Annotated in this window: 44 protein-coding genes and 1 CRISPR repeat array (2 of these 45 cut by a window edge); of the genes, 23 read left to right on the forward strand and 21 right to left on the reverse strand. The window is 66.9% G+C overall.

Going from position 1 to position 57671, the window contains the following annotated elements:
* Positions 1-463, reverse strand: partial view of a 3-hydroxybutyrate dehydrogenase gene (locus EV699_RS12480; RefSeq protein WP_132543189.1) — the 5' portion only. The gene continues 320 nt to the left of window position 1, outside the view; only the first 463 of its 783 coding nucleotides appear in the window; the start codon lies at positions 461-463; the stop codon falls past the left edge of the window.
* Positions 464-737: 274 nt separating this feature from the next.
* On the opposite strand from EV699_RS12480, the gene EV699_RS12485 reads away from it, so the two are divergent.
* From EV699_RS12485 to EV699_RS12495, 3 genes are read left to right on the forward strand one after another with little or no spacing between them, the layout of a single operon-like run.
* Positions 738-3521, forward strand: coding sequence for a response regulator (locus tag EV699_RS12485; protein ID WP_132543191.1), 2784 nt, complete (start codon positions 738-740; stop codon positions 3519-3521).
* A gap of 44 nt (positions 3522-3565) precedes the next feature.
* Positions 3566-3952 (forward strand): response regulator, encoded by a 387-nt coding sequence (locus EV699_RS12490; protein ID WP_132543193.1) that lies wholly within the window; start codon positions 3566-3568, stop codon positions 3950-3952.
* Positions 3949-5013, forward strand: coding sequence for a response regulator (locus EV699_RS12495; protein ID WP_132543195.1), 1065 nt, complete (start codon positions 3949-3951; stop codon positions 5011-5013). The genes EV699_RS12490 and EV699_RS12495 overlap by 4 nt, the downstream gene beginning before the upstream one ends.
* Before the next feature lie 13 nt (positions 5014-5026).
* Here the strand turns inward: EV699_RS12495 and EV699_RS12500 are convergent, their stop codons facing one another.
* From EV699_RS12500 to EV699_RS12530, 7 genes are all read right to left on the reverse strand, one after another.
* A complete protein-coding gene (locus tag EV699_RS12500) occupies positions 5027-5647 on the reverse strand; it encodes an HD domain-containing protein (protein ID WP_132543197.1) in 621 nt (206 codons plus the stop codon).
* Positions 5648-5658: 11 nt separating this feature from the next.
* Complete coding sequence (locus EV699_RS12505) at positions 5659-7020, reverse strand: adenylate/guanylate cyclase domain-containing protein (protein ID WP_132543199.1); 1362 nt, start codon at positions 7018-7020, stop codon at positions 5659-5661.
* Positions 7021-7131: 111 nt separating this feature from the next.
* Complete coding sequence (locus tag EV699_RS12510; RefSeq protein WP_243662655.1) at positions 7132-9060, reverse strand: sigma-54 interaction domain-containing protein; 1929 nt, start codon at positions 9058-9060, stop codon at positions 7132-7134.
* A gap of 50 nt (positions 9061-9110) precedes the next feature.
* Positions 9111-9596, reverse strand: coding sequence for a DoxX family protein (locus tag EV699_RS12515; protein WP_132543203.1), 486 nt, complete (start codon positions 9594-9596; stop codon positions 9111-9113).
* Positions 9597-9619: 23 nt separating this feature from the next.
* Positions 9620-10378 (reverse strand): HvfC/BufC N-terminal domain-containing protein, encoded by a 759-nt coding sequence (locus tag EV699_RS12520; RefSeq protein WP_132543205.1) that lies wholly within the window; start codon positions 10376-10378, stop codon positions 9620-9622.
* A complete protein-coding gene (gene bufB, locus EV699_RS12525) occupies positions 10368-11234 on the reverse strand; it encodes an MNIO family bufferin maturase (RefSeq protein WP_132543207.1) in 867 nt (288 codons plus the stop codon). The genes EV699_RS12520 and bufB overlap by 11 nt, the downstream gene beginning before the upstream one ends.
* An 88-nt stretch (positions 11235-11322) precedes the next feature.
* Positions 11323-11589 carry a BufA1 family periplasmic bufferin-type metallophore gene (locus tag EV699_RS12530; RefSeq protein ID WP_132543209.1) on the reverse strand — a complete coding sequence of 89 codons (267 nt, stop codon included), beginning with the start codon at positions 11587-11589 and terminating at the stop codon, positions 11323-11325.
* Between the two features lie 610 nt (positions 11590-12199).
* On the opposite strand from EV699_RS12530, the gene EV699_RS12535 reads away from it, so the two are divergent.
* The 3 genes from EV699_RS12535 to EV699_RS12545 all read left to right on the forward strand — a co-directional run bounded on the left by EV699_RS12535 (position 12200) and on the right by EV699_RS12545 (position 14682).
* On the forward strand, positions 12200-12472 hold the full coding sequence (locus tag EV699_RS12535; protein ID WP_132543211.1) for a hypothetical protein: 273 nt from the start codon (positions 12200-12202) through the stop codon (positions 12470-12472).
* 119 nt (positions 12473-12591) lie between these two features.
* The gene (locus EV699_RS12540; RefSeq protein ID WP_132543213.1) at positions 12592-13716 is read left to right on the forward strand and encodes an alpha/beta fold hydrolase; all 1125 of its coding nucleotides are present in this window, start codon (positions 12592-12594) and stop codon (positions 13714-13716) included.
* Positions 13717-13761: 45 nt separating this feature from the next.
* Positions 13762-14682 carry a cation diffusion facilitator family transporter gene (locus EV699_RS12545; protein WP_243662656.1) on the forward strand — a complete coding sequence of 307 codons (921 nt, stop codon included), beginning with the start codon at positions 13762-13764 and terminating at the stop codon, positions 14680-14682.
* Positions 14683-14694: 12 nt separating this feature from the next.
* On the opposite strand, the gene EV699_RS12550 is transcribed toward EV699_RS12545, so the two are convergent.
* The 4 genes from EV699_RS12550 to EV699_RS12565 form a co-directional block, all read right to left on the reverse strand.
* A complete protein-coding gene (locus tag EV699_RS12550; protein ID WP_165904123.1) occupies positions 14695-15699 on the reverse strand; it encodes a CorA family divalent cation transporter in 1005 nt (334 codons plus the stop codon).
* 96 nt (positions 15700-15795) lie between these two features.
* Positions 15796-16845 carry a 23S rRNA (cytidine(2498)-2'-O)-methyltransferase RlmM gene (gene rlmM, locus EV699_RS12555; protein ID WP_132543219.1) on the reverse strand — a complete coding sequence of 350 codons (1050 nt, stop codon included), beginning with the start codon at positions 16843-16845 and terminating at the stop codon, positions 15796-15798.
* Positions 16846-16849: 4 nt separating this feature from the next.
* On the reverse strand, positions 16850-17404 hold the full coding sequence (locus EV699_RS12560) for a hypothetical protein (RefSeq protein ID WP_132543221.1): 555 nt from the start codon (positions 17402-17404) through the stop codon (positions 16850-16852).
* A 7-nt stretch (positions 17405-17411) separates the two neighbouring features.
* On the reverse strand, positions 17412-18056 hold the full coding sequence (locus EV699_RS12565) for a DedA family protein (protein WP_132543223.1): 645 nt from the start codon (positions 18054-18056) through the stop codon (positions 17412-17414).
* A gap of 101 nt (positions 18057-18157) precedes the next feature.
* On the opposite strand from EV699_RS12565, the gene EV699_RS12570 reads away from it, so the two are divergent.
* The 5 genes from EV699_RS12570 (at position 18158) to EV699_RS12590 (ending at position 23571) form a co-directional block, all read left to right on the forward strand.
* Positions 18158-19084, forward strand: coding sequence for a helix-turn-helix domain-containing protein (locus EV699_RS12570; RefSeq protein ID WP_341540224.1), 927 nt, complete (start codon positions 18158-18160; stop codon positions 19082-19084).
* A gap of 194 nt (positions 19085-19278) precedes the next feature.
* On the forward strand, positions 19279-19794 hold the full coding sequence (locus EV699_RS12575; protein ID WP_132543225.1) for a rhodanese-like domain-containing protein: 516 nt from the start codon (positions 19279-19281) through the stop codon (positions 19792-19794).
* A gap of 4 nt (positions 19795-19798) precedes the next feature.
* Entirely contained in the window at positions 19799-20770 is a 972-nt protein-coding gene (gene epsC / locus EV699_RS12580) for a serine O-acetyltransferase EpsC (protein WP_132543227.1), read from the forward strand.
* A gap of 46 nt (positions 20771-20816) precedes the next feature.
* Positions 20817-21743 (forward strand): family 2A encapsulin nanocompartment shell protein, encoded by a 927-nt coding sequence (locus EV699_RS12585; protein WP_132543229.1) that lies wholly within the window; start codon positions 20817-20819, stop codon positions 21741-21743.
* A complete protein-coding gene (locus tag EV699_RS12590) occupies positions 21718-23571 on the forward strand; it encodes a family 2A encapsulin nanocompartment cargo protein cysteine desulfurase (RefSeq protein WP_207923012.1) in 1854 nt (617 codons plus the stop codon). Before EV699_RS12585 ends, EV699_RS12590 begins: the two co-directional genes overlap by 26 nt.
* Before the next feature lie 309 nt (positions 23572-23880).
* Here the strand turns inward: EV699_RS12590 and EV699_RS12595 are convergent, their stop codons facing one another.
* Positions 23881-24909 (reverse strand): sulfate ABC transporter substrate-binding protein, encoded by a 1029-nt coding sequence (locus EV699_RS12595; RefSeq protein WP_424450033.1) that lies wholly within the window; start codon positions 24907-24909, stop codon positions 23881-23883.
* Positions 24910-25148: 239 nt separating this feature from the next.
* On the opposite strand from EV699_RS12595, the gene EV699_RS12600 reads away from it, so the two are divergent.
* The 3 genes from EV699_RS12600 to eutC all read left to right on the forward strand — a co-directional run bounded on the left by EV699_RS12600 (position 25149) and on the right by eutC (position 28004).
* A complete protein-coding gene (locus EV699_RS12600; RefSeq protein WP_132543231.1) occupies positions 25149-25706 on the forward strand; it encodes an RBBP9/YdeN family alpha/beta hydrolase in 558 nt (185 codons plus the stop codon).
* A 115-nt stretch (positions 25707-25821) separates the two neighbouring features.
* Entirely contained in the window at positions 25822-27210 is a 1389-nt protein-coding gene (locus tag EV699_RS12605; protein ID WP_132543233.1) for an ethanolamine ammonia-lyase subunit EutB, read from the forward strand.
* The gene (eutC, locus tag EV699_RS12610; RefSeq protein ID WP_132543235.1) at positions 27210-28004 is read left to right on the forward strand and encodes an ethanolamine ammonia-lyase subunit EutC; all 795 of its coding nucleotides are present in this window, start codon (positions 27210-27212) and stop codon (positions 28002-28004) included. The genes EV699_RS12605 and eutC overlap by 1 nt, the downstream gene beginning before the upstream one ends.
* A 224-nt stretch (positions 28005-28228) precedes the next feature.
* Here the strand turns inward: eutC and EV699_RS12615 are convergent, their stop codons facing one another.
* The gene (locus EV699_RS12615; RefSeq protein WP_132543237.1) at positions 28229-29893 is read right to left on the reverse strand and encodes a SulP family inorganic anion transporter; all 1665 of its coding nucleotides are present in this window, start codon (positions 29891-29893) and stop codon (positions 28229-28231) included.
* A gap of 1 nt (position 29894) precedes the next feature.
* On the reverse strand, positions 29895-30569 hold the full coding sequence (locus EV699_RS12620) for a VIT1/CCC1 transporter family protein (protein ID WP_132543239.1): 675 nt from the start codon (positions 30567-30569) through the stop codon (positions 29895-29897).
* 369 nt (positions 30570-30938) lie between these two features.
* Between EV699_RS12620 and EV699_RS12625 the strand changes: the two genes are divergently transcribed.
* Entirely contained in the window at positions 30939-31373 is a 435-nt protein-coding gene (locus tag EV699_RS12625) for a helix-turn-helix domain-containing protein (protein WP_165904124.1), read from the forward strand.
* Positions 31374-31672: 299 nt separating this feature from the next.
* A complete protein-coding gene (locus EV699_RS12630; RefSeq protein ID WP_132543243.1) occupies positions 31673-32071 on the forward strand; it encodes a helix-turn-helix domain-containing protein in 399 nt (132 codons plus the stop codon).
* Positions 32072-32205: 134 nt separating this feature from the next.
* A CRISPR array of direct repeats spans positions 32206-46921; the repeat unit is 37 nt; unit sequence GTCTTAATCCCTTCTTCATCAGGGCAGTGTTTCAAAC.
* A 152-nt stretch (positions 46922-47073) separates the two neighbouring features.
* Here the strand turns inward: EV699_RS12630 and cas2 are convergent.
* From cas2 to EV699_RS12650, 4 genes are read right to left on the reverse strand one after another with little or no spacing between them, the layout of a single operon-like run.
* Positions 47074-47415: a CRISPR-associated endonuclease Cas2 gene (gene cas2, locus EV699_RS12635; protein WP_132543245.1), complete on the reverse strand. Its 342-nt coding sequence runs from the start codon at positions 47413-47415 to the stop codon at positions 47074-47076.
* Between the two features lie 9 nt (positions 47416-47424).
* On the reverse strand, positions 47425-48204 hold the full coding sequence (locus tag EV699_RS12640; RefSeq protein WP_165904125.1) for a CRISPR-associated endonuclease Cas1: 780 nt from the start codon (positions 48202-48204) through the stop codon (positions 47425-47427).
* Positions 48201-49169 carry a CRISPR-associated endonuclease Cas1 gene (gene cas1, locus EV699_RS12645; protein WP_132543385.1) on the reverse strand — a complete coding sequence of 323 codons (969 nt, stop codon included), beginning with the start codon at positions 49167-49169 and terminating at the stop codon, positions 48201-48203. The genes EV699_RS12640 and cas1 overlap by 4 nt, the downstream gene beginning before the upstream one ends.
* Before the next feature lie 16 nt (positions 49170-49185).
* Positions 49186-49470 carry a CRISPR-associated endonuclease Cas2 gene (locus tag EV699_RS12650; protein WP_132543249.1) on the reverse strand — a complete coding sequence of 95 codons (285 nt, stop codon included), beginning with the start codon at positions 49468-49470 and terminating at the stop codon, positions 49186-49188.
* 186 nt (positions 49471-49656) lie between these two features.
* Between EV699_RS12650 and EV699_RS12655 the strand changes: the two genes are divergently transcribed.
* From EV699_RS12655 to EV699_RS12670, 4 genes are all read left to right on the forward strand, one after another.
* On the forward strand, positions 49657-50016 hold the full coding sequence (locus EV699_RS12655) for a hypothetical protein (RefSeq protein WP_132543251.1): 360 nt from the start codon (positions 49657-49659) through the stop codon (positions 50014-50016).
* Positions 50017-50149: 133 nt separating this feature from the next.
* On the forward strand, positions 50150-50971 hold the full coding sequence (locus EV699_RS12660; protein ID WP_165904126.1) for a class I SAM-dependent methyltransferase: 822 nt from the start codon (positions 50150-50152) through the stop codon (positions 50969-50971).
* 113 nt (positions 50972-51084) lie between these two features.
* Positions 51085-51876 carry an alpha/beta fold hydrolase gene (locus tag EV699_RS12665; RefSeq protein WP_165904127.1) on the forward strand — a complete coding sequence of 264 codons (792 nt, stop codon included), beginning with the start codon at positions 51085-51087 and terminating at the stop codon, positions 51874-51876.
* A 25-nt stretch (positions 51877-51901) separates the two neighbouring features.
* On the forward strand, positions 51902-52360 hold the full coding sequence (locus EV699_RS12670; protein WP_132543257.1) for a protein tyrosine phosphatase family protein: 459 nt from the start codon (positions 51902-51904) through the stop codon (positions 52358-52360).
* 126 nt (positions 52361-52486) lie between these two features.
* Here the strand turns inward: EV699_RS12670 and aroE are convergent, their stop codons facing one another.
* Positions 52487-53356: a shikimate dehydrogenase gene (gene aroE, locus EV699_RS12675; protein ID WP_132543259.1), complete on the reverse strand. Its 870-nt coding sequence runs from the start codon at positions 53354-53356 to the stop codon at positions 52487-52489.
* A 181-nt stretch (positions 53357-53537) separates the two neighbouring features.
* On the opposite strand from aroE, the gene EV699_RS12680 reads away from it, so the two are divergent.
* Positions 53538-54494 (forward strand): LysR family transcriptional regulator, encoded by a 957-nt coding sequence (locus tag EV699_RS12680; protein WP_132543261.1) that lies wholly within the window; start codon positions 53538-53540, stop codon positions 54492-54494.
* A 6-nt stretch (positions 54495-54500) separates the two neighbouring features.
* Here the strand turns inward: EV699_RS12680 and EV699_RS12685 are convergent, their stop codons facing one another.
* A complete protein-coding gene (locus tag EV699_RS12685; protein ID WP_132543263.1) occupies positions 54501-55454 on the reverse strand; it encodes a sensor domain-containing diguanylate cyclase in 954 nt (317 codons plus the stop codon).
* Between the two features lie 163 nt (positions 55455-55617).
* On the opposite strand from EV699_RS12685, the gene EV699_RS12690 reads away from it, so the two are divergent.
* Entirely contained in the window at positions 55618-57210 is a 1593-nt protein-coding gene (locus tag EV699_RS12690; RefSeq protein ID WP_132543265.1) for an ABC-F family ATPase, read from the forward strand.
* Between the two features lie 352 nt (positions 57211-57562).
* Positions 57563-57671 carry the beginning of a phospholipase D-like domain-containing protein gene (locus EV699_RS12695; RefSeq protein WP_132543267.1) on the forward strand. The gene runs 1124 nt beyond the window's last position, so only the first 109 of its 1233 coding nucleotides appear in the window; it begins with the start codon at positions 57563-57565; its stop codon lies beyond the right edge, outside the window.

A 57671-nucleotide genomic window follows, 5' to 3' on the forward strand; every position in this document is an offset into this window, starting at 1 on the left:
AGGCGGCCTTGTGCACCGAGCCGACCAGGCCGTGCACCGAAGCGATGTTGACGATGCGCCCGTGGCCGCGTTCGAGCATGCCGGGCAGCGCGCGGCGGATGGCGTGGAAAGCCGCGCTGAGGTTGAGGGCGAGGATCGCGTCCCAGCGCTCGACCGGGAACTCGTGCACCGGCGCGGTGAACTGGATGCCGGCGTTGTTGACGAGCACGTCGATGCGCCCGAAGCGCGCCTGCGCGGTGTCGATCAGCCCGGCCACGCCGTCGGCGTGGCTCAGGTCGGCGCCGGAGTAGGCGGTCTCGATGCCGAACTCCTGCGCCAGCGCGGCGCACAGGGCGTCGGCTTCGAGCGGGGTGCTGAGGCCGTTCAGCACCAGGTGGTGACCGTGCGCGGCAAGGCTGCGGGCGATGCCGAGCCCGATGCCGCTGGTGGAGCCGGTGACGACGGCGACGGAATGCTGCTGCATGGATGGAAACCTCGGGTTGCGGGAAGGGTGAGCGCCGCACGACGCCCCGGGGTATTCCGTCAACAATCTCCGTGCCAAACCTTAAACCGCTGACGCGTCAATGGCTTGTAGCATCGGCGTAGGGGCGGCACGGCGGTGGCCCGCGAGATGCGGCAGCGCCGCCACGGCATGTCGTGGGCGCGACGCAGCCGTCGCGACTGCAGCCATCGCAAGGCATGATTGGGCTACACTCGCAGCGTGAAGCGAAAGCCAGGGCCTCGAAGGGAGGGGGCACATGGATTCAGTGTCGATCGAGACCAAGGTACTCACCGGCTTCGGTGCCGTCCTGCTGGTGCTGACGGCGATCGCCGCGCTGACCTACCAGTCGTTCCGCAGCTTCATCGACGCCTTCGGCGCGGTCGAGCACACGCTGCAGGTGCGCATGACGTTGCAGCAGGTGCAGGGGCGGCTGATCGATGCGCAGACCGGCACGCGCGGCTACCTGATCACCGGCGACGAGCGCTACCTCAGTCCCTACCAGAGCGCGCTCGCCACGCTCGACCAGGACGTGCAGCGCCTGAGCGCCCTGACCGCCACCAATCCCGATCAGCAGCGCCGTATCGGCGAGCTCCACGATCGCATCGCACCGCTGCTGGCCTCGCTCGATCGCCTGATCGCGCTGCGCCGCGAGCAGGGTTTCGAGGCCGCGCGCGCGCAACTGGTCAGCGACGCCGGCGGGCGGCGCATGGCGGCGATCCGCGAACTGATCGCGGCGATGGACGCCGAGGAAGCCCGGCTCCTGCAGCAGCGCACCGCCGCTTCGCAGGACAGCGCCAACGAGCTGACGCTGGCGCTGGAGCTGCTGATCGGCGTGAGCGTCCTGTTCTTCGCGCTGCTCCTGTGGCGGGTGCGGCGCGACCTCCTCTCGCGGCGCCGCGCCGAGGAGGACCTCGCCGAGGTGGCGCGCTACGACCGCGTGATCGGCGAGGCGCTGGCGCTGTTCAACGCGAGCCCGGAGCGTGGCCGCGTGCTCGACGGCGTGCTGTCGCTGCTCGCGGACACCTCGCTGTATCCGGTATCGGTCTTCTACCGCTACGACAGCTGGTCCGGCATGCTCGAACGCGAAGCCGGCTGGGGCATGTCGGCCGGGACGGCGACGAGCTACCGCCTCGGCGAGGGGCTGGTCGGGCAGGCGGCGCAGGCGCGCCGGGTGCTGGTGCTCGACGCCGCCGCCGGCCTGCCGACGATCGACGCCGGCGTGCAGAGCCTGCGCCCGGCGGCGATCCTGGTGGTGCCGATCGCCTACCAGGAGCGCCTGCTCGGCGTGCTGGTGCTGGCGTCGACGCGGGCCGCGGGCGCGCGCGACCGCACCTTCGTCGAACGCCTGGCGGCGCAGATCGGCGTGGCCCTGCACAACCTGCAGCAGTTCGCCGACGTCAAGGCGCTCGCCGGCGAACTGCGCCAGCGCGGCGAGGAGATCACGCGCAAGAACCGCGAGCTGGAAGCCGCCAACCGGATGAAGTCGGAGTTCCTGGCGACGATGTCGCACGAGCTGCGCACGCCGCTGAACGCGATCATCGGCTTCTCCGAGGTGCTCAGGGACGGCCTCGCCGGCGACCTCAACCCCGAGCAGCGCGACTACGTCGGCGACATCTTCGACAGCGGCCACCACCTGCTCGCGCTGATCAACGACATCCTCGACCTGTCCAAGGTCGAGGCCGGTGCGATGCCGCTCGAGCTGGAGGCGGTCGACGTCGCGCAGTGCCTGCGCAACGGCCTGGCGATGGTGCGCGAGAAGGCGCTCGCCCACGGCCTGCAGGTGGACCTGCAGCTGGGCGACGGCGTCGGCGTGATCGGCGCCGATGCGCGCAAGTGCAAGCAGATTCTCTACAACCTGCTGTCGAATGCGGTGAAGTTCACGCCGCGCGGCGGCCGCCTCGAACTCACCGCGCGGCGGCTGGCGCGCGGCGCGATCGACAGCGCGGGGGCCGGCGAGGCGCACGTGCTGTGGCTGCCGCCGGCGGGCCCCTACGACGAATTCCTCGAGATCGGCGTCGCCGACACCGGCATCGGCCTGTCGCAGGCCGAGCTCGACCGCCTGTTCCGGCCCTTCGTGCAGATCGACAGCTCGCTCGCGCGCAAGTACTCGGGGACCGGGCTCGGGCTGGTGATGGTCAAGTCGCTGGTCGAACTGCACGGCGGCGGCGCCGGGGTGAGCAGCACGCCGGGCCGGGGCAGCCGCTTCACCGTCTGGCTGCCCTGCCGCGCGCCGGCCGACACCGAAGCGGTCATCGCCCCGGCAGCGGCCCGTAGCAGGGGTGAGGCGCTGGCGCTGGTGATCGAGGACGACGACCAGTCCGCCGAACTGATCCGCCTGCAGCTGGAGGCCGAGGGCTTCGCGGTGGTGCGCGCCACCAGCGGCGAAGAGGGGCTGGCGCTGGCGACGGCGCGCCTGCCGGACCTGATCACGCTCGACCTGCTGCTGCCGGGGATGGATGGCTGGGCCTGCCTCGAACGCCTGCGCGACGACCCGGTGCTGGCGCAGGTGCCGGTGGTCATCATCTCGATCCTCGCCGACGACGCGCGGGCGCGCGGCCTGAGCCTCGGCGTGGCGCGCGTGCTGCAGAAACCGGTCGGCCGGCAGGCGCTGCAGGAGGCGATGGCGGCGCTCGGGCTGTCGCGGCTCGCCGACCCGCCGCCCAGCGTGCTGGTGGTCGACGACGACCCGCGCTCGGTGGAGATCATCGCGGCCTACCTCGAGGAGGCCGGCTTCGTGGTGATGCAGGCCTACGGCGGGCGCGACGGCATCGACCTCGCGCAGAACACGCACCCGGCGCTGGTGGTGCTCGACCTGATGATGCCGGAGATCAACGGCTTCGAGGTGGTCGAGGTGCTGAAGCGGCGCCCGGAGACCGCGGACATCCCGATCCTGGTGGTGACCGCCAAGCAGATCGATGCCGAGGAGCGCGCCCGGCTGAACGGCCACCTGCTGCGGATCGTCGAGAAGGCGGCCTTCAGCCCCGAGGACTTCATCCGCGAGGTGCGCCGCTCGCTGCGCCGCGCCGCAAACGCCGCCTAGACGCCGCGGCTGGACACGGACGGACACGGACGGGAGACGGAACGATGGCGAAGATCCTGGTGGTCGAGGACAACGCGACCAATCGCAAGCTGGCGCTGCTGCTGCTGCGCAAGGCCGGTCACACGGTGCTGGAGGCGGCCGACGCCGACAGCGGCATCGCCTGCGCCCGCGCCGAGCGCCCGGACCTGATCCTGATGGACATCCAGCTGCCCGACCTCGACGGGCTGAGCGCCACGCGCCTGCTGAAGGCCGATCCGGCGACGCAGTGCTGCCCGGTCATCGCGCTGACGGCCTTCGCGATGCGGGGCGACGAGGAGCGCGTCCGCGCCGCCGGCTGCGACGGCTACATCGCCAAGCCGATCGAATACCGCCACTTCCTCGCCACCGTGGCCGAGGCGCTGGCCGGCGCCACCGCGGCGGGGCGGCCATGAGCGAGGCCTCCCGATCACCGGTCAGGATCCTGATCGTCGACGACGACCCGGTCGGCGCGCGGCTGCTGGCGACGCTGCTGGCGTCGCAGGGCTACGCGACCACGACCGCGGTGAGCGGCCCCGAGGCGCTGGCGCGGGTGGCCGAGGCGCTGCCCGACCTGATCCTGCTCGACGTGATGATGCCGGGCATGGACGGCTTCGAGGTCGCCAACCGGCTCAAGGCGGGCGAGGCCACGCGCTCGATCCCGATCATCATGGTGACGGCGCTGGACGACCGCGACGCACGCCTGCGCGGTTTCCAGGCCGGGGTCGAGGAGTTCGTCGCCAAGCCGGTGGACCGGGCCGAACTCTGGGTGCGGGTGCGCAACCTGCTGCGGCTGAAGGAATTCGGCGACCTGCTGGCGGACCAGAACCGCACCCTCGAACGGCTGGTCGCCGAGCGCACCGCGCAGCTGGAGGACAGCTACCGCGAGACCATCTTCACGCTGACCCTCGCCGCCAGCTACAAGGACGAGGAGACCGGCGCCCACGTGCGCCGCATCAGCGTCTACACCGCCGAGCTGGCGCGGCGCCTGGGGCTCGATGCGGCGTTCGCCGACACCATCTACTTCGCGAGCCCGATGCACGACGTCGGCAAGATCGCGATTCCCGACGCGATCCTGCGCAAGCCCGGCGGCTTCACGCCGGACGAATGGGCGATCATGAAGACCCACGCGGCGCTGGGGGCACGCATGCTCGCGGGCGGCGCCTCGCCGTACCTGCGCATGGGGGCCGAGATCGCGCAGAACCACCACGAACGCTGGGACGGCAGCGGCTACCCGCAGGGCCTGCGCAACGAGGCCATCCCGCTGTCGGCGCGGATCATGATCGTTTGCGACCAGTACGACGCGCTGCGCAGCACGCGCCCGTACAAGCGGGCACTCGACCACGCGACGACGCTCGACATCATGCTGAAGGGCGACGGGCGCACCGTGCCCGAACATTTCGACCCCGCCGTGCTGGCCGCCTTCGTGGCGTGCGCCGAGACCTTCCGCGAGATCTACGCCGCCCACGAGGGCTGAGCCGCGGCACCGCTCACGACGTCGCGGCGGCGAGGATCTCGATGCGCCGGGCGAGGTTGGCGCGCGCGCGCGCCTCGCAGCGGGAGCGGAAATACGGCGTGTAGTAGATCGCCGGGCGCGCCAGCAGCATTTCGAGGAAGGCGCGCTCGCCTTCGCAGCAGGCGATGTCGCAGAGATCCGGGCGTTCCTGGCGCAGGCGGGCGCCGTCGCAGCAGAACTGCGTCCAGGGCACGCCGAGGCCGGCGATGTCGATGTCCACGGTCCACGCGGCGGCGGCGTGCGGCGGTGCCACGCGGTGCGTGGTGGCGAGGATGCACTCCACCACGCGCGCGGCGATCGGGATGTGGCCGCCGGCCCGCGCCAGCAGCCAGTCGGCGCTCGACGCCTCGTTGTTGCAGGCGCCGGGCACGTAGATGACGTCGTGCGTCCACAGCGCCAGCTCCACGACCTCCGGTTCCTCGATCTGCCCGCGCACCGTGTCGAAGGCGCGTACGCAGCGCCAGATGTGCGCGAGCGTGTGGTAATGGCGGGCCGGCTCGGCGTAGTGCGCGGCAAGGTCCTGCCACACCGCGGCGGCATCCTGGCCGCCGCAGCGTGTCCACAGGTCACGGAAGCGGGTTTCGGCGTGCGTCACGATGGCGGTTCTCAGCGCGTGGGCCCGGCGGCCGGCACCACCACCGGCTCGAGCGTGTACAGGGAGGTGAGCTCGGTGCGTCCGCGCACCTGGACCTCGCCGACCGGGCGGAAAGCCAGGCCCGCGGGGTCGCCGGCGGCGCGACGCGTCGCCTCCGACACCAGGATGCGGGTGTCGTAATCCTTGTTCAGTGGTTCGAGGCGGGCGGCGAGGTTCACAGCGTCACCATAGACGGTATAGGCGAGGCGTTCACCCGCGCCCACCAGCCCGCCCACCACCACGCCGGAATTGATGCCGATGCGCGCGCGCAGGCGCACGCCGTCGCCGAAGCGGCGACGCTCGAGCAGGGCCTGCACCTCCAGCGCGGCGCGGCAGGCGCAGGCGGCGTGGTCGGGCAGCGCCTGCGGCAGGTTGAAGGTCGCCATCACCGCGTCGCCGATGAACTGGTCGACCACGCCGCCGTGGCGCTCGATCGGCTCCACCACGGCCTGGAACACCTCGTTCAGCAGCGCGATCAGCCGCGTCGGCGCCAGCGCTTCCGCCAGGCTGGTGAAGCCCTCGACGTCGAGGAACAGGATGGTCGCCGGGCGCAGTTCGCCGGCGCCGGTCTCGGGGCGCTCGGCCGCGGCGGCGATGCGCACCGCCACCGCCATTGGCAGGAAGCGCGCCAGTTCGCGCGCGGCGTTGGACTCGATCACCGAGCGCTCGAGCAGGTGCTGCGCGCGGGTCACCGCGATCGCGAGGATCGCGGTCACCGTCAGCACGGTGATCACCTTGTCGAACTCGCCGCCGAGCAGCACCGCGTTCGAGGTCAGGTAGTGCACGTAGTCGCGGGTGATCACCGCCGCATGCGGGTCGCCGCCGATCGCGTAGGCGAGCATGCCGAGCCAGCCGCCGGCGGCGCACAGGCCGGCGAAGACCACGAAGCGCGGTTCGAAGCACAGCACGCGCAGCGTGATGAAGATGAACACGTAGAGCAGCGTCGGCGCCTTCAGGTAGAAGCTCGGCGGCTGGCCGTACTGCAGGTGGAAGCTCCAGATCAGCCCGTAGAGCAGCGTGAAGTCGGCGACGATCGACAGGTGCGCCGCCCAGTCCGGCAGCGCGTGCCGGCGTGTCCAGGCGAGCCGCGCGAGCGTGAACGCGAGGTAGGCGGTGAGCGTCCAGGGCACCGGCATCAGCTCGCTCATGTGCGGCGGCTTCGGCGCCACCGCCCACAGCGAGCCGAAGGTGGCGACCACGCCGAGCTGCACCCAGCCGATCAGGCGCTCGCTCGAATCGCGATGCGTGCGGATCATCGCCGCGAGGCGCGCCGGCAGCGGCGCGGCGCGGGGCGGGAAGTGCAGGCGCAAGCGGGCGACGAGGCTCGGACTCACGGCGTTCTCCAGGGTTCGTCAGGTCCACCGTAACGGTGGAGCCGTTTCGCTTCCAGCACCGCAGGTGCCGTGTGGTCAACAACGTGTGTGACATCGGCGGGCGCGTCGCGGCTAGCGCCGCCGCGCCCGGATGCCGAGCTTCTGCAGCCGCGAGCGCAGCGTGCTGGGGTGCATCTCGAGCGCCGCCGCGGCGCCCTTCGGGCCTTCGATCACGCCGCCGCAGCGCTCCAGCGTGGCCTCGATGTGGCGACGCTCCACCGCTTCGAGGCTGGCCGCATCGGCGCCCGGCGGCGTCTCGCCCGCGGTGACGGCCGGTAGCGGTGCGGCCGCCGGCAGCGGTGGCACCGCGAAGGTCGGCCGCACCGGCGCGAGGCCGAGGTCGGCCTCGTCGATCAGCGCGTCGGTGGCGAGGATCGCGGCGCGCTCGACCACGTTCTGCAGCTCGCGGATGTTGCCGGGCCAGGGGTAGGCGAGCAGCGCCGCGAGCGCGCGCGCGGTGACGCCGTGCAGCGGCTTGCCGAGGCGCCGCTGCAGGCCGCCGAGCACGTGCGCGACCAGCGCCGGGATGTCGTCGTGGCGCGCGCGCAGCGGCGGCACCTGCAGCGGGAAGACGTTGAGGCGGTAGTAGAGGTCGGCGCGGAACTGGCCCTGCTCGACCATCTGCGCGAGGTCGCGGTTGGTTGCCGCCACCACGCGCACGTCGACGTGGATCGGCCGCGTGCCGCCGACACGCTCGAACTCGCGCTCCTGCAGCACCCGCAGCAGCTTGGCCTGCGCCGGCAGGCTGAGCTCGCCGACCTCGTCGAGGAACAGCGTGCCGCCGTCGGCGAGCTCGAAGCGGCCCTTGCGGGTGGCGATGGCGCCGCTGAACGCGCCCTTCTCGTGGCCGAACAGCTCGCTCTCGATCAGCTCCGAGGGCAGCGCCGCGCAGTTCATCTTCACCAGCATGCGCTCGCGCCGCGGGCTCTGGCGGTGCGTGTAGCGCGCCAGCAGCTCCTTGCCGGTGCCGGTCTCGCCGAGCAGCAGCACCGTGGCGTCGGTCGCGGCGACCTTGTCGAGCTGCGTGCGCAGCTCGCGGATCGCGGCCGATGCGCCGACGATCTCGTGGGCTTCGCCCACCACCTGCGCCTGCAGGTAGGCCTTCTCCTGGCGCAGGCGGGCCAGCGCCGCCTCGGCCTGATGGCGGTCGTTGAGGTCGCGCAGGATCAGCGTGGTCAGCTCGCAGCCGTCGACCCGCGTGCACGACAGCGTGGCTTCGGCCGGGAAGGCGCTGCCGTCGGCGCGCACCGCCTCGATGCCCTGCGGCACCCACAGCGACGGGCGCGCCGCCGCCGGCGCCGCCAGGTGGTGGTCGAGCAGCGCGCGGAACGACGGCGCGAGGAAGCGCTCCAGCGGCGTGCCGACCACGTCGGCGGCGCAGCAGCCGAGCACGCGCTCGGCCGCCGGGTTGACGAAGGTCACGCGGCGCGCGCCGTCGATGCACACCACGGCGTCGAGCGCCGAGCCGAGGATCGCGGCCAGCCGCGCCTCGCGCTCGCGCAGCGCGCGCTCGGTGTGCACGCGTTCGAGTTCGGCCGCCGCGCGTGCCGCGAACACCTGGAACAGCGCGAGTTCGCGCGGCGCGGCCGGCATCGCCCGCTCGTCGAGCACCGCCAGGTGGCCGAGCACGTCGCCGGCGGCGTTGCGCAGCGGGATCGCCAGGTAGCTCTCGGCGCCCATCACCGCGAGGTCGGTGTTGCGCGGGAACAGCGCCGCCACGCCCTGTGGGTAGTGGCGCGGCTCGCCGCACAGCACCGCCTCGCAGGGCGTGCCGGACAGGTCGAATTCCTCTTCGGGCGCGAAGTGGTCGTGGTCCCAGTTCGCCAGCATGCGCACGCGGGTGCGCACCCCGGCGAACTCGGCGACGAAGGCCCAGCGCACCGCGAGCGCGGTCGCCACGCCCCTGACCAGGCTGCGGAAGAACGCCTCGCCGGTGACGCTGGCGGTGCCCTCGACCAGGGCACGCAATCCGGTGTCGAGTTCGTCCAGGTGTGTCGTCACGGTCACTGCCCCCCGCCGCTGGGTGTGGGGGGCAGCGTATGCCAGTGGCATCACCGGCTCCAGCGGCCGAGCAGGCGGTCGAGCGTCAGCGCGCCGGGGCCGTGGGTGAGCGTCACCAGCAGCAGCAGGCCCCAGAGCTGGTGCTCGTGCAGGCCGGCGGCCTCGAGCGCCGGGTAGGAGATCACCGCGATGATGTTGAACACGAACAGCGCCGCCGCCGGCAGCCGCCCGCCGAGGCCGAGCACCAGCAGCACCGGCAGCGCCAGTTCGGCGGCGGTGCCGAGCACGGCGGCGAGCATCGGCGGCAGCAGCGGCACCTGGTACTCGTAGGTGAACAGCAGCACGGTCGAATCGAAGCTCGCGATCTTGGTCAGCCCCGAGGCGAAGAAGGCCTGCGCGACCCACAGCCGCACGGCGAGGTCGACCAGCGGCGTGAACCAGCCGAGCAGGGTCTCGAAGCGGGCGTGCAGGCGCACGCCGCGCTGCAGCAGGGGGTGACGCAGCACGTTGCAGGCGGAAGAGGCGGTGGCATTCATGGCGGTGCGCTCCTTGGAGGGGGTCACAGGTGAAAGCCGACGAGGGCGCCGCGGGCGAACAGCCCGCCGAGCGCCGTGCCGGGGTCGAGGTCGGGGGCCGCGGCGAGCGCATCGGCGCAGGCCTCGGCCACGGTCGCGCCGGCGGCGAGGGCCGCGAGCAGCGTGTAGGTGCCGGCGTCGAGCCGGCCGATCGTGATGTCCGCCCCCGCGCGCAGCACCAGCAGCCATTCGGCCGCGGGCGCCGGCGGCGGCAGGGGGTCGTCGGCGCCGTCGGTCGCGGCCTCCCAGTACGCGAGCACCGGCCAGGCGCTCGCGACCAGGCCGAGCGCCGGGTGCGCGACGAAGCGCAGCCGCGGGTGATCCTGCGCCGCCACGCCGCGCAGGGCGTCGAGCGCGAGGGCGGGGGGCAGCGCGGCGAAGTAGGCGGTGTGCACGGCCCATTCGAGGCGCGCGAGCTCGGCGAGCCAGGGTGCCTGCGGCGGCGGCGCGGCGGCGATGACATCGGCCAGCGCGGCGCCGTAGCCGTGCAGGTCACCGCTGCGCGAGGGGTGAGCGAGCAGGTAGCGGGCGGCGAGTGCGTGGAAGCCGCCTTCGCCGAGCGTGCGCGCGAGCACCGGGTAGGCGCCGGCGAGCGCGGCGGTGAGCGTCAGGCGGTGATTGTTGGCGTACACCATCAGGCGCTCGGCGGGCTCCAGGCCGCGCCCGGCGATCAGGCCCTGCAGCCGCGGCGGGGCGCTGCCGCGCACCGCGGCGAGGAAGTCGCGCTGCAGTTCACGCAGCATGGCGGCGGCCCTCGAGCACGGCGTCGGCGCGCGCGGCCTCGGCCAGCAGCACGTCCAGCGGCGGCAGCGCGCTGTCCCATTCGATCAGCGTCGGACGCGGGCCGAAGCGTGCGATCGCCTCGGCGTAGAGCGTCCACACCGCCGGGCACACCGGGCGGTCGTGGGTGTCGATCAGCAGGCTGGTGCCGCGGAGGGTCTTCTCGGTGTGGCCGGCCAGGTGGATCTCGGCGATGGCCGCCGGCGGCAGCGCCGCCAGGAAGGCGTGCGGGTCGACGCCGTGGTTGCGGGCGTTGACGTAGAGGTTGTTGACGTCGAGCAGCAGGCCGCAGCCGGTGCGCCGCGCCAGCGTGGCGAGGAATTCGCCCTCGGGCAGCGACGGTATGCGGAAGTCGACGTAACGCGAGATGTTCTCGACCAGCAGGGTGCGCCCGAGCGCGTCCTGCACGGTGGCGACGCGGGCGCAGACGTGGTTCAGCGCCTCGGTGGTGCAGGGCAGCGGCAGCAGGTCGTTCGCGTGCACGCCGCCGACCGAGCCCCAGGACAGGTGCTCCGACACCAGCGCGGGCTCGAAGCGGTCGCACAGCGCCTTCAGTTGCCGCAGGTGGCCGCGGTCGAGCGGATCGGTGGATCCGAGCGACAGGCCGACGCCGTGCAGGCTCAGCGGGTGGCGCGCGCGGATCGCTTCGAGCACCGCGAGCGGCCGGCCGCCGCTGCCGAAGTAGTTCTCGCTGTGCACCTCGACCCAGCCGAGCGCGGGCTGCTCGCGCAGCACCACGTCGTAGTGCTCGGCGCGCAGGCCGATGCCGGCGACGGCCGGCAGCGGACGCACGGGCGCGGACGGGAAGCGGGTGTTCATGATCGCGCACCTCGATGCCGGTGGGGCGATGGGGGGCATGCGGACGGGGGTCGGCCGGCGGCGGGGGCCGCCGGCCGACGCGCGGGGCTCAGGCCTTCTTGGTCAGGCTGCCGCCGGTGAGCTTTTCGCAGGTCCCCTTCGGCACGAACAGCCACGAGTCGCCCTGGTTGTCGGCGCTCGCCTGGCCGGCGCAGGCGTGCATGTTGGTCTGGCAGTCGTTCTTGCCGGCCTTGACCACGCCGAAGCACTTCTCGGCGGCGAAGCTCGGGGCCTCGGCCGGGCCGGCGTAGGCGCTGACGGCACCGAGGGCGAAGGCGGCGGCGATGGCGGACTGGATCACGGTCTGGGTCTTCATGGCGTGTACTCCTAAAGGCTCGTGTGGGTGAACGGGCCCGCCGGTGGCGGCCCGGGTCCTTCCCGGCGTTGGCGGTTCGGCCGCTGCAAGCGCGTTTCAGGTTCGGACGAGACAGGTATTGCAGGCCCTGTGCCAAACCTGCATTTTGTATTCAACATATTGTTTTTTATGAATAAAGATTTAAGCCGCCAGGATTCGGCGAAGCTTCCGGCGGGCCGGCGCGGGGAGGGCCCACGAGACCTCGCGGTGGGCGCCACGACATGTCGTGGGAAGGAACTTGGTGGCCACGAACGCTGTCGTGGCGTTCGTGGCCGCGGCGGCGCCTGCGGGAGGCGCGCGGCCCGCGTCAGCAGGTGGAGGAGGGCGGGCGTGGCGCCCGCCTGTCGCGATATATCCTGATGTTTCTTGGCGGAGAAATTTTATTCCTTCCCGCATTCATCACGCGGGGTAGGCTCGATTTGCCGCCCCTGAAGCCGTCACCGGGGCCGGGGGCGCAGGCCCGTTCGCATCGCGAAGGGCCGGCCGACCGCACGTTTGCAACACAAGCGTGATGGTCTGTAGGCGCGAGGCGGGTCGACGCCCGCCCGTGGAGTGAGGACGGAGGTGACACATGCTGTCGTATGTCGATTGCGTCGGTTTTTCCGAGCTGGACGAAGACGAGATCGAGGCCCTGGCGGCTCACGAACACATTCCGATGATCGTCGCGGCGGAAATGGGCTCGTATCTGGTACACGACGACGCGAACGGCGTGCCGCGCTTCTGCCGGATGCTCGTCGCGGACATCCGCGCGGCGCGGGCATCGGGCCACCCCGAGCGTGCCGACCACCTGCGCGTGGTGCTCAGGCACTTCCGCCACACCCACCACGCGAGCCACGCGGGCTGAAGGCCCGCCAGGCCCCGCCGTGTGCGCGGCGGGGCTTCCCCCGCCCGGCCGCCGCGGCCGGACCGGCCCGCCTGCACGAAGCCGGCGGCCGGGCGCCGATCCTTGCTAGGCTGCAAGGCATGTCCACCGCCGCCGCACCGACCCCCGCCCGCTGGAGCCGCGAGAGCGCCATCACGCTCGCCGACGGCGGCGCCGCTGCGCGCTGCCCGTGGGTGGAGGCGCTGCTCGCCGAGTACGCCGCCGCGGTGCGGCGGGTGAGCCTCGAGGGCGTCGGCGGCATCGAGCTGGTCTGCGACGTGTTCCCGGCCAGCGCCCCGGAGCGCGCGGCGCTCGTGCTGGTGCACGGCACCGGCGAGGCCTCGATCCGCTACCTCGAACTGGTGCACGACCTGCGGCGGCTGTTCCCCGCGTGGAGTCTGTACCTGCCCAACCACCGCGGGCAGGGGCTGTCGCAGCGCCTGCTCGAGCGCCGCCCGTGGCACGCGATCGCCGACGATCCGGCGGCGCGGGCGCGCTACCAGACCTGCCATGTCGAGCGCTTCGACGACTACGTGAGCGACCTCGAACGCTGCCTGGCCGAGGTGGTACGGCCCGCCACCCACCCCTGCCTGCTGGGCCTCGGCCATTCCGGCGGGGCGACGATCCTGCTGCGCCACGCGCAGCGCCATCCGGGGCGCTTCGCCGCGCTCGCGGGCACCGCGCCGATGGTCGAGATCCGCGGCCTGTGGGGGCTGCCGGTCGGCCGCGACGTGCTCGGCCGCGCCGCGCTCGCGGCGGCGCTGGTGGCGGGGCGCGGCGATGACTTCGCGATCGGCCAGGGGCCGTACACGCCGCTGCCGTTTCGCGAGGCCGACGGCAGGCTCAACTCGGTCACCGGCAGCGAGGCGCGCTACCGGCTGCGCAGCCACCTGCAGGCGCGCTTCCCCGAGACGGCGCTGGGCGGGCCGAGCTGGCGCTGGGTGGCCGAGGCCATCGCGGCGGGGTCGGCGCTGCGCCGCGAGGCCGCGCGCATCGCCACGCCGCTGCTGCTGGTGGACGCCGGCTGCGACGCGCTGGTCAACGCCGCGGCGAGCGCGGCCTTCGCCGCGGCGGTCGCCCGCGCGCACCCCGGCACGTGCCGCCACCTGCACCTGGCGGCGGCGCGGCACGAACTGCTGATCGAGCGGGACGTGCTGCGCGACCGCGTGCTCGACGCCATCACCGACTTCCTCGCCGCCGCCTGCCCGCCGGCTGCCCGCGGGTAGAATGCACGCCTGCCGTCCCGCCCCCGTCGCCGAGCCACCATGCACATGCACCACGATCTCACGCCCGCCGAGCGCGCGCGCCTGCTGCACCTCGCCACCACCGCCTCGGTGCTCACCGCCAGCGTGCTGATCGCCGGCAAGCTCGCCGCCTGGCTGATGACCGGCTCGGTGAGCGTGCTCGCCTCGCTGGTCGACTCGACCATGGACGTGCTGGCCTCGCTGATCAACCTGGTGGCGGTGCGCTACGCACTGCAGCCGGCGGACGCCGACCACCGCTTCGGCCACGGCAAGGCCGAGGCGCTCGCCGGGCTGGGGCAGGCGACCTTCATCGCCGGCTCGGCGCTGTTCCTGATGCTGCAGGCGGTCGACCGCCTGCTGCGCCCGCAGCCGATCGGCGAACTCATGGTCGGCATCACCGTGATGGGCTTCGCGATCGCCGCCACCGCGGCGCTGCTGCTGGTCCAGCGCCACGTGATCCGGCGCACCGGCTCGACCGCGATCAAGGCCGACTCGCTGCACTACCTCACCGACCTTGCCACCAACCTCAGCATCATCGTCGCGCTGCTGTTCGGCGCTTTCGGCTATCCCGGCCTCGACCCGCTGTTCGCGCTCGCCATCGCGCTGTACATCCTGAAGAGCGCCTGGTCGATCGGCGCCGAGGCGGTCGACCTGCTGATGGACCGCGAACTGCCCGAGGCGCTGCAGGCGCGCATCTTCGACATCGCCGCCGGCGAGGCCGGCGTGCTCGGCGTGCACGACCTGCGCACGCGCCAGTCGGGCCACACCTACTTCGTGCAGATGCATCTGGAGCTCGACGACGCGCTGCCGCTGGTCGCCGCGCACGCGATCGCCGAACGGGTGGAGGCGGCGATCCGCGGGGCGCTGCCGGGCGCCGAGGTGATCATCCACGAGGACCCGGCGAGCATCGTGCAGCGCCTGCGCACGCACGCCGGGGCGCCCGCCTGAGCGCACCCGGCGCTACAGCAGCTTCTTCAGCAGCAGCACCGCGAGCGTGCCGGCACCGGCGCCGACGATGGTCAGCATCACCCAGCCGAAGGCGTGGGAGCTGCCGGTGAGCGGCATGTTCTCGACGTTCATGCCGAAGATGCCGGTGATCAGCGTCATCGGCAGGAACACCGCGGTCAGCACCGAGATCACGTAGAGGTTGCGGTTGGTGTCCTCGGCCACGCGCGAGGCGAGCTCCTCCTGCAGCAGCTTGGCGCGTTCGTAGACCTCGCCCTGGTCGTCGAGGACGAAGCCGAGCTGCTCGGCCACCTCGCGCAGGCGTTCGCTCTCGCCCGCGCCGAGCCAGGCCGGCGGGCGCTGCAGCAGCTTGTGCAGGCTGCTGCGCTCGGGTCCGAACTGCCGGCGCAGGTGCACGCAGCCGCGGCGCAGGCGGCCGAGCTCCTCGCGTGCCGAGGTGCCGCCGACGAGGATGTCGTCCTCGATCTCGTTGACCTGCTCGGCCATCGCATCGATGCACGCCGACAGCCCCTCGTTGCGCAGGTCGAGCAGTTGCGCCGCGAGTTCCACGCCGGTGGCCGCGTGCAGGCCCTCGCGCACCGCGAGGCGCAGTTCGTCGGTGCTGCGCAGCGGGTGGGCGCGAGCGCTGAGCAGCAGGCGCGCATCGGCGTACACCCACAGCGTGCCGAGCACCGCGGGGTCGGTGGGCTCGTCATAGGCGAGGTCGTGGATCACCGCGAGCAGGCCGGCGCCGACCACCTGCACGCGGCCGCGATCGTCGCGCTCGGCGAGCGCCTCGTGCAGCGCCGGCGGTACCCGCTCGCTCTGCGCGAGCCAGCGCCGCGCGCGCAGGTTGCTGAGGTTGAAGTGCAGCCACAGCACGGTGCCGGGCGCGGCGAGGGCCGCCGGCACCTCGGCGAGGCTGATGGGCGCCGCGGGCGTGTCCGGCCCGGCGAGGCGAAAGCCGCAGATCAGCCCGTCTTCGGGCGTGAGGGTGCGCAGCGGTGGGGGTCGGTCCACGGGGGTTGCGTCCGGTAGGGCACCGCGGGCGCGGTGCGGGGGCACGGAAAGCGACGAGTCTGCCCGGCTCGCGTTGCAGCCAGCCGCACGGGCGGCTCAGCGCAGGTAGCCGGTGACCTCCTCGCGGTCGTGATAGAGCTGGCGCAGGTCGAGGCGGTGCGCCCGGGCGCCGAGCTCGGTGGCGATCAGCTCGCGGCAGCGCTGCACCTCGGCGTAGCGCTTCTTCATCGGCAGCTTGAGGTTGAAGATCGCCCGCCGGCAGTCGCCGCGCGCGAGCCACTGCGCCACCAGCCGGGCGATGCGCCCCGGCTGCTCGACCATGTCGCAGACCAGCCAGTCCACCGGCTGCGGCGGCCGGTAGCGGAAGCCGTCCTCGCGGCGGTGCTCGACCAGCCCGCTGGCGAGCAGTTCGTCGTCCATCGGGCCGTTGTCGATCGCCGCCACGCGCAGGCCGCGGCGCACCAGCTGCCAGGTCCAGCCGCCGGGCGCGGCGCCGAGGTCGACCGCGGCCATGCCGGGGCGCAGGTACTCGGCCTGCTCGGCGGGGCTCAGGAACACCTGCAGCGCCTCGTCGAGCTTGAGCGTGGAGCGGCTCGGCGCGCGCGCCGGGAACTTCAGCCGCGGGATGCCGAGCGGCCACTCGCTGCGCCGGCCGGGCCACGACAGCGCCGGCCACACCGCTGCCGAACTCAGGCAGAACAGGTGCAGGCGCGGCGCCTGCGCGCCGCCGCCGAGCAGCCGGGCGCGCCTGGCGCCGGCCTCGAAGGCGCGGCCGAACGGGCGGGTGAAGGCGGCGAGCGCCTTGGCCTCGTTGGTGTCGGCGGTCTCGACGTAGACGTCGGAGTAGGGGCCGCCGAGCGCGGCCGCGGCCGCCAGCAGCGGGCTCACGCGGTCGTCGACCGGCAGCTCGCGGACCAGTTCGCCGGCGACCAGGAGCTGGCGGGCGAACACCAGCGAGCGCAGCTCGATGCGGCGCACGAGTTCCTCGGCGCAGGCCTGGTACAGGTGCAGGCTCAGGTAGGCGCTGCCGGGCTTGGCCTTGACGAAGCCGGCGTGGCCGAGCGCCGCGGCGCGGTCCTGGATCTCCGCCGCGGCCTCGCCCTCGAAGCCGGCGCGGCAGTACAGCAGCAGCGTGTGTGCCGGCACGGCCTCAGCCCTCGCCGATGCGCAGCAGGCGCGCGCCGAGCAGGGTGACGAGTTCGTCGACGAACGCCGGTGCGAGCGGCGGCCAGTTCCAGAAGCTCAGGCCGAGGCAGCCGAAGCCGAGCGGCGGCTCGTGCTGCCACTGCGGCAGCGGCGCTTCGAGCAGGCACTGGGTGCAGGCGAGGCGCCCGGCGCCGCCTTCCACCAGCCACTGTTCCAGCGCGTCGAACCAGCGCGGGTCGCCCGCCGCGTGCAGCACGTGGCCGCAGTGCGGGCAGAAGGCCGCGCCGAGCTGGCCGCAGTCATAAACCATGCGCCCGCAGCGCAGCGCCACGCCGTTGAGCGACTGGCGGTGCAGGCGCGCGAGCGCGATGTCGTCGGCGCCGACGGCGCGCGCGCAGCGCGGCCCCGGCGCGTGGCCGAGGCCGTCGGGCACGCAGGCGCTCAGCTCGGCGGCGATGATGCCTTCGGCGAGCAGCCAGGCGCGCAGGCGCGCGGCAAGCGCGTCGACGTCGGCCGGCGGCACGTCGGCGGCCACGAGATGCTGGACGACGTTGTTCATCGGCGGCTCAGGCGCGCGCCGCGGCGCGCTTGTGGCGGATGAACTCGACCACGCCGGGCAGGATCGAGACGATGATGATGCCGATGATCACCAGCGAGAAATTCTCCTTCACCAGCGGCAGGTTGCCGAACAGGTAGCCGGCGTAGAGCAGCGAGCCGGTCCAGATCAGCGCGCCGATCACGTTGTAGGCGAGGAAGCGACGGTAGCTCATCGAGCCCGCGCCGGCGACGAAGGGCGCGAAGGTGCGCACGATCGGCACGAAGCGGGCGATGATGATGGTCTTGCCGCCGTGGCGCTCATAGAAGGCGTGGGTCTTCTCCAGGTAGGCGGTCTTCAGCACGCGCGCGTCGGGGCGGAACGCCTTGAGCCCGACGTACTGGCCGATGTGGTAGTTGACGCCGTCGCCGACGATCGCGGCGAGGGTCAGCACGACGAACAGCACGTGCACGTCGAGCGCGCCGACCGCGGCGAGCGAGCCGGCCGCGAACAGCAGCGAGTCGCCCGGCAGGAAGGGCGTCACCACCAGCCCGGTCTCGCAGAAGATGATGGCGATCAGGATCGCGTACATCCAGGTGCCGTACTGCAGCGCGAGCTCGGCGAGGTGCTTGTCGAGGTGCAGGACGATGTCGATGAGCGAGGTGAGGAGTTCCATGCGGCGGGGCATCCGGGCGGGTCGTCGAAGGCCGGCATTGTCCCACGATTCCCCGCCGGCACCACGGCCGTCGCACCGGCCGGTGTCGGTGCGGTCGCGGCGTGTGCCACGATCAGCGCACGCCGGGCGTGCCGGCGGCCGCGAGCGGGCCCTGCGCGATGCGCCCCTGGTTCGAGAAAGTCACCATCCCCGCCGGCCAGTCGTGGACGCTGTTCGACCGCCGCCTGCCGGCCTTCCCGTTCAACTGGCACTACCACCCCGAGTTCGAGCTGACGCTGACGCTGAACAGCATCGGCGAGCGCTTCGTCGGTGACCACGTCGCCCATTACGACGACGGCGACCTGGTGCTGGTCGGCCCCAACCTGCCCCACGCCTGGCAGTCGCGCGCCGCAGCGGTGCCCGGTGCGCCGCACCGCGCGCTGGTGGCGTGGTTCTCCGAGGACTGGGCGCGCGGGCTGACCGCGCCTTACCCCGAGTTCGCCGGCCTCGACGCGCTGCTCGTCGAGGCCGCGAGGGGGCTCAGCTTCTCGCCCGCGGTGAGCGCGGCGGTGCGCCCGCGGCTGCTCGCGCTGGTCGACGCGTCCGCGGCCGCGCGCTGGCTCGGGCTGGTCGAGATCCTGCTGCTGCTCGCCGCCGACCGCGAACGCCAGCCGCTCGCGCTGCACGGCTTCGCCGCCGGCGACGCGCGCGAGCGCGCCCGGCTGGAGCGCGTGCTCGCCCACCTGCACGCGCACTACGCCGGCCCGGTGCGGCTCGCGACCCTCGCCGGGCTCGCCGCGATGAGCGAAAGCCAGTTGCAGCGCTCGTTCAAGCGTTGCACGCGGATGACGGTGAGCGACTACCTCGCGCAGCTGCGCATCGGCTGCGCCTGCGCGCTGCTGCTGGAGAGCGAGCGCCCGGTCGCGGTGATCGCCGCGCAGGCCGGCTACACCCAGCCGGGCTACTTCGCGCGCCAGTTCCGCGCCCTCAAGGGCATGACCCCGCTGGAGTTCCGCCGGCGCTTCAGCGCGACGACCGACCACCGCTGACACCCGGGCCGTCGCGCGGCGGGAGCAGCGAAGGGGGTCATATCGGCTTTTAAATTCCCAAAAGTTTTATAAAGAATAAAAACCATTTCTTCAGGTTCTTAAAAGACGAGCTTATATCTCTCGCCACGCCGACGGCCCGCCGGGCACGCCGGTGACACCCGAAAGAGCAATCACGTGGCGAGGGAGGTTTGACGATGTCCGCTGTGGCAAGACGCAGTGCCGAAACCGACGGCGTGTCACCGGGTGCCGGGCCGGCACCGAACGAGGCGGTCGAGGCCATCCTGGCGGCGGCGCGCCGGCGTGCCGGGGAGAACGGCACGCCCTACGCGGGCAGCCTGACGCCGGCCGAGACCTGGCAGGCGTTCAGCAGTGGCGCGGCGCTGCTGGTCGACGTGCGCACCGCCGAGGAGCGCAGGTTCGTCGGCCAGGTGCCGGGCACGCGCCACGTGGCGTGGATGACCGGCACCTCGATGACCCGCAACCCGCGCTTCGTGCGTGAGCTGGAGGCGCTGGCGGGCAAGTCCGCGGTGCTGCTGCTCTTGTGCCGCAGCGGCAAGCGCTCGGCGGCCGCCGCCGAGGCGGCGACCAGGGCCGGGTTCAGCCAGGTGTTCAACGTGCTGGAAGGCTTCGAGGGCGACCTCGACGAGCGCCAGCAGCGCGGGCACCACAACGGCTGGCGCCGCCACGGCCTGCCGTGGACGCAGGACTGAGCCGATGGACGCGCGTTTCGAAGCGGACGCCGCCGCGGCGGCGTCCACGCCCCCGGCGCTGCCCGACGGCCGCCCGAACTGGCCGCTCGGCGAGGTCGTCGCCGGCCTGCGCGAGGCGCGCGCGGCGTGGCGCGCGAGCCAGCAGCGCGACCGCGAGTGCGGCGGGCGTGAGCTGCCCTCGCCGCAGGCCCTGCGCGAGATCGTCGCCGCGCTCGCCGGCCTGCTGTTCCCGATGCGGCTCGGCCCGCCCGAGCTGCGCCAGGAGAGCGAGGACTACTACGTCGGCAGCACGCTCGACCAGACGCTGACGGCGCTCTACGACCAGGTGCGGCTGGAGCTGCGCTACGTGGCGCGCCACCCGCACCCCGACGCCGCGGCGCTCGACTGCGTGCGCGCCTTCGCCGCGGCGCTGCCCGAGGTGCGCCGCCTGCTCGACTCCGACGTGCGCGCCGCCTTCGCCGGCGACCCGGCGGCACGCAGCGTCGACGAGGTGCTGCTGTGCTACCCCGGGGTGCTGGCGATGATCCACCACCGCCTGGCGCACCGCCTCTACGGCCTCGGCGTGACGCTGCTCGCGCGCATGGTCGCCGAGCAGGCGCACGCGGCGACCGGCATCGACATCCACCCCGGCGCCCGCATCGGCGCCGGCTTCTTCATCGACCACGGCACCGGCGTGGTGATCGGCGAGACCGCCGAGATCGGCGAGCGCGTGCGGCTCTACCAGGCCGTGACGCTCGGTGCCAAGCGCTTCGATACCGATGACGGCGGCGCGCTGCGCAAGGGCGAGCCGCGTCACCCGATCGTCGAGGACGAGGTCGTGATCTACGCCGGGGCCACCGTGCTCGGCCGGGTCACGATCGGCCGCGGCTCGACGATCGGCGGCAACGTCTGGCTGACGCGCAGCGTTCCGCCCGGCAGCCACGTCACCCAGGCGAGTTCCCGGCACGAAGTGCCCCAACCGGGTGCCGCGACCTAGCGTCCGCGGCCCCTTTCCCTACCGCTGCAACCTCACGGAGTCCTTCATGGCCGACCATCCCCAGGCCCTTGCGCTGGGCGACAATGCTGCACGCCAGCTCGCCAACGCCACCAAGACCGCCCCGCAGCTGTCGACGATCACGCCGCGCTGGCTCGTGCACCTGCTCGAATGGCTGCCGGTGGAGGCGGGCATCTACCGCCTCAACCAGGTCAAGAACCCGAGCGACGTCAGGGTCGCGTGCTCGCAGCGCGACGAGGCCGAGCTGCCGCAGATCTTCGTCGACTACGAGGACGCGCCGCGCGAGTACTTCCTGAACGCGGTGACGACCATCGTCGACGTCCACACCCGGGTGTCGGACCTCTACAGCAGCCCCTACGACCAGATCCGCGAGCAGCTGCGCCTCACCATCGAGACGATCAAGGAGCGGCAGGAAAACGAGCTGATCAACAACGCCGAGTACGGCCTGCTCGCCAACGTCGCCGAGTCGCAGCGCGTGTTCCCGCTCGGCGGCACGCCGACGCCCGACGACCTCGACGAGCTGATCACCAGGGTGTGGAAGGAGCCGGCGTTCTTCCTCGCCCACCCGCTGGCGATCGCCGCCTTCGGCCGCGAGTGCACGCGCCGCGGCGTGCCGCCGGCGACGGTGAGCCTGTTCGGCTCGCAGTTCATCACCTGGCGCGGGCTGCCGCTGATCCCGTCGGACAAGGTGCCGGTGGCCGACGGCAAGACCAAGATCCTGCTGCTGCGCGTCGGGCAGAAGCGTCAGGGCGTGGTCGGGCTGTTCCAGCCGGGGCTCGCCGGCGAGCAGAGCCCGGGGCTGTCGGTGCGCTTCATGGGGATCAACCGCAACGCGATCGCCTCGTACCTGATTTCGCTCTACTGCTCGCTCGCGGTGCACACCGACGACGCGCTGGCCGTGCTCGATGACGTGGAGATCGACAAGTACCATGAGTACAACCACAGCTATAAGTGAGGCCCTGGCCGGGCTCGGCGCGCCGCCGCCGGGCCTGCCCGACGAGGCCACGCTGGCGCGGCTCGCCAGCGCGCTGTTCGCCGAGCTGCCGGGCGGCGGTGCGGCGGCCAACGCGGCACCGCCCGCCGCGCCGCCGGCGCTCGACCGGGTGCCGGCGGTGGATGCGACAGCCGCGGCGCTGCCGACGGCGCCGGCGATCCCGGCGCTGCCGGCCGCACCCGAGCTGCCCGCCGTGCCGGCGCTCGGCGGGGGCGGCATCGCGCTGCCCGGCGTGCCGCCCGTCTACGCCACGGCGCTGCCGGCGGCGGCGGCGCCGACCGGCGGGCTGCCCACCGGCACGCTGCCGCCCGCCACGCCGCCCGCCGCTGCGCCGGCGCCGGCGAGCTCGCCGTACTACTTCCTCGCCGAGGCGGGGCCGCGTGCGCTGCCGGCCGCGCCGGTGGCCACGGTGCCGGAGCTGCCGCTGGCACCGCCGGGGATCGACCTGGCGGAGCTCGCGTCGCTCGCGCTGCGGCCCGGCGGCGCGCGCCCGCCGGCGCCGGCCGAGCCGCGCGTCGACGGCCGCTTCTACTTCGTCGACGCGGTGCCGGCGGGGGTGATCGCGCCGTCGGCGCACCCGCCCTTCGACGTGAACGGGGTGCGCCGCGACTTCCCGATCCTCGCCGAGCGCGTCAACGGCCGGCCGCTGATCTGGCTCGACAACGCCGCGACGACGCAGAAGCCGCAGGTGGTCATCGACCGCCTCGCCCACTTCTACGCGCACGAGAACTCCAACATCCACCGCGCCGCGCACGCGCTGGCGGCACGGGCCACCGACGCCTACGAGAAGGCGCGCCGCACGGTGGCGCGCTTCCTCGGCGCGGGTTCGGTGGACGAGATCGTGTTCGTGCGCGGGGCCACCGAGGCGATCAACCTGGTGGCGAAGAGCTGGGGCTGGCAGCACGTCGGCGAGGGTGACGAGATCGTCGTCTCGCAGCTGGAGCACCACGCCAACATCGTGCCCTGGCAGCAGCTCGCCGCCGCCAGGGGGGCGACGCTGCGGGTGATCCCGGTCGACGACAGCGGCCAGATCCTGCTCGGCGAGTACCGCCGCCTCTTGAACGGGCGCACGCGGCTGGTCGCGGTCACGCAGGTGTCGAACGCGCTCGGCACGATCACCCCGGTGGCGGAGATCGTCGAGCTCGCCCACCGCGCCGGCGCGCGCGTGCTGGTCGACGGCGCGCAGGCGGTGTCGCACCTGCGCGTCGACGTGAAGGCGCTGGACGCGGACTTCTACGTGTTCTCCGGGCACAAGGTGTTCGCGCCAACCGGCATCGGCGTGGTGTACGGCAAGGCCGAGGTGCTGGAGGACATGCCGCCCTGGCAGGGCGGCGGCAACATGATCCGCGACGTCACCTTCGAGCGCACGCTGTACCAGCCGCCGCCCGGGCGCTTCGAGGCCGGCACCGGCAACATCGCCGACGCGGTCGGGCTGGGCGCCGCGCTCGACTACCTCGAGCGCCTGGGGCTGGAGAACGTGGCGCGCTACGAGCACGAACTGCTCGAATACGCCACCGACGGCCTGCGCCGCGTGCCGGGGCTGCGCCTGATCGGCACCGCGCAGGACAAGACCAGCGTGCTGTCCTTCGTGCTCGACGGCTACCGGCCGGAGGAGGTGGGCAGCGAGCTCAACCGCGAGGGCATCGCGGTGCGCGCGGGGCACCACTGCGCGCAGCCGATCCTGCGCCGCTTCGGGCTGGAGGCGACGGTGCGACCCTCGCTCGCCTTCTACAACACCTGCGAGGAGGTCGACACGCTGCTGCGGGTGCTGCGCCGCCTGGCGCGCTGAGTGTCCGCGACCGCAGCCCGCCCCGTGCGGGCTGCGGCCTTCCTGGCTGCCGCCGGGGCGGGGTTTTATATCCATCAGCCAATAAACGGCGCACTTCATGCGAGGAGGCGCGGGAGCGGGCCTTGCATCCGCCGACCCCGACACCTTCGCGATCCGGTGCCGGTGCGCGCTTCGAGTGCCGCCTGGTGATCCGCACGCTCCTGCGCGGCGATCCGCGCATCCCCGCGTTCCGCCTTTCAGCCGACCGGGGAGTGACGCGGCATGCGTGGGAAAGCCGGGCGGCCGTGGGGGCCGCCCGGCGCGGGGAGCTCAGCGGCCCGGGGCGTAGATCTGGTCGAAGGTGCCGCCGTCGGCGAAGTGCTCGGCCTGCGCCTTGGCCCAGCCGCCGAAGTAGCTGTCGATGGTGACGAGCTTCAACTGGGTGAAGCGGTCGGCGTACTTCGCGGCGATCGCCGGCTGGCTCGGGCGGTAGAAGTGCTTGGCCGCGAGCTCCTGGCCGGCGTCGCTGTACAGGTACTCGAGGTAGGCCTGCGCCACGGCGCGCGTGCCGCGCTTGTCGACGACCTTGTCGACCACCGTCACCGGCGGTTCGGCGAGGATGCTGATCGACGGCACCACGATCTCGACCTTGTCGGGGCCGAGTTCCTTCAGCGCGAGGTAGGCCTCGTTCTCCCAGGCCAGCAGCACGTCGCCGATGCCGCGCTCGACGAAGGTCGTGGTCGCGCCGCGTGCGCCCGAGTCGAGCACCGGCACGTGCTTGAACAGCTTCTCGACGAAGGCGCGGGCCGATTCCGGCGTGCCGCCCGGCAGGCTCTGCGCGTAGGCCCAGGCCGCGAGGTAGTTCCAGCGCGCGCCGCCCGAGGTCTTGGGGTTCGGCGTGATCACCGCCACGTCGTTCTTGACCAGGTCGTTCCAGTCCTTGATGCCCTTGGGGTTGCCCTTGCGCACCAGGAACACGATGGTCGAGGTGTACGGCGAGGAGCGGTTGCCCAGGCGTTGCTGCCAGTCGGCGGCGATCAGCCCGGTCCTGGCGACGGCATCGATGTCGTAGGCCAGCGCCAGCGTGACGACGTCGGCCTCCAGCCCGTCGATCACCGAGCGCGCCTGCTTGCCGGAGCCGCCGTGCGACTGCTTCACGGTCACGGTGTCACCGGTCCTGGTCTTCCAGTAGTCGGCGAAGGCCTTGTTGTAATCGCTGTACAGCTCGCGGGTCGGGTCGTAGCTCACGTTGAGCAGCGACACGTCGGCGGCGAATACGGGGGCGGTCGGCATCACGGCGAGCGCACCTGCCAGGGCGGTGAGGGGCAGCCAGCGGCGCAGGAAAGCGGAAGGGGGCATTGCGGTCGTCTCCGATCGTTCGTCGATGGGCAGGCCGGGTGGCCATGGGCGGTACGTTAACGGAGGCCTTTTTATCCCTGAAAGTAATTTAATTTGATTGAATTATTTCTTAAGGTTATTTGTTATGGACGCTAGGCTGTGCATGTCCGTGATCCGACGCCAACCCTGGAGGGCCGCATGCCGCCGCGCCTACGCCATGAACACCCCGATCGCCGGCCGCCCGCGGCCCGGAGGGCGCCATGAGCGCCGACGATCCGGCCTTCCTGATCGTGCCCGGGCTCGGCGACTCGGGGCCGGGGCACTGGCAGAGCCTGTGGGCCGGGCGCGGTCCCGCGTTCCGGCGCCTGCACCAGCGCGACTGGAACGCGCCGGGCCCGGACTGGATCGCGGCGCTCGACGCCGAGCTGCGCCGCCGGCCGGTACCGACGGTGCTGGTCGCCCACAGCCTGGGCTGCACCACCGTCGCCGCCTGGGCGCAGGCGCATGACCCCGGTGACGTCGTCGGCGCGCTGCTGGTCGCCCCGCCCGACACCCCGCGCGTCGAGCGCCTCGGCGGCACGTCGCTCGCACCGCTGCCGTTCCCGAGCGTGGTCGTCGCCAGCAGCGACGACCCCTGCTGCCGGCTCGAACGCGCCCGCCAGTTCGCCCACCACTGGGGCGCGCGTTTCGTCGACCTCGGGCCGTGCGGGCACATCAACGTCGCCTCCGGCTTCGGTGCCTGGCCCGCCGGCGAGCGCCTGCTCGCTGGGCTCGTCCGGCGCGCGCGCCGGGTGCGGGAGCCCGCGCGGGCGCGCTGACGCCGCCTGCCGCGTTACGCCCGCGCCGCGGTGGCGGGGGGCGAGGGGCGGCCGCCATACTGGGGCGCCGGCGCCGGCGGCGCGACGCCGGGCGGGCCCGGCGGAGGTGCAGGCGATGGCGTACCAGCAGACGATCGGCGTGCGCCGCTACGGCTTCCCCGACCTGCGCACGCTGCTCGCGCGGGCGAGCCCCGAACGCTCGGGTGACCAGCTCGCCGGGCTCGCCGCCGCCTCGGCCGAGGAGCGCATGGCCGCGCGCCTCGCCCTCGCCGACGTCCCGCTCGCGCGCTTCCTCGACGAGGCGCTGATTCCCTACGAACGCGACGCCGTCACCCGGCTGATCGTCGACGGCCATGATCGCGCCGCCTTCGCGCCGGTGGCCGCGCTCACCGTCGGGGCGTTCCGCGACTGGCTGCTGCTGCCGTCGACCGACAGCGCGTGTCTCGCCGCGCTCGCCCCCGGCCTCACGCCGGAGATGGTGGCCGCGGTGAGCAAGCTGATGCGCAACCAGGACCTGATCCTGGTCGCGCGCAAGTGCCGCGTGGTCACCGCCTTCCGCACCACGCTCGGCCTGCCCGGCCGGCTGGCGGTGCGCCTGCAGCCCAACCACCCGAACGACGACGAGCGCGGCATCCTCGCCTCGACGCTCGACGGCCTGCTGTACGGCGCCGGCGATGCGGTGATCGGCGTCAACCCGGCGTCGGACAGCGTCGCCACGCAGGTGCGCCTGCTGGAGCGGCTCGACGCGCTGCGCACGCGCTTCGACATCCCGATGCAGAGCTGCGTGCTCGCGCACGTGACCGGCACGCTCGAAGCGATCCGCCTCGGCGCGCCGGTCGACCTGGTGTTCCAGTCGATCGCCGGCACCGAGGCCGCCAACGCGAGCTTCGGCGTCACGCTGGCGCTGCTCGACGAGGCGCACGCCGCCGCGCGCGCGCTCGGCCGCGGCACGGTCGGCGACAACCTGATGTACTTCGAGACCGGGCAGGGCAGCGCGCTGTCGGCCGACGCGCATCACGGCGTCGACCAGCAGACCTGCGAGGCGCGCGCCTACGCGGTGGCGCGGCGCTACCGGCCGCTGCTGGTCAACACCGTGGTCGGCTTCATCGGCCCCGAATACCTCTACGACGGCAAGCAGATCGTGCGCGCCGGGCTCGAGGACCACTGCTGCGGCAAGCTGCTCGGCGTGCCGATGGGCTGCGACATCTGCTACACCAACCACGCCGAGGCCGACCAGGACGACATGGACGTGCTGCTGACGCTGCTCGGCGCGGCGGGGGTGAACTTCATCATGGGCGTGCCGGGCGCCGACGACGTGATGCTGAACTACCAGAGCACCTCGTTCCACGACGCGCTGTACCTGCGCGAGCTGCTCGGCCTGAAGCGCGCCCCCGAGTTCGAGGCCTGGCTCGCGCGCATGGGCATCACCGATGCCGACGGCCACCTCGCCGCCCCGGCGGCGCAGGCGCGCCTCGCCGGGCGGCTCGCGCAGGTGCTCGGCTGATGGCCGCCGACGAGCCCGTGCCGGCCGGCGCCGACCCCTGGCTCGCGCTCGCCCGGCATACGCCGGCGCGGATCGCCCTCGGCCGCGTCGGCGCCAGCCTGCCCAGCGCCGAGGTGCTGCGCTTCGGCCTCGCCCACGCACAGGCGCGCGACGCGGTGCACCGGGCGCTCGACCTCGCCGCGTGCGCCGGGGCGCTCGCCGCCGCCACCGGCCTGCCGGCGCAGGTGGTGCAGTCGCAGGCGCCCGACCGCGCCACCTACCTGCGCCGGCCGGACCTCGGCCGCCGGCTGGCCCCGGCGCATGCGGCCACGCTGGCCATGGCGTCGCCACCGCCCGACCTCGCGGTGATCGTTGCCGACGGGCTCTCGGCGCTCGCGGTCGAGGCGCACGCGCTGCCCCTCCTCGTGCGGCTGCGCCGCGCACTGGCGGACCTCCACTGGGCGCCGCTGGTGGTGGCGGGGCAGGGTCGCGTCGCGCTCGGCGACGAGATCGGCGAACGCCTGGGTGCGCGGCTCGCGCTGATCCTGATCGGCGAGCGCCCGGGCCTGTCCTCGCCCGACAGCCTCGGTGCCTACCTGACCTACGCCCCGCGCCCCGGCCGCAGCGACGCCGAGCGCAACTGCGTCAGCAACATCCGCCCGGCGGGGCTCGACTACCCGCGCGCCGCGCACACCCTGGCCTGGCTGGTGCGCGAGGCGCTGCAGCGGCGGGTGACGGGGGTGGCATTGAAGGACGAGAGCGCGCTGCGGCTGCTGGACGGCGCCGCCGCGGCGCCGGATGCGGAAGCGGACTGACCCGCCGCCAGCGTCCCCCGGCCGCTGGCGGCGACGGCCGTGACCCGGCCGGCGCGCACGGACCCCCGACGATCCCGACGCCACGTTGCCCAACGGCGGCAGCCATCAGACGAGGAGGGGGCGCCATGCCTGCCAGTGCCACGGCCGGGAAGCTGCGCGCCGCTCGGGGTCGATCTGTACGGGCTCGCCTTCGGCGCGCTGCTGCGGGGCGCCTGAAGCGCGGCTCAGGCGGCGGGCGCGGTGGTGCGCAGGTAGCTCTCCACCGCGCCTTCGAGGTTCAGGAACATCCGCCCGCAGCCGAGGGTTTCGTACAGCGGCGAGCGCTGCACCACCTCCAGCACCGTCGGGTTGAGCGCCGCCAGCCACAGCGTGACGCCGTGGCGGCGCAGCCGCTCCTCGGCCTCGACCAGCATCTTCAGCGCGGTGTACTCGATGTCGATGACAGCGCTGCAGTCGAGCAGCAGCACCCGCGGCTGCGCCTGCTCGACCAGCGGCCAGATCCTGTCGCCGATGTGCTGCGCGTTGAGGAAGAACGCCCGCCCCTCGATGCGCACGATCAGCAGGCCCGGCCAGGTCTCGTCGTCCGCGTGCGCCGATGCGCGCGGCCGGAAGGCATCGGTGCCGCGCTTGCGACCCAGCGCGTACACCGGCGGGTCGAAGTTCTGGTGCGCGAGCGCGAGCAGCGAGACGATCACCGCCACCACGATGCCCTGGAGCGTGCCGAGCAGCACCACGCCGACGAACGCGACCAGCGCCCACTGGAACTCGATGCGCCGCACCTCGCGGATCTTGCGGAACTCGGCCGGCTCGATCAGCCCCACCGAGTAGGCCACCACCACCGCCGCCAGGGCCGCCTGCGGCATCAGGCTCATCACCGGCGCGAACACCAGCAGCGTCGCGATCGCCCCCGCGGCGGTGACCAGCTCCGCGAACTGCGTGTGCGCGCCGGCCTTGCGGTTGACCGCGGTCTGCGTGGTGCCACCACCGGCCGGCATGCCGCCGAACACCCCGCTCGCGAGGTTTGCCGCGCCGATCGCCAGCAGTTCCCGGTCGGGCTGCGGCCGCGGCTCGCCGGGAACGCCGAACGCCCGCGCCGCGGCGATGCTCTCGGTGAAGCTCATCAGCGCGATGCCGACCGCGCCCGGCCACAGCACCTCCAGCAGGTCGACGCGCGGCGGCACGAACGTGGGCAGGCCGCCGGGGATCGCACCGATCGTCGCCACGCCCGCCCGCTCCAGCCCGAGCAGCGCCGACGCGCCGATGCCGAGCGCCACCGCGAGCAGCGGCGCCGGCACGCGCGGCAGGTGGCGTTCCATCAGGTGGATCGCCAGCAGCAGGGTGGCCGACAACGCCAGCGTGGCGAGCGAAATCTGCGGAAAATGACCGGCAATCGCGAACAGGTCCCGGAAGAAGCCGGCCTTTTCGATGTGGATGCCCAGCAGCTTGGGGATCTGGTCGACGACGATGACCAGGCCGATGCCCGACTTGAATCCGGTCAGCACCGGCTCCGAGATGAAGTTGGCGATGAAGCCCAGCCGCAGCAGCGCGGCGAGCGCCAGCATCGCCCCCACCAGCACCGCGAGCGTCGCACCCGCCGTCAGCAGCCCGGCGGGATCGCCGCCCGGCACCGCCTCGCCGAGCGCCGCCGCCGCGAGGATGGCGAGCGTCGTGGTGGTGCTGACGCTGAGCGGGCGCGAGGTACCGAGCAGCGCATAGACGATCATCGGCACGAACACGGTGTACAGCCCGACCTGCACCGGCAGGCCGGCGATCGTCGCGTAGGCCATCGCCTTCGGGATCACCACCGCCGCCGAGGTCAGCCCGGCGATCAGGTCCGGCTGCAGCCACTCGCGGCGGTAGCGGCGCAGCCAGTCGAGGTTCGCCAGCATTTCAGCCTCCGAGTGCGATCGCCAGGCCGACCAGCACGATCCCCGTCACCATCAGCGCGAGCCCGGTGCGCCAGGGGCTGAGTGCGGTGTAGCCGGCCCAGTGGTAACCGGTCACGAACAGCAGCCCGATCAGCACCAGGTTGGACACCCGCAGCGCGACGGTGGCGTCGTCGAACACCAGGAAGGGCAGGGCGGCGGGGAGGCTCGCGAAGAACACCAGCCAGAAGCTCGCGATCGCGCCGAAGAAATCGTCGCGGGTCACGGTCACCGGTTTCGGCGGTGAGGCACGGACGTGGTCCGCCATGCGCCGGTAGAGCGCGTCGCGCTCGGCCGCCTCGGTCGCCGCGCCGAGCAACTCGTCGAACTCGCGCGCCAGGTAGACGGCCGCGGCCTGCTGGTCCGGCGCGGCGCGAATCTGCTGCCCGATCCGCGCCAGCCGCCCGCGCTCGAAGATCTGGCCGCCGATGTAGAGCGTGCCGTCGATGATGCCCCAGGCGACGTTGCAGCCGACGGTCGCGATCAGCATCTCGCGCATCGCATCGGCGCCATCCTGCACCAGCAGGCCGGCACCGAGCGTGAAGGTCAGCGTCATGATCAGCCCGAACAGGACCTCCGCCAGGCTCTCGCCCGGCTCCAGGTACTTCTGCGCGAAGGACATCGACAGACTGCGCAACATCGCACGAACTCCCGCCGCACCGCCCCGGCCGGGACGACGCCGTTACCCGACGAACCCCGCGATGCCACCCGCACCGCAACATCACGCCCGAAAGACACCACCGGGCCGATCATCGAAGTGTAAGAGTCCCTTGCCAAAGCATGAATCCGCGCTCCCTCGGGGAAGGCATGAAATCCTCTCTTTCTGATGGAGGGCATGAAATCCCATCTTGCCCGCCTACCTCGTCCCCACGCACAGTCTTAATCCCTTCTTCATCAGGGCAGTACTTCAAAGCTGGATGTCCATGCGAACATGATGTGCACAAATGCAATGCCTATCAACGCACAAATGCGCCATCCGCGAGGGGTTGTCACAGGCCACAATGCACACATGCAACCAAGCCCGCTGATCGACATCCTCCGGCAACTGATCGACATGGACCCCCTCAGGTCCATGCGCCAGATCGCGCTGGCGTGCGGCATCAAACCCTCGACGCTCTCGCGGATGCTGTCGGGGGTCATCTCCGACCCGAGGGATCACCAGTTGGCGCCGCTGGCGGCTCGCTACGGGCTGAGCGTCGAGCAGCTTCGCGGGCGCGCCGAGATCGACTGGGAGGCGGTCAGGTGCCGGCTGCAGGGCGCCTCACAGCCGCCGCCACAGCGCGACGCGCAAACGATCGCGAACATGCGGCTGGCCCTGATACAGCACATCGCCAGCGGCTCGCCCGAAGAGATCGAGCGCCTTACGCGCATCCTGCGCATCCCGGTGGATGACGCGCTGCCAGGGCTGAGCGGCGTCGATAAGCCGACGAATAACCATCGCTGATGGCGGAGCGCTCTGTAACGAGCCAGCGAGGAGGCATGGGGCGACCCGCGAGCCGAGGAGCCCCCGGTAGCCAGGGAGAATGGCGTCAAGCCATTTGAGCGTCGGGTCTGCGCAGCGCGTCTCGACGGGCGTAGCAGGCCCGATGCGCAGGGCGAACCGGGGCCGTTGGACACGCCGTAGAGGCACGGGATGGGCGCCCGCGAAGCCGGGATGCTCGACAGGGATGGCGAGCGGGTGCACAACAGCCTCTACTCCACAGATTTTTGACCATCCATAGCCACCGCTATAGCGTGCGAGACATGAACACCTTGGCTGATCGACTGCATGAGCTGATGACAGCGCGGCGCCTGACGCAGGCGCAGCTAGCCGACGCTGCAGGGGTCAGTCAGAACGCTGTGCACAAGCTGGCGACAGGCAAGTCCAGCAGGAGCCGATACATCGCGGAGATTGCAGCAGCCCTCGGCACAACGACTGAATGGCTGACAACTGGCGTCGGCTTTAAGCAGCGACCAGCCGCGGCGGCGGCAGAACAGCCCGACGCGCAAGAGATCGCCAACATGCGGCTGGCCCTGATCCAGCGCATCGCCAGCGGCGCGCCCGAGGAGATCGAACGCATCACGCGCATCCTGCACATGCCGGTGGATGACGCGCTGCCAGGGCTGAACGGCGCCGATAATCCGGCGCACGAAAAGCGCTGAATCCGAACCTCTCTGTAACAAGCCAGAAATTTGTCGCTACTATGACTGCCTTACGGCGAGCGGACTGCCGGGGGTCGGCAGCGGCGCGCCGGGAGCAAATGGAGCTAGAGATGGACACCAACAAAAATGACGGGGTCTTAATCCCTTCTTCATCAGGGCAGTGTTTCAAACGGAACGGCTGGTGAGGTTCTGGCGGGCCGAAGGCGGTCTTAATCCCTTCTTCATCAGGGCAGTGTTTCAAACCATGCTAAACCGCCCACAGTGAGCGAGCCCCGCCCGTCTTAATCCCTTCTTCATCAGGGCAGTGTTTCAAACAGCTGCTGGAAATCGACATGGACCCCGAAGGTCCGTCTTAATCCCTTCTTCATCAGGGCAGTGTTTCAAACGCCATATCCAGACACAGCGAAAGATTTTTTGCGGGTCTTAATCCCTTCTTCATCAGGGCAGTGTTTCAAACTGGGCCGGACCGACACAATCGTCTCGGCCGCGCGGTCTTAATCCCTTCTTCATCAGGGCAGTGTTTCAAACTGGTCAAGCGCATGGAAGCGATTGCAGCCGGAAAGTCTTAATCCCTTCTTCATCAGGGCAGTGTTTCAAACCCGCGGTGCGCGCCGAACTGGAGCACCGGATCGCGTCTTAATCCCTTCTTCATCAGGGCAGTGTTTCAAACCATCGCCCGCCGACGGCATTGCGAGGAAGTTGAGAGTCTTAATCCCTTCTTCATCAGGGCAGTGTTTCAAACCTGAGGCCCTCGCGGCGGCGACCGACGAGGTGATGTCTTAATCCCTTCTTCATCAGGGCAGTGTTTCAAACCGGTGGTTCCTCGACGCGCTTGATAGCGTCGATTTCGTCTTAATCCCTTCTTCATCAGGGCAGTGTTTCAAACCGGTATGGCTGGCGTGGGGTTACCGCCCGCACACGGGTCTTAATCCCTTCTTCATCAGGGCAGTGTTTCAAACGACACGTCGTATGACCGGCCCACGAAGGCCGAGTGTCTTAATCCCTTCTTCATCAGGGCAGTGTTTCAAACGAAGAACAAAGCCGCCGGATTCTTATTATCAATCTGTCTTAATCCCTTCTTCATCAGGGCAGTGTTTCAAACCGGGCGCCTCCGAGAAGTTCGTGTTGGACCATTGGTCTTAATCCCTTCTTCATCAGGGCAGTGTTTCAAACGTCGTCCGCAAGGCTCGGCTTAACTGATTTCCGCGTCTTAATCCCTTCTTCATCAGGGCAGTGTTTCAAACAGCCCGCCTCGCTCAACAACGGCCGCGGCCCGGTTGTCTTAATCCCTTCTTCATCAGGGCAGTGTTTCAAACGAAGGGCCCGGCGCGCAAGCGCCAGCCCAAGGCGAGTCTTAATCCCTTCTTCATCAGGGCAGTGTTTCAAACTTCGCGGGCGCGCCGTACTACGCCGGCAGCGAGTATGTCTTAATCCCTTCTTCATCAGGGCAGTGTTTCAAACGTCAAGACTTACGCTGCTTTGTATGAGCGTAAGGGTCTTAATCCCTTCTTCATCAGGGCAGTGTTTCAAACGCAACGCAGTGGTTCATCGACGCGCTTGGTGATGTCTTAATCCCTTCTTCATCAGGGCAGTGTTTCAAACGGCCGGCGGCACTAAGGCCGTCGTTATTTACCGCGGTCTTAATCCCTTCTTCATCAGGGCAGTGTTTCAAACGGCAAACGTGGAAAGCATGAAGCGTGGTGCTGATGTCTTAATCCCTTCTTCATCAGGGCAGTGTTTCAAACGGAAGAGCTATGCGATATGCAGCGTTTTTGCTGGGTCTTAATCCCTTCTTCATCAGGGCAGTGTTTCAAACGACGACGAACGCGCGCTTGTCGTCAAGACTTACGGTCTTAATCCCTTCTTCATCAGGGCAGTGTTTCAAACCGTATCAGGCTGCTCGATGAAGATGCGGACGCGGTCTTAATCCCTTCTTCATCAGGGCAGTGTTTCAAACCTATCAAGCGCGCGCGTTTCGTCGCCACGAAGGTGTCTTAATCCCTTCTTCATCAGGGCAGTGTTTCAAACGTACAAGGTCTGCGGGTTTACGTCGCTGGTTAGCGTCTTAATCCCTTCTTCATCAGGGCAGTGTTTCAAACAGAATGGTGATGCAGAACCGCTAATCGTGTTTTGGTCTTAATCCCTTCTTCATCAGGGCAGTGTTTCAAACACTGAACAATTACAGGTATGCAGCGTTTTTGCTGGTCTTAATCCCTTCTTCATCAGGGCAGTGTTTCAAACCCGCCAGTCAGCCTGTTTCTCACACGGCTCTAGGGTCTTAATCCCTTCTTCATCAGGGCAGTGTTTCAAACACGAAGGTAAGTTCAAATATTATGAGAAACGAAAGTCTTAATCCCTTCTTCATCAGGGCAGTGTTTCAAACCATCGACCAACGTGCAAACGAGAAGGAACACAAGTCTTAATCCCTTCTTCATCAGGGCAGTGTTTCAAACATGCCGCCGCAGGCGGTGTTTGAGTACCGGGGGCGTCTTAATCCCTTCTTCATCAGGGCAGTGTTTCAAACCGATGAGATTTTGTTCTTCAATCCGAAGCATTCGGTCTTAATCCCTTCTTCATCAGGGCAGTGTTTCAAACCATATTGGGCGCAATGGTTATGCACCACAAATCGTGTGTCTTAATCCCTTCTTCATCAGGGCAGTGTTTCAAACTCGCCACCCGCAACGGGTGGACCGGAACGATCCGTCTTAATCCCTTCTTCATCAGGGCAGTGTTTCAAACAAACGTTTCATGCGTCTCACCGACCGACACGCCACGGTCTTAATCCCTTCTTCATCAGGGCAGTGTTTCAAACCCTACAAAGTATCCGGGTTCACCAGTCTGATCAGTCTTAATCCCTTCTTCATCAGGGCAGTGTTTCAAACTGATCTGATTCAGGAGGGAACATAGTATGGAATTCGTCTTAATCCCTTCTTCATCAGGGCAGTGTTTCAAACCGCGGCGGCGCGGTCCACCAGCGGTTGTGGCGTGTCTTAATCCCTTCTTCATCAGGGCAGTGTTTCAAACGACGAGCTGCAGCGTATCTACGGGTTCCTCGTCTTAATCCCTTCTTCATCAGGGCAGTGTTTCAAACGCTTCCATGCCCTTGGCATGTATTGGGAGTGCAAGGTCTTAATCCCTTCTTCATCAGGGCAGTGTTTCAAACCCCATTGGTCGATGCGCTTTTCGCGCGCGGAATCAGTCTTAATCCCTTCTTCATCAGGGCAGTGTTTCAAACCTTATCAGTTGTCCAGAACTTGCCGCGCTTAGCGCGTCTTAATCCCTTCTTCATCAGGGCAGTGTTTCAAACAGTGAGATACTTAATATGACGTGGCGACCTAGATGTCTTAATCCCTTCTTCATCAGGGCAGTGTTTCAAACCCGCCCGCTTCCAGAAGGCGTGCGGGCGTAAAGGGTCTTAATCCCTTCTTCATCAGGGCAGTGTTTCAAACGTGTTCGAGTACCGCGGCCGTGTGGAGGACGCGTCTTAATCCCTTCTTCATCAGGGCAGTGTTTCAAACATCAGGTTGTGCACGATACGCTAGACTTTGAGTCGTCTTAATCCCTTCTTCATCAGGGCAGTGTTTCAAACCGCGCGCTTCGTCGCGACGCGCGTGCTTGTCGGCGTCTTAATCCCTTCTTCATCAGGGCAGTGTTTCAAACCAAGGATCACAAACACGTCGGAGCACCCGACGGGTCTTAATCCCTTCTTCATCAGGGCAGTGTTTCAAACCGATTTTTCGCCGCGACCAGTCGCCCGGACAAGTCTTAATCCCTTCTTCATCAGGGCAGTGTTTCAAACCCGCATGCGCGACCGCTGGCAAGCGTTCGACGGCGAGTCTTAATCCCTTCTTCATCAGGGCAGTGTTTCAAACAAAAGGTACTGCTAGCACGGCGCGGGCTGGCATGTCTTAATCCCTTCTTCATCAGGGCAGTGTTTCAAACCGGGTAGTCCGTACTACGCCAGCACCGAGTATTCGTCTTAATCCCTTCTTCATCAGGGCAGTGTTTCAAACGCACGGATGCAAATGACTATGTAGGGCGCTGCATGTCTTAATCCCTTCTTCATCAGGGCAGTGTTTCAAACTCAACTACCTCGGCGATAACGGGGAGATTCTCACCGTCTTAATCCCTTCTTCATCAGGGCAGTGTTTCAAACAATGAAAAGGCTCCGAACTACACTGCGGAACAGGTGTCTTAATCCCTTCTTCATCAGGGCAGTGTTTCAAACATGAGCGTAAGCCACACCCTCGCGACGGTGTGGGTCTTAATCCCTTCTTCATCAGGGCAGTGTTTCAAACCCATGACGACGGCGGGGTGTTTTATAAGAACGGGTCTTAATCCCTTCTTCATCAGGGCAGTGTTTCAAACTTTCTTTCGAGAATGACGCCGTGGATTATGTTTGGTCTTAATCCCTTCTTCATCAGGGCAGTGTTTCAAACTCGGCTAGCCGCTTTCGTATACTGGAGATAGAGCGTCTTAATCCCTTCTTCATCAGGGCAGTGTTTCAAACGAAACGATTGTTGCGAGTATCGCTACCGTTCGTCTTAATCCCTTCTTCATCAGGGCAGTGTTTCAAACGGAAGAAGGATTCGACGTCGATATCCTCGATGTAGGTCTTAATCCCTTCTTCATCAGGGCAGTGTTTCAAACCGCGCTGATGAGGGGGGTACTGACCGCCATCGCGTCTTAATCCCTTCTTCATCAGGGCAGTGTTTCAAACTGATCTTGACGGTACAGTTGTGGATTCATCGCACGGTCTTAATCCCTTCTTCATCAGGGCAGTGTTTCAAACGGAAGAGGCCCTGGAGCATGGATGGAACTGGCTGTGTCTTAATCCCTTCTTCATCAGGGCAGTGTTTCAAACGCGGAATTAAGGTCCATCGGATGGACCTCACGCAGGTCTTAATCCCTTCTTCATCAGGGCAGTGTTTCAAACATCGCAAGAGATGTTGAGACTGCTAACGGTTCACCGTCTTAATCCCTTCTTCATCAGGGCAGTGTTTCAAACAAAGGTTTTTCGCTGCTACCACGCGGCCCAATAAGGTCTTAATCCCTTCTTCATCAGGGCAGTGTTTCAAACGGATGCGAAATGATCACTACACGCCCTAACAAGTGTCTTAATCCCTTCTTCATCAGGGCAGTGTTTCAAACTTCACGGGAGGTGCCATTGTCGTTGCCGACGATGGGTCTTAATCCCTTCTTCATCAGGGCAGTGTTTCAAACGCATGTATCAGCATGTGGAATGACAGCCTTCTACTGGTCTTAATCCCTTCTTCATCAGGGCAGTGTTTCAAACGATGATACTGATGCTGAACTTGACCAGAAAGAACCGTCTTAATCCCTTCTTCATCAGGGCAGTGTTTCAAACTGGGCAAGCCGAACGGCTTGCGGCTCGGAAAAGGGTCTTAATCCCTTCTTCATCAGGGCAGTGTTTCAAACGCTGGAAGGGCTCTCTCGCCTGCGCGAGAGCGCGCGTCTTAATCCCTTCTTCATCAGGGCAGTGTTTCAAACGCTGATCAGTTGCGCGGAATTGGCGGCGTTGAACGGTCTTAATCCCTTCTTCATCAGGGCAGTGTTTCAAACCCGGGGCGTCGAGTGGTCCGACGACATGGTGTAGTCTTAATCCCTTCTTCATCAGGGCAGTGTTTCAAACGACCCCACGCGAGACGACAGACCGGGGGAACAGTCTTAATCCCTTCTTCATCAGGGCAGTGTTTCAAACCTACGGCAGCGACGGCGAGCCGCTGCTGCAGGCCGCGTCTTAATCCCTTCTTCATCAGGGCAGTGTTTCAAACAGTCTGCCCCCTGAACCTCCCGCAGTTCTTTGCGTCTTAATCCCTTCTTCATCAGGGCAGTGTTTCAAACGTCGGCCCGCTGAGGGCTGTCCGCGCCCAAGCCGTCTTAATCCCTTCTTCATCAGGGCAGTGTTTCAAACGCAGTGCGTCAGCGCTGGTATCAAAGACAGGAGCTGTCTTAATCCCTTCTTCATCAGGGCAGTGTTTCAAACCACTATTACTGCTTTGCTTGCACTACGGTGCGTGTCTTAATCCCTTCTTCATCAGGGCAGTGTTTCAAACCGGGAGGTCGGCTTCGACTCGGCCTTCCTGCAGGCGTCTTAATCCCTTCTTCATCAGGGCAGTGTTTCAAACTTTCTTTCCAATGCAGGCACTTGGCGGGGTGAAACGTCTTAATCCCTTCTTCATCAGGGCAGTGTTTCAAACCTACTCGGCTGTCGCCGTCCGCAGCGACGCGCACGTCTTAATCCCTTCTTCATCAGGGCAGTGTTTCAAACGGTGCGGCGCCGACGAGATCCACTCGGTGGAGTTCGTCTTAATCCCTTCTTCATCAGGGCAGTGTTTCAAACAGCGCGGAGGCGCTGGCGTTGGAAGGGCTGTGCCGTCTTAATCCCTTCTTCATCAGGGCAGTGTTTCAAACGTATTGGCGGGGCGGGGTCTGCTGCGCCCCGAGTCTTAATCCCTTCTTCATCAGGGCAGTGTTTCAAACAATCCGTGCCGTCTGGCTCGAATGCCACGATGCAGTCTTAATCCCTTCTTCATCAGGGCAGTGTTTCAAACACGTTGGGCGAGGTTTGCTCTAGTGGCTTCCGAAACGTCTTAATCCCTTCTTCATCAGGGCAGTGTTTCAAACAAGAGCATCTGGCAGCAGTACAGGCCGAGATGGCCGTCTTAATCCCTTCTTCATCAGGGCAGTGTTTCAAACCCATCCGGTGGATGGAGACCCACGGCGGCACCATCGTCTTAATCCCTTCTTCATCAGGGCAGTGTTTCAAACCCAAGGAAGGGCTCGTAGCCTCGGCGCTCGCCGAGGGTCTTAATCCCTTCTTCATCAGGGCAGTGTTTCAAACGGCGATAGGAGGTAACACTATGCGCTATGCCGCGTCTTAATCCCTTCTTCATCAGGGCAGTGTTTCAAACATGCTTGGGCACGAAATCCGCGCGGCGTGAAAACGTCTTAATCCCTTCTTCATCAGGGCAGTGTTTCAAACGCACTCGGCGATGCAACGCCCGTCATGCAGGCGGAGTCTTAATCCCTTCTTCATCAGGGCAGTGTTTCAAACCGTCTGGCTGGCAAAGGGGTATGGTCCATCCGGGGGTCTTAATCCCTTCTTCATCAGGGCAGTGTTTCAAACGCGGGGAGTGTCTAGCATGACAACGATATGGTTCGTCTTAATCCCTTCTTCATCAGGGCAGTGTTTCAAACTTTTACGCTGCTCGATTCTTCGCGGTTCGCGGGTCTTAATCCCTTCTTCATCAGGGCAGTGTTTCAAACTTGCCGACAACGGCAGCGTCTGGCTCGCCCGCGGCGTCTTAATCCCTTCTTCATCAGGGCAGTGTTTCAAACGTTTCACCAGCCTGATTAGCTCCCCGGAACTCGCGTCTTAATCCCTTCTTCATCAGGGCAGTGTTTCAAACCATGCGCGTACCCGCGTTTTCCGAGGCGCAAGGTCTTAATCCCTTCTTCATCAGGGCAGTGTTTCAAACGAAGCAGTTGATGGCGATGGGGGTGCGATAGCGGTCTTAATCCCTTCTTCATCAGGGCAGTGTTTCAAACGGTCGGCGAGATTTATGATACTCGCGGCGGCAGATGTCTTAATCCCTTCTTCATCAGGGCAGTGTTTCAAACGCTCGACGCACGATTAGTCCGCACCTTCTGGGTGGTCTTAATCCCTTCTTCATCAGGGCAGTGTTTCAAACACCTACAGGATCGAGGATCACCGCGAGCGCTACCGTCTTAATCCCTTCTTCATCAGGGCAGTGTTTCAAACCACCGCGTTGCTGCTGCTTACAATCGGCAGTATGGGTCTTAATCCCTTCTTCATCAGGGCAGTGTTTCAAACCGCACGGATGCAAATGACTATGTAGGGCGCTGCATAGTCTTAATCCCTTCTTCATCAGGGCAGTGTTTCAAACCGGCCGACGTTGATGAATCACCATTCCACTGCGAGGGTCTTAATCCCTTCTTCATCAGGGCAGTGTTTCAAACCCCGCCGTCGTCCGCACCCCGACCGTCCGCAACCGTCTTAATCCCTTCTTCATCAGGGCAGTGTTTCAAACTCCTGCAGGTCGAACACAGCGGCAGCCGACTTGGCGTCTTAATCCCTTCTTCATCAGGGCAGTGTTTCAAACTTTGCCACTTGTGCAAAATTCAGGCGCCGCGAGGCGTCTTAATCCCTTCTTCATCAGGGCAGTGTTTCAAACGTTCCGCTGGTGCTAGCCTTCGCGAAAATAATGTGTCTTAATCCCTTCTTCATCAGGGCAGTGTTTCAAACGCCAAGCTGAGTTGGGCGTCGGCCGCCTTCGCGGGTCTTAATCCCTTCTTCATCAGGGCAGTGTTTCAAACGGACCCTTGCCCTCGCCCTGGACATCGGCGGGGCGTCTTAATCCCTTCTTCATCAGGGCAGTGTTTCAAACCCAAGCCCGCAGTTCGCATCCCCGCCGTGCGCAATCGTCTTAATCCCTTCTTCATCAGGGCAGTGTTTCAAACGCGGAGAGGAAGTCGGTGTAGTCCTCGGAGAACTGTCTTAATCCCTTCTTCATCAGGGCAGTGTTTCAAACGCAATCGAAGTGAGAGTGCTACTGCCGACGGACGTCTTAATCCCTTCTTCATCAGGGCAGTGTTTCAAACAGTCAGATGCGACTGGAGGCGCCATGATTCCCCGCGTCTTAATCCCTTCTTCATCAGGGCAGTGTTTCAAACTGCGCCCCGCTGTGCGATGTGACCCCATGCACCTGTCTTAATCCCTTCTTCATCAGGGCAGTGTTTCAAACGGCCCCACCGGCTGGACCTGATCCGCGCCGCACGGGTCTTAATCCCTTCTTCATCAGGGCAGTGTTTCAAACGGGCTATCGCAACCCACATTGCGGCGCTGCCGGGGTCTTAATCCCTTCTTCATCAGGGCAGTGTTTCAAACGCACTCTGGGCGGCGGGGTGCAGTGAGTTGCACCTGTCTTAATCCCTTCTTCATCAGGGCAGTGTTTCAAACAACATGCCGACCGCCGTGGTCACCACGGATAGCACGTCTTAATCCCTTCTTCATCAGGGCAGTGTTTCAAACGATCATCGAAACGCTGGACTGCACGGCGCGCCCGCGTCTTAATCCCTTCTTCATCAGGGCAGTGTTTCAAACACAACATCACCATCCACATTGAGGGCAAGTACCGCGTCTTAATCCCTTCTTCATCAGGGCAGTGTTTCAAACGCACGGAAGGCGGCAGCAGTTGCTGCAATCGCAGCGTCTTAATCCCTTCTTCATCAGGGCAGTGTTTCAAACTCACGCTCCGAAGCAGAAGGCGGCAAAACTGGTGGTCTTAATCCCTTCTTCATCAGGGCAGTGTTTCAAACTGCACGTGGAGGGGAAATACCGCCCCTCCTTCCGTCTTAATCCCTTCTTCATCAGGGCAGTGTTTCAAACGGCTCTCGGGTTTTACTTGTCCTGGTTTCTTGCGTCTTAATCCCTTCTTCATCAGGGCAGTGTTTCAAACACACGCTACCCTGCATCATGTAGCGTGAGTGTCACTGTCTTAATCCCTTCTTCATCAGGGCAGTGTTTCAAACAGGGTCGCCGACCAGGGCCTGGACGCGGAAGGGGCGGTCTTAATCCCTTCTTCATCAGGGCAGTGTTTCAAACGAAGATGGAGCCGTCCGTTGCCACCAGCGCTTACGGTCTTAATCCCTTCTTCATCAGGGCAGTGTTTCAAACGTGTCAGGCTGCTCGATGAAGATGCGGACGCGCGTCTTAATCCCTTCTTCATCAGGGCAGTGTTTCAAACCGCGCGCGCCGGTGCTATTGCAGAAGCGGCGGTGTCTTAATCCCTTCTTCATCAGGGCAGTGTTTCAAACCGAACGGCTTGCCTATTTCGCCTATTGGCGATGTCTTAATCCCTTCTTCATCAGGGCAGTGTTTCAAACACAATACGCCGGTGCACAAGGAATTCTTGCGCACGTCTTAATCCCTTCTTCATCAGGGCAGTGTTTCAAACCTATCGGATCGTGGAAAATGCCGCGCAATTGGTTGGTCTTAATCCCTTCTTCATCAGGGCAGTGTTTCAAACTGTAAGCTGTTAACTTAACAAGGGCGGCGTGGGTCTTAATCCCTTCTTCATCAGGGCAGTGTTTCAAACGCTGACTCTAGCGGGCTTCATTCTGATCAACGGTGTCTTAATCCCTTCTTCATCAGGGCAGTGTTTCAAACCGTGCCCGCCTTTTCCGTTCGGCAAGCAATGCGCGTCTTAATCCCTTCTTCATCAGGGCAGTGTTTCAAACCGCATCCGGGCGGTGAATACATGGCCGACGTGCGTCTTAATCCCTTCTTCATCAGGGCAGTGTTTCAAACAAAGAAAACGCGGCTTTAAACGATCGCGAGACCGTCGTCTTAATCCCTTCTTCATCAGGGCAGTGTTTCAAACTTGTCTATAGGCGCGCGGTTCCGCGCGCCGAATGGTCTTAATCCCTTCTTCATCAGGGCAGTGTTTCAAACTGACGGGCGTTGAGATTCGGGCTGCGTGAACGCCGTCTTAATCCCTTCTTCATCAGGGCAGTGTTTCAAACCGTAGCATTGCTAGGCAGTATGTTGGTTGCTGAATGTCTTAATCCCTTCTTCATCAGGGCAGTGTTTCAAACAACAGCGGCGTTCTCGCAGTATCCATCGAGCTTGCGTCTTAATCCCTTCTTCATCAGGGCAGTGTTTCAAACGTTTGTGGAGAACGGAACTATGAAATTTCTCGGCTGTCTTAATCCCTTCTTCATCAGGGCAGTGTTTCAAACACTCAGCATGACGCCACTGCCGATCAGATGTGCATGGTCTTAATCCCTTCTTCATCAGGGCAGTGTTTCAAACGCTGATTAAAGTCGAAGCTGTGCCGCTTGACAAAGGTCTTAATCCCTTCTTCATCAGGGCAGTGTTTCAAACCCGCGCTAAGCGCGGCACCGCAGCCGGTTTCCCAGTCTTAATCCCTTCTTCATCAGGGCAGTGTTTCAAACGACTTCGCGTGGGCGGCGTCCACGCTGGGCGAGATGTCTTAATCCCTTCTTCATCAGGGCAGTGTTTCAAACCGGAGCGGGTCGCATGACCGCCCCGCTCCCTTGCGTCTTAATCCCTTCTTCATCAGGGCAGTGTTTCAAACCCGCCACCGCGGCCGAGACGGTCACGCTCACCTGGTCTTAATCCCTTCTTCATCAGGGCAGTGTTTCAAACGGATTTCTGCGCGGAGGTGGAGGCCATCCCGGCGTCTTAATCCCTTCTTCATCAGGGCAGTGTTTCAAACGCTCGCGATGTTGATGAGTCCCCCTTTCACTGCGGTCTTAATCCCTTCTTCATCAGGGCAGTGTTTCAAACTCCCCACGGCGTATGGATTGCGCCGTGCGACAAGGGTCTTAATCCCTTCTTCATCAGGGCAGTGTTTCAAACTCGCCGGCTCGCCGTTTTATGCGAGCACCGAGTAGTCTTAATCCCTTCTTCATCAGGGCAGTGTTTCAAACGTTCTGCTGTTGTGCGTTCATGCTCGTTATCCTCGTCTTAATCCCTTCTTCATCAGGGCAGTGTTTCAAACGGACATGGACGACCGACGCCTTCCGCGAACGCTGCGTCTTAATCCCTTCTTCATCAGGGCAGTGTTTCAAACGTTGGTGACGGTTCGCGCCCAAGCCCCCGATGGACAGTCTTAATCCCTTCTTCATCAGGGCAGTGTTTCAAACGCGGTGTTCTGCCTACGGAAGTCTTGATCAAAGCGGTCTTAATCCCTTCTTCATCAGGGCAGTGTTTCAAACAAACCACCACGGCGTACCAGCAGCACGACCACCGTGCGTCTTAATCCCTTCTTCATCAGGGCAGTGTTTCAAACCGCGGGCACCGTGGAGGGCGACGATGTCGCCCGTCTTAATCCCTTCTTCATCAGGGCAGTGTTTCAAACACGATGTCGCCCGCGAGGCGGCCCGGAAGTGGTGGTCTTAATCCCTTCTTCATCAGGGCAGTGTTTCAAACCCGATGATGAGGGGAACGTCACTGGCAAAGACCAGGTCTTAATCCCTTCTTCATCAGGGCAGTGTTTCAAACAAAAAAAAGTCGTGCGGGTGCCTGCCAAAAAGCAAGTCTTAATCCCTTCTTCATCAGGGCAGTGTTTCAAACAAGCTGCCCTCGGGGGAGTTTGAGATCGACGCAGGGTCTTAATCCCTTCTTCATCAGGGCAGTGTTTCAAACAAGTGATCGACGACTTATTCGATCCGTCGAGTCTTAATCCCTTCTTCATCAGGGCAGTGTTTCAAACAACCCGTCTACTTTCGTCAGCCCATGTTGGGGCACGTCTTAATCCCTTCTTCATCAGGGCAGTGTTTCAAACCGACATCGAAGGGCTGCTCGACTCCGCTGCCATCAGTCTTAATCCCTTCTTCATCAGGGCAGTGTTTCAAACTCCGGGCGCAATCGGCCTTCCGGGCGGAAAGGTGTCTTAATCCCTTCTTCATCAGGGCAGTGTTTCAAACACCCAGCCAGGCGCCGTCTCCGTCACGGTGCCGGAGTCTTAATCCCTTCTTCATCAGGGCAGTGTTTCAAACGGTAGCGGGGGGCGAACATGCCTGAGTATAAGGTCTTAATCCCTTCTTCATCAGGGCAGTGTTTCAAACCGAGACCGTCGGCGACTACGCGAGGCGGATCGCGTCTTAATCCCTTCTTCATCAGGGCAGTGTTTCAAACGAGTCTGATCCATGCCCATCATCAACCTGACGCGTCTTAATCCCTTCTTCATCAGGGCAGTGTTTCAAACACGCGACGACAAGGGAAATGTCACTGGCAAAGACCGTCTTAATCCCTTCTTCATCAGGGCAGTGTTTCAAACGATGGGCTGAAGCACGCATCGCCTCCATGGTTTGGTCTTAATCCCTTCTTCATCAGGGCAGTGTTTCAAACAGGGAACGTCACTGGGCTTTGCCAGTACTACGGCGTCTTAATCCCTTCTTCATCAGGGCAGTGTTTCAAACCCAAGCTACAGACTCAGGTTGCAGACAAGCCTGCGGTCTTAATCCCTTCTTCATCAGGGCAGTGTTTCAAACAACATGACCGCACAGCAACAGAGCAACAATGGCAGTCTTAATCCCTTCTTCATCAGGGCAGTGTTTCAAACGCAATTCGGGAGGTGAGTGATGATCACTTCACTGCGTCTTAATCCCTTCTTCATCAGGGCAGTGTTTCAAACTGACATGATTGATGAAGATTGCGCATTCTCGAAGCGTCTTAATCCCTTCTTCATCAGGGCAGTGTTTCAAACTCTGGCCGTGCGTCGTGAACGGCAGGAAGAAGTCCGTCTTAATCCCTTCTTCATCAGGGCAGTGTTTCAAACGCCGCCACGGACGATGAACGTGCACTCGTTGTCAAGGTCTTAATCCCTTCTTCATCAGGGCAGTGTTTCAAACTCAAAACTTACGCTGCTTTGTATGAGCGCAAAGGTCTTAATCCCTTCTTCATCAGGGCAGTGTTTCAAACACTCGCAAGCGGTCCGAACCGGTAATCAGCCCGGGTCTTAATCCCTTCTTCATCAGGGCAGTGTTTCAAACAATTGGTTGTGTTCTGGTACTACTGCCGGGAGATGTCTTAATCCCTTCTTCATCAGGGCAGTGTTTCAAACGTTACCCGGCAGCGGAAAAAGCACGCTGGCGAAGGTCTTAATCCCTTCTTCATCAGGGCAGTGTTTCAAACAGCGTACCTGAAAAGGTATTGCTAGCGGCTAGCGGGTCTTAATCCCTTCTTCATCAGGGCAGTGTTTCAAACTCTCGCGGTGACTGCGGATTACGCCACCGCGCGACGTCTTAATCCCTTCTTCATCAGGGCAGTGTTTCAAACGCCGTAAGCAGAAGAAGGCCGCTAAGCTGGTGGCGTCTTAATCCCTTCTTCATCAGGGCAGTGTTTCAAACGCGGTGGCACAAAACAATACGCCAGCGCACAAGGGTCTTAATCCCTTCTTCATCAGGGCAGTGTTTCAAACCAAGGGCCGCCTTGACATATCCCTCGCCATCGCGTCTTAATCCCTTCTTCATCAGGGCAGTGTTTCAAACTCTGGTGGGACAGAGAGTGCATGCAAGATGGCCACGTCTTAATCCCTTCTTCATCAGGGCAGTGTTTCAAACTACGGGACACTCCAAGGATGGAGCTGGTGGGTCGGTCTTAATCCCTTCTTCATCAGGGCAGTGTTTCAAACCCTAACCAATCTGCCCCCCTGCCCATTTGAGGTAGGTCTTAATCCCTTCTTCATCAGGGCAGTGTTTCAAACGACTGGCAGTAGCGGCGATGGGGCGACCGCGATCGTCTTAATCCCTTCTTCATCAGGGCAGTGTTTCAAACCGTGCAGGGGGCCGCGGGGCAAAAGCTCTACGGCGTCTTAATCCCTTCTTCATCAGGGCAGTGTTTCAAACGCGAGCGGCCCGTCGACCTCGCCGACGGCGAACTGTCTTAATCCCTTCTTCATCAGGGCAGTGTTTCAAACCGCATCGTGGCGACCAAGGTGTTTACTGGCAAGCGTCTTAATCCCTTCTTCATCAGGGCAGTGTTTCAAACTTCTTGTCGGCGTACCATATTACGCCAGCACCGTCTTAATCCCTTCTTCATCAGGGCAGTGTTTCAAACACAACGGGGTTTACAAGTTCGATGCGCGCTCGCTTGGTCTTAATCCCTTCTTCATCAGGGCAGTGTTTCAAACATAATGTTTGACAAGATGGTTGCCGCGCGCGATAAGTCTTAATCCCTTCTTCATCAGGGCAGTGTTTCAAACGGCTGGTCACCACCGACCATATCAGCGCGGCGACGCGTCTTAATCCCTTCTTCATCAGGGCAGTGTTTCAAACCCCTCGACGCCAGAAACGCTCCAAAAACAAGGGGTTGCAAGGGGGGTTGCCAAAGCCGGCCGATAGTTTCGGAGATGACCTATTATTGCGTCGCAGCATCAGGGTTCCTCGGTGGTGGGGTACGAAGTGTAGAAGCGTAGCGGATGGCGCGGCTAGCGCCAGAGTTCGCGCTGATGCGGGCGCTTCGCCTTCGGCCCCAGGCGCAGCAGGTTGCGCCCGTCGCGCAGCAGCAGGATGTCGTCGGGGAAGATCTGGCGGCCGAGCAGGGCGGCATCGACCACGTGGGGCAGGGGGTAGGCGCGCACGTCGTCCTCGCGCGGGTCGATCAGGCGGGCGAGGTCGGCGATGGCGTCGGCAAGTTCGTCCGGCGTCAGCTCGGCGATGAACACCGAGTACTGCACGCGCGTGCCGATGCGCTCCAGGCAGCGGGCCACGCGCGCGAGCCGATGGGGGTCGGCGATGTCGTAGGCGATCAGGTACAGGCGCGCGCCCATGGTCGCCGCTCAGTCGAGGTCGATGGCCCAGCCGTGCAGGCGGGCGAGCAGGTGACGGAGCAGGCGCCGCAGCCGCTCGCCGCGGCCTTCGACCAGGCGCAGCAGGCGCGCCTCGTCGATCAGTGCGACGGCGTCCGCGCGCCGGCGGTGAGCGTCGAGCAGCAGTTCGAGCACGGGCAGGCGCAGGTCCCAGGCGAGCAGTTCGACGAGGTCGTCGGTGAGGTGCAGGCGGTCGCCGAAGGTGCGCTGGCGGGCGGCGTCGAGGCCGGCCGCGACCAGGCTCTCGGCGACCAGCCCGGCGAGCCAGCCGCGCAGCCGCCGGTGCAGCCAGTGGCAGAGCTGGGCGGGGGCGTAGAGGCGCTCGAGTTCGTCGAGGGTGGCGAGCAGGCGCTCGGGCGGCAGCCGCGCGGTGTCGATGCGCAACTGCCGGCACAGCGCGCGGCGGGCGTGGCTCGCCATGCCGCGCTTCCAGTCGCCGTAGCGCTCGGCCCAGTCGGCGCGGTCGAGCAGGTCGCCGAGGCGGTGGAACAGGCTCTCGCGGGTGCCGGCCTCGCCGAACAGGTAGGCGCGCACGCCGCCGTTGCGGTCGAGGAAGGTGACGGTGATGCCGCGCTCGGCGCAGGCGAGCAGCGCCTCGGTGCTCCACTGCACCGGCCCGGAGACGACCACCCGCGACACCCGCAGCAGCGGGAACAGCGTGGGCGCGCGCTGCGGCATGCGCACGTCGAGCGCCGGCCCGTCCAGGCGCACGTGCGCGCCCTGCCGGCCCTGCAGGTAGAGCGGCCTCACGGCTCGACCTCCACCGCGGCGAGCGCCGGCGCCAGCGCCACGCACTGCCGCGCCAGCGCGAAGCACTGCCGGCGCAGCCAGCGCCGCGGCGCGCGCGCCCACACCTCGAAGCAGCCGTAGAACGCCTGCCGCCCGGCCTTGCCGAGCAGCACCGCGTCGCCGCTGGCGCTGAAGTGCTCGGGGCGCAGCACGCGGTCGCGGAACAGGCCCCACACCCAGCCGTCGAGGTGCGGGCGCAGCGGCTCGATCAGGTCGCAGGCGAGCGACTCGCGGCCGTAGGCGGGGTCGTGCAGGCAGCCGAGCAGGGGGTCGAGCCCGGCGCCGTGGGCGGCGCGCACGGCGTCGAGGTGGAGCAGGGTGTAGCCGAGCGACAGGCTGGCGTTGACCGGGTCCGGCGGCGGCCGGCGCTTGCGCCCGGTAAAGCCGAGCGTCGGCGCGAACAGCACGGTGAGCGCGCCGAAGTGCGCGGCGGCGGCGGCGCCTTCGAACCCGCGCAGGACGTCGAGCGAGTCGGCGGTGGCGATGCGCGCGACCAGCGCGTCGAGGCGGGCGAGGCCGTCGCCGAGCGGCTTGCGCGCGTCGGGCCGGGCGTCGAGGGCGGTGGCGAGCAGGCGCCGCTGCGCGGCGAGCTTGCCGTCGACCAGGCCGCGGGCGACGGCGAGGCACAGCGCCGGGTCGCTGCACAGGCGGTACTGGCCGAGCCGGCGGCGGGCGTCGGCGTGGCCGGGGCCGAGCAGCAGCGCGACGCGCCGGCTGTAACGCGCGCTCAGGCAGGCGAGGCCGATGCCGCGCTCGGCCAGCGCGCCGAGCAGCGCGGTATCGAGCGTGGCCGCGCCGCGCACCACCACGCGGTCGATCAGGTTGAGCGGCACCGCGCGGCCCTTGCCGCCGGCCTCGCGCAGCACCAGGCGGCCGGGTTCGAGGTCGAGCGCGATGCCGCGACGGTCGACGTAGAGCGTGCCCATGGCAGCCACCTCCGGGTCAGCCCACGAAGTAGTAGTCGGGGTCGGCGGGGGCAACGCCGATGCCGAGCGTGCGGATGCCGTCGGCCGAACCGAGCGGCAGCAGCAGGAAGCGGTCTTCCTCCAGGTCGAGCACTTCTCGCACGTCGCGCAGCAGCGCCTGGCGCTCGGCGGCGGTCAGGAAGCACTCGAACACCGACTTCTGCCCGCCGCTCGCGTAGTGCTTGAGCACGTACAGCGCCTCCCGCAGCCGACCGGGATCGGTGATGTCGTAAGCGGCGATGTGCAGCGTGCGTTCGGCCATGGTGCGCATTCGACCACCCGGCGGCGGGCGCCGGCGGGTCCGGCAAGCTTGTGGCGGCGGGAGGGCGGCGCGGGGAGGGGCGGTGCCGGTACGCAGGCCGGCCGTGGCCCGCGGCGTGGGATCGCCGCCGCCGCCGGCGGCTATAGTTCTGCCACGGCGGCCGGCCGTCGCTGCGCGGGGAACGACATGAACGGTCCAGACCAGCCCTCGGCGGAGTTCCGGCGGGAGTACGACGCCCTCGTCGGCAAGGTCGCGGTACTCGAACAGCAGCTCGACGCGGCACGGGCGCGGCGCCGGCCGATGGCGCGCGGGGTCGTCGCCGCCTGCCTGGTGCTGGGCACGCTGTGCATCGGCAGCACCATCGCGAAGTCGTGGTTCGGCCAGGTCAGCGCCCTCGACTGGGGCATCCTGCTGGTCGGCGTGGTGCTCTGCGCGGTGTCGCTGTTCAAGGAGTTCACGCTCGGCAAGGACGGCCTGAAGGTCAAGGTCGCCGACCTCGCCGCGCTGGTCGATCAGGTCAAGGCGCTGAGACGGCTGCTGCACTAATCCATGCGGGGCAGCGATGATTTATCATCGGGCCCATTGCGAAAAGGCGTGGCGCACGGGGACATCCTCCGATTCCCCCGCATCCAGTTACGGGCCCGCCGGTGGCCGCCGGCGCGGAAAACGATCCGGACAAATGCGCCAGGCGTCCGCTGGACGCTCATCATGGTCGGTCTTTATCTCCCGCCATTATCCCGAGGAAATTGACACGATGCCGTCCACTGTAAAGGTCGATTTCTACAAATCGTCCCCCAAGGATGCGAATCTGGAATCCTTCAAGGGGCTCGTGAGCCATGCGCTCCCGGGCCTTCACGCGAACATCCTCGACGCTTTGCGCCGTTGCGGTCATCTGGAAAATCCCGGCTCGCTGAAAGTCGTCGATCTGGGGGCGGGCCAGGGGGCCCTGAGTGCGCGGTTCGCCGAGTGCGGATGTCGCGTGCTGGCATGCGATTACGTGAGCGAAAACTTTGCGGCAAGCGAATTCGGCATCGAATTCCGCTGCCTCGATCTCAACCAGGATTTCGCAGACCTGCTGGGTGCCGGGTCGGCGGATATCGTCAGTGCGGTCGAAATCATCGAACACATCGAGAATCCCCGCCATCTCCTGCGGGAGTGCCGGAAACTCCTGCGCCCCGGCGGCGTGCTGGTGCTGACGACGCCGAACATCGATTCGTCACGCTCCAAGACCGATTTCATGGCCGAGGGCATTTTCCACATGTTCCGCGATTCCAGTTACCGGAGCAGCGGTCACATCACGCCGATAGGGGCGTGGCAGCTCGACAAAATGGCAGAGGAGGCACGCCTGCGGACAGAGCAGCACACGACCTTCGGCAACGAGTCCTATACATTCAGGGAGCGCCCCAAGGCCTTCCTTCTGCAGAGCTTCATCGAAAGATTCGGTCGCCGCTATCCGTGGGGAGACGGGGCGATCCACGTGCTGCTGCTTTCTCCGTACTGATCCCGCCTGCGCCGTCCGGCCAGCGTCGTTGCCGGCACCTCGATCCCATCTCGAATGCCTCCGCGCCGGCCATGGCGGCGATGTCGAACAGCGCCCACCCCAGGAGTCACCCGATGCCTTTCGCCCCTTCCGCCGTGCCGATCGCGTTCGACGACCAGGGCCGTGGCGAGCCCGCGCTGCTGTGCCTGCCGGGCTGGTGCGCGGACCGCAGCATGTTCGCCGAACTCGCGCCGCTGTGCGGCCGGGCGCGCCGCACGCTGACGCTGGACTGGCGCGGGCACGGCGGCTCGGCGCCGGCCGCCGCCGATTTCGACGCCGAGGCGCTGGTCGAGGATGCGCTGGCGGTGCTCGACGCGAGCGGCGTCGAGCGCATCGTGCCGGTCACCAACGCCCACGCCGGCTGGGTGGCGCTGGAGCTGCGCCGCCGCCTCGGCGCACGGGTGGCGGCGATCGTGCTGATCGACTGGCTGGTGCTCGATCCGCCGCCACCCTTCCTCAATGCGCTGGCCGGGCTGCAGGACCCGGCGCGCTGGCAGGCGACGCGCGAGCAGTTGTTCGCGATGTGGCTGCACGGCGTCGACGACCCCGAGGTGATCCGCCTGGTGCGCGAGGTGATGGGCGCCCATGACGCCGCGATGTGGGCGCGGGCGGCGCGCAGCATCGCCGCCACCTACCGGCGCGAGGGCAGCCCGCTCGCGGCGCTGGCGGCGCTGGCGCCACCGCCGCCGGTGCTGCACCTGTACGCGCAGCCCGACGATCCCGGCTTCCTGCAGGCGCAGCAGGCCTTCGCCGCGGCGCAGCCGTGGTTCACGGTGCACAGGCTGGCGGCGAAGTCGCACTTCCCGATGCTGGAGCGGGCGCAGGAAGTCGCCGGGCTCATCGAGGACTTCGTGGCGCGGTACTGAGCCGGTCCTGGCCGGGGGAGGGGCGATGGCCCTGGATGCGATCAAGCACTTCGTCGCCGTGTCGCCGACGCTCGCGACCGCCGGCCAGCCGAGCGAGGCGCAGTTGCGCGAGGTGGCGCAGGCGGGGTTCGAGGTGGTGATCAACCTCGGCCTGCTCGACCCGCGCTACTGCCTGGCCGACGAGGCGGGGTGCGTGCGCGCGCTCGGGCTCGACTACGCCCACCTGCCGGTCGACTTCGGCGCCCCCGCCGCAGCCGACCTGCAGCGCTTCCTCGACGTCATGGCCGCCTGCGACGGGCGCCGGGTGTTCGTGCACTGCGCCGCCAACTACCGCGTGGCGTGCTTCGTCGCGCTGTACGGGCAGGCCCGGCTGGGCTGGTCGCGCGCCGCTGCCGACGCCCACGTCGCGCGGGTGTGGCAGCCCGACGCGGTGTGGTCGGCCTTCCTCGAACGCGCGCGCATGGAGCGGGGCCTCGGCGACTGAAGCGCGCGGGGCGGGGAGGGCACGGTGTGCCCGGCGCCCCGATCCCGCCGGCAGCGGGTGCCACGGCGCCGCCGGCGCGGCACCGCTTTGAAGGCGCGCACGCCTGCCGCCGGCCGGGTGCGGCGGTTATGCCTCGGTGGCGCCGAAGATGTCTTCGAGCGTGCGGCGCATCACGGCGAGGTCGGGGTCGACGCCGGTCCAGTAGTGGATGCCGATCGCGCCCTGGTGCACCAGCATGCCGAGCCCGTCGAGCACGCGGCAGCCGCGCGCCGCGGCCTCGCGCAGCAGCCGCGTGCGCGGCGGGTTGGGGATCACGTCGACGACGAGCTGCGCCGGGCGCAGGCTGTCGAGGTCGAGGTCGGGGCAGGCGTCGACGTCGGGGAACAGGCCGATCGAGGTGGCGTTGACGACGATGTCGCTGCCCTCGGGCACGCGGCAGCCGGGCTGCCAGGGCACGAAGCGGCCGCGCGCCGGGGTGCGTTCGGCGATCAGCGCGGCGAGTTCCTCGCCGCGCGCGGCATCGCGGTTGACGACGGTGATCGCGGCGGCGCCGGCGAGTGCCGCCTCGACCGCGATCGCGCGCGCCGCGCCGCCGGCGCCGAACAGCGCGATCGACTTGCCGGCCGGGTCGGTGACGCTGCGCAGCGCGGCGACGAAGCCCTTGCCGTCGGTGTTCTCGCCGATGTAGCGACCGTCGCGGCGCACCACGCAGTTGACCGCGCCGATCAGCGCCGCCGATTCGCCGAGCCCGTCGAGGTGCTCGATCACCGCCACCTTGTGCGGCAGCGAGCAGTTGAAGCCCGCCCAGCCCATCGCGCGCGCGCCGCGCACGGCATCGCCGAGCGCGGCCGGCGCCACGTCGCAGTTGATGTAGCGGGCATCGAGGCCGTGGTGGCGGTAGGCGGCCTCGACCATCGCGACGGTCGGGTTCTCGGCCGCCGGCGTGGCGAACGAGCCGGTCAGCAGGCTCAGGAAGTTCAGGTGCGGTGCGGGCATGGGCGTCCTCGGCAGCGTGGGCGGTGTCGCGCCACGGTGGCGCGTCGGGGGCAAGACTAGCCCGCGGCTGCGCCGGCGTGTTTCAGCAAGGCCGCAGCCTCGGGTACGAATGCCGCATCCGGCCCGCCCGCCGCGGCTGCTATCGTGGCGTCCCGCCGCCCGCCACCGGAGTGCTCCCGCCATGGCCGATGCCGCCTCCGCGCTCTACCGCGCCCTGCTCAACCGCCTGCGCTACCGGCACCTGGCGCTGCTCGTGGCGCTCGACGACCTCGGCAACCTGCACGCGGCGGCGCAGGTGCTCAGCATCACGCAGCCGGCGGCGACGCGCATGCTGCAGGAGATTGAGGACGCCTTCGGCTGCACGCTGTTCGAGCGCCTGCCGCGCGGCATGCGCGCCACCGACCTCGGCCGGGAGGTGCTCGACTTCGCCCGCGCCGCGCTGACCCGGCTCGAACGCTGCGCCGGCGATCTCGCGCTGAAGCGCCGCGGCGGCTACGGCCACCTGGTGATCGGCGCGATCATGGGCGCAGCCCCCGACCTGCTCGCCGGTGCGGTCACCGAGCTCAAGATGCGCAAGCCGCTGCTGAACATCCGCATCCTCGGCGAAACCAGCGACCAGCTCGTCGAGCTGCTCGAACAGCAGCGCATCGACCTCGCCATCGGCCGCTTCGTCGGCCCGCTGCAGCACAATCAGTTCGACTTCGAGCCGCTCGGCAACGAGCACCTGCTGCTGGTGGTGCGCCGTACCCACCCGCTGGCCACGCGCACGCCGCTCGAACTCGCCGAGCTGGCGCAGTGGCCGTGGGTGCTGCAGGCGCTGGCGAGTCCGGCACGCCAGGTGCTCGAAGGCGAGTTCGAGCGCGCGCGGATCAACACGCCGTCGAACGTCGTCGAGTGCGGGTCGATCTTCGCCACGCTGCAACTGGTGCAGAAGAGCGACGCCATCGCCGCGCTGCCCGAACCGGTGTTGCGCGACCACCTGCAGGCGGGGTTGCTGGCGGCGCTGCCGCTGACCATCGGTGCGGCGCTGGCGCCGTTCGGCGTGCTGATGCGCAAGGGCGAGCCGGCGAGCGGTACGGTGGCGGAGTTCCTCGACGTGCTGCGCCGCGCCGCGCAGGCGCCGGCCGGCGGTGGCTGAGGCGGATCAATTGGCGCAGCGGCCCTGGCGACGGACGTGCTTGTCGGCGTACATCGCGTGGTCGGCCTCGTCCTGCGCCTCTGTCAGCCCGCGGCCGGGGTCGCGCATCGCCAGCCCGAGCGAGGCGGCGACGTCGTGGGCGGTGAGCGCGGCGCGCAGGCGTCGCGCCAGCGCCTGCGCGCCGTTGCGGTCGCATTCGGTGCCGAGCACGGCGAACTCGTCGCCGCCGAGGCGGGCGACGACGTCGTGGATGCGCACCGCGCCGCGCAGCGCCTGCGCGGCACGCCCGATCAGCACATCGCCGGCGGCGTGGCCGTCGCGGTCGTTGACGCGCTTGAGGTCATCGAGGTCGACGATGACCACGCAGGCCGGATGACCATAGCGGCGGCAGCGCTGCTCCTCGGCGGCGAGCTGCTGGTCCCAGCCGCGGCGGTTGTAGAGGCCGGTGAGGGCGTCGATACGCGCTTCGGCCTGGGCGTGCTCGGCGCGGCGCAGTTCGCGCGCGAGTTCGAGCTCGGCCTTGAGCACGGTGCTGAGCAGCCCGGCCAGCAGCTCGATCATCGGCAGCTCGGTGGTGATGCGTTCGGGCTGCGGGGTGGGGTGGATCGCGCACAGCGTGCCGAACAGCGAGCCGTCGTCGCGGTTGAGCGGCACGCCGATGTAGGCGCCGATCGGCACCTGCCGGCCGATCGGCGCTTCGGCATAGGCCGGCACGGCCGCCGAGTGCGGCGCGACGCGCGGGCCGCGCCCGTCGGCCATCCGCGAGCAGAAGGTGTCGGTCCAGCGGAACACCGTCCCGGGGGTGATGCCGTAGCCGTGGTCCTCGGCCTGCAGCACGATCCAGTCGTCACCCTCGGTGCGGGTGACCATCCACAGGTCGAAGCCCAGGCGCGCGTGCATGAAGGCGAGCACCGCCTGCGCGGCGCTGGCGAAGTCGGGAAAGGCTTGGCTGTCGGGCATGGCCGCTCCGCGTCGTCAGGCGCAAGGATTGAAGCCCTGTCCGCGCGCGCCTGCAAGGGTGAACGGGAGGTCCGCGCGCCTGCACGCCCGCGTCAAACCCGTTAACCTTGCGCCTTTCGTCCGCCGGCCGCGCCGGCCCGGCCCCCCTCCTGGAATCCCCGCCGTGATCGCAACCGCCAACCTCACCATGCAGTTCGGGCCCAAGCCCCTGTTCGAGAACGTTTCCGTCAAGTTCGGCAGCGGCAACCGCTACGGCCTGATCGGCGCCAACGGCTGCGGCAAGTCGACCTTCATGAAGATCCTCGGCGGCGACCTGGAGCCGTCGGGCGGCAACGTGATGCTCGAAGCCGGCATCCGCCTCGGCAAGCTGCGCCAGGACCAGTTCGCCTACGAGGACCAGAGCGTGCTCGACACGGTGATCATGGGCCACGCCGAACTCGCCCGCGTCAAGGCCGAGCGCGACCGCATCTATGCGCTGCCCGAGATGAGCGAGGAGGACGGCATGGCCGTCGCCGAGCTGGAAGTGCAGTTCGCCGAACTCGACGGCTACACCGCCGAGGCCCGCGCCGGCGAGCTGCTGCTCGGCCTCGGCATCGCCGAGGCCCTGCACGCCGGGCCGATGAGCGCGATCGCGCCCGGCTGGAAGCTGCGCGTGCTGCTCGCCCAGGCGCTGTTCGCCGACCCCGACGTGCTGCTGCTCGACGAGCCCACCAACCACCTCGACATCAACACCATCCGCTGGCTCGAAGGCGTGATCAACGCGCGTGCGAGCACGATGATCATCATTTCGCACGACCGCCACTTCCTGAACAGCGTCTGCACGCACATGGCCGACCTCGACTACGGCGAGCTGCGCGTCTACCCCGGCAACTACGACGACTACATGACCGCGTCGACCCAGGCGCGCGAGCGCCTGCTGTCCGACAACGCCAAGAAGAAGGCGCAGATCGCCGAGCTGCAGACCTTCGTCAGCCGCTTCTCGGCCAACGCCTCGAAGGCGCGCCAGGCCACCTCGCGCGCGCGCCAGATCGAGAAGATCAAGCTCGAGGAGGTCAAGCCGTCGAGCCGCGTCAGCCCCTACATCCGCTTCGAGCAGTACAAGAAGCTGCACCGCCAGGCGGTGACGCTCGACGGCGTGACCCGGGGCTACGGCGACAACCCGCCGCTGTTCAGCAAGCTCGCGCTGCGCATCGACGCCGGCGAGCGCGTCGCCATCATCGGCCCCAACGGCGCCGGCAAGACCACGCTGCTGCGCGTGCTGATGGAGGAGCTCGCCCCCGACGCCGGCACGGTCAAGTGGGCCGACGGCGCCGACCGCGGCTACTACGCGCAGGACCACGCCGAAGACTTCGCCGAGGAGGGGACGCTGTTCGAGTGGATGGCGCGCTGGACCAAGGGCGACGACCAACTGGTGCGCGCCACCCTCGGGCGCATGCTGTTCGGCAACGACGAGATCGGCAAATCGGTGAAGGTGCTCTCCGGCGGCGAACAGGCGCGCATGCTGTTCGGCAAGCTCACGCTGACCCGCCCCAACGTGATGCTGCTCGACGAGCCCACCAACCACCTCGACATGGAATCGATCGAGGCCCTCAACCTCGCGCTGGAGAACTACCCCGGCACGCTGATCTTCGTCAGCCACGACCGCGAGTTCGTCTCCTCGCTCGCCACCCGCATCCTCGAATTCACCCCGCGCGGCATCGTCGACTTCACCGGCAGCTACGACGACTACCTGAAGAGCCAGGGCGTGGTGGAGTGAAACCGCGGCTGCGTCCGTCCAGGCAAGGCAGGCGCATCCACCCGGCAGATCGACGCATTTCCCCGCCGCATACACGCGTGTGGAAGCCTCGTACAGCCGTGTACTAGCCTCGTACACGCGTGTACGAGGCTTTTTTGTGCGTGTACGAACGAAGTTTTCGCGATTCCCAGGCGCGTACACGCGTGTCGGAAGCTCCGGGCAGCGTATTCCCGCTTCGTACAAGGGTTTTCGAAGTTCGTACACGCGTGTACTTCGTTCGTACACGCGCCGTTTTGCTTCGTACACGCGTGTACGAAGGAAGCGGATATTGGGTGGAAACAGAGTTCAATACAAATAATTCGAGGAAAGTGCGATGCCCCTTTTCACTACACTAACCAATGAGCGGATTTGCCAGGAAATTGATGCGGCGACACACCACGTCATCCTGGCCGCACCTGGTATTTGCGTGTTGGTGGCTGAAG

Origin of the sequence: Plasticicumulans lactativorans (assembly GCF_004341245.1) — a bacterium.
Taxonomy (GTDB): Bacteria; Pseudomonadota; Gammaproteobacteria; order Competibacterales; family Competibacteraceae; genus Plasticicumulans_A; species Plasticicumulans_A lactativorans.

Coding starts and splice junctions, on each gene's coding strand:
- EV699_RS12680 (WP_132543261.1), top strand. CDS start 53,538: ATGGCCGATGCCGCCTCCGCGCTCTACCGCGCCCTGCTCAACCGCCTG.
- EV699_RS12590 (WP_207923012.1), top strand. CDS start 21,718: ATGAGTACAACCACAGCTATAAGTGAGGCCCTGGCCGGGCTCGGCGCG.
- EV699_RS12490 (WP_132543193.1), top strand. CDS start 3,566: ATGGCGAAGATCCTGGTGGTCGAGGACAACGCGACCAATCGCAAGCTG.
- EV699_RS12660 (WP_165904126.1), top strand. CDS start 50,150: ATGCGCCAGGCGTCCGCTGGACGCTCATCATGGTCGGTCTTTATCTCC.
- EV699_RS12540 (WP_132543213.1), top strand. CDS start 12,592: ATGTCCACCGCCGCCGCACCGACCCCCGCCCGCTGGAGCCGCGAGAGC.
- EV699_RS12630 (WP_132543243.1), top strand. CDS start 31,673: ATGAACACCTTGGCTGATCGACTGCATGAGCTGATGACAGCGCGGCGC.
- EV699_RS12595 (WP_424450033.1), bottom strand. CDS start 24,909: ATGCCCCCTTCCGCTTTCCTGCGCCGCTGGCTGCCCCTCACCGCCCTG.
- EV699_RS12685 (WP_132543263.1), bottom strand. CDS start 55,454: ATGCCCGACAGCCAAGCCTTTCCCGACTTCGCCAGCGCCGCGCAGGCG.
- aroE (WP_132543259.1), bottom strand. CDS start 53,356: ATGCCCGCACCGCACCTGAACTTCCTGAGCCTGCTGACCGGCTCGTTC.
- epsC (WP_132543227.1), top strand. CDS start 19,799: ATGGACGCGCGTTTCGAAGCGGACGCCGCCGCGGCGGCGTCCACGCCC.
- EV699_RS12545 (WP_243662656.1), top strand. CDS start 13,762: ATGCACCACGATCTCACGCCCGCCGAGCGCGCGCGCCTGCTGCACCTC.
- EV699_RS12655 (WP_132543251.1), top strand. CDS start 49,657: ATGAACGGTCCAGACCAGCCCTCGGCGGAGTTCCGGCGGGAGTACGAC.
- EV699_RS12485 (WP_132543191.1), top strand. CDS start 738: ATGGATTCAGTGTCGATCGAGACCAAGGTACTCACCGGCTTCGGTGCC.
- EV699_RS12495 (WP_132543195.1), top strand. CDS start 3,949: ATGAGCGAGGCCTCCCGATCACCGGTCAGGATCCTGATCGTCGACGAC.
- EV699_RS12615 (WP_132543237.1), bottom strand. CDS start 29,893: ATGCTGGCGAACCTCGACTGGCTGCGCCGCTACCGCCGCGAGTGGCTG.
- EV699_RS12520 (WP_132543205.1), bottom strand. CDS start 10,378: ATGCTGCGTGAACTGCAGCGCGACTTCCTCGCCGCGGTGCGCGGCAGC.
- EV699_RS12625 (WP_165904124.1), top strand. CDS start 30,939: ATGCAACCAAGCCCGCTGATCGACATCCTCCGGCAACTGATCGACATG.
- EV699_RS12600 (WP_132543231.1), top strand. CDS start 25,149: ATGAGCGCCGACGATCCGGCCTTCCTGATCGTGCCCGGGCTCGGCGAC.
- EV699_RS12665 (WP_165904127.1), top strand. CDS start 51,085: ATGCCTTTCGCCCCTTCCGCCGTGCCGATCGCGTTCGACGACCAGGGC.
- eutC (WP_132543235.1), top strand. CDS start 27,210: ATGGCCGCCGACGAGCCCGTGCCGGCCGGCGCCGACCCCTGGCTCGCG.
- cas2 (WP_132543245.1), bottom strand. CDS start 47,415: ATGGGCGCGCGCCTGTACCTGATCGCCTACGACATCGCCGACCCCCAT.
- EV699_RS12620 (WP_132543239.1), bottom strand. CDS start 30,569: ATGTTGCGCAGTCTGTCGATGTCCTTCGCGCAGAAGTACCTGGAGCCG.
- cas1 (WP_132543385.1), bottom strand. CDS start 49,169: ATGGGCACGCTCTACGTCGACCGTCGCGGCATCGCGCTCGACCTCGAA.
- bufB (WP_132543207.1), bottom strand. CDS start 11,234: ATGAACACCCGCTTCCCGTCCGCGCCCGTGCGTCCGCTGCCGGCCGTC.
- EV699_RS12650 (WP_132543249.1), bottom strand. CDS start 49,470: ATGGCCGAACGCACGCTGCACATCGCCGCTTACGACATCACCGATCCC.
- EV699_RS12530 (WP_132543209.1), bottom strand. CDS start 11,589: ATGAAGACCCAGACCGTGATCCAGTCCGCCATCGCCGCCGCCTTCGCC.
- EV699_RS12565 (WP_132543223.1), bottom strand. CDS start 18,056: ATGGAACTCCTCACCTCGCTCATCGACATCGTCCTGCACCTCGACAAG.
- EV699_RS12535 (WP_132543211.1), top strand. CDS start 12,200: ATGCTGTCGTATGTCGATTGCGTCGGTTTTTCCGAGCTGGACGAAGAC.
- EV699_RS12605 (WP_132543233.1), top strand. CDS start 25,822: ATGGCGTACCAGCAGACGATCGGCGTGCGCCGCTACGGCTTCCCCGAC.
- EV699_RS12515 (WP_132543203.1), bottom strand. CDS start 9,596: ATGAATGCCACCGCCTCTTCCGCCTGCAACGTGCTGCGTCACCCCCTG.
- EV699_RS12575 (WP_132543225.1), top strand. CDS start 19,279: ATGTCCGCTGTGGCAAGACGCAGTGCCGAAACCGACGGCGTGTCACCG.
- EV699_RS12670 (WP_132543257.1), top strand. CDS start 51,902: ATGGCCCTGGATGCGATCAAGCACTTCGTCGCCGTGTCGCCGACGCTC.
- EV699_RS12560 (WP_132543221.1), bottom strand. CDS start 17,404: ATGAACAACGTCGTCCAGCATCTCGTGGCCGCCGACGTGCCGCCGGCC.
- EV699_RS12585 (WP_132543229.1), top strand. CDS start 20,817: ATGGCCGACCATCCCCAGGCCCTTGCGCTGGGCGACAATGCTGCACGC.